A 57369-nucleotide genomic window follows, 5' to 3' on the forward strand; every position below is an offset into this window, starting at 1 on the left:
GGGCGGCGGCCAGCCGTGCGGTGAGCGCCTCGACGGCCGCGCTGGCGGCGGTCAGTCCTTCCGGAACTACTCGCAGTGTCATCAGAATTCCTTTCTCCCGTTGTTCACGGACAGCGCCGTGTCATCGATGAGTGGGTTGACGAGCTGAACGAACTCGGGGGCGTCGCCGTCTCCGAGCAACATGCCGCGTCCCGCGGGGAACCGGGCGAACCGGTGTCCGCGGAGCTTGCCGCTGTCGGCGGGATTGCCCGACAGCATCAACGTGGTCGCCTGTAGGTCGTTGAGGCGACGGAGCAGAGGTGCGGTCATCACCGCGTGTGCCGATCCGGTGGCCCGGGCCGTCACGATCACGCGCAGACCCAGATCGCCGGCTTCCGACAGCAGGTTGACGATGTTGGTCCACGGCCGCTGACCGGCGAACGGTCCGCTGACCGCCGGACCGTCGGGGATCTGGTCCACGTCGTCGATGATCAGGTAGTGCGTGTGGCCATCGGGCCCGGACCGGTAATTCCATGTGCTGAGCTCCTGCGGACTCAAACCCGCAGGCGGACGGCGCTTCTCGATGAGTGCCGACAGCCCGAGCATGGCGGGCAGCACGCGGTCGATGTTGGCGGTGTACTCGTTGTCCGGGAACAACGGTTCCTCCACCAGGTGCAGCCGCCGGTCGATGACGGTGAAGGCCACCTCGTCCGGCCGGGAGTTCTCCCGGATGGTCCGGATGATGTGCCGCAGCAGCGTGGTCTTGCCGGACCTCGCATCGCCGAACACCGCCAGCAGCGGGTTGTTCTTGAAGTCGAGCACCACCGGCGCCAGATCCTCTTCGCGCTGTCCGATGACCACCTGCTCGGGGGCCGGGTACAGCGGTGCCAGCGCGGCCGGGGCCAGCGTGGTGGGCAGGAGTCGCACCGGGGGTGCGCTCTGGCCCGGGTACCGGGAGTTGATGACGGCGATGTCGCTCAATGCCGGCTGCGCGAACAGGAAGTGTTCGGCGGCCATGGTCAGGCCGCGCCCGGGCTGGTCGGCCGGCACGGATTCGGCCGGGCGACGCAGGGCACCCACCACCCGCACGATGCTGTCGTGGCTGTCGTGCAGCTTCAGCTCCAGACGCAGGCCCAGGCCGTCGCGCATCGCCAGCGGCACCTCCAGCCAGTTCGGCGTGGTGATCACCACGTGGATGCCGTACGCCAGGCCGGTGTTGGCCAGCTCGGTCACCTTGGCCAGCAACGGGTTCCGGGTGTTGAAGGTGTCGGTGTTGTCGCGGCTGAACGCGTAGAGGTTGTCGATGACCAAGAAAACTTCGCCATAGCCATCGGAGTAGGAACCCACCCGGCTCACCGCGCCCTGCTGCTGACGCGCCCGCAGCAGCTGCTCGAGCTCACCGAAGGTGCGGCGGATGCGCTCGGGCTCCAGCGGGGTGGCCACACTGCCGACGTGGGCCAGATCGGCCAGGCCGGCCAGCTGTCCGCCGCCGTAGTCGAGGCAGTAGAAGCTGACCTCGCTCGGCGAGTGCAACGCGGCCGCCGACAGGACGAAGGTCTGCAGCGCGGTGGACTTGCCCGAGCGTGGACCGCCGTGGATGAGCACGTTGGCGGCCGACGAGTTGGCGTCGTACACCAGTGCCTCGCGGCGCATCTCGAACGGCTTGTCGATCTCGCCCAGCGGCCAACGCAGCTGACCGGGCTCCACATCGGTGCCGGCGAGCACGTCGTCCAGCGCGATCGCGTTGTCCAGCGGCGGCAGCCACAGCTTGGGTGCCTGCGGGCCGTAGGCGGCCAGCTGGTCGCCGATGGTGGCGATCAGCTTGCGCGGTGGCGCGACGTTGATCTCGGGCTCGTTCGTGACGATCACGGTATCGGGCTCGGGCTCGACCCGCGAGGCGGTGAACAGCTGCGGCTGCGGCAGTGCACGCACCACGATCGACTTCTCGGCGCGCGGCGGATCGTAGATGCCGTCGACATAGGTGCTGCGGAACTTGATCGGCACCGCACCTGGGGCGGGCACCAGGAAGCCCTCGCCCTTGTGCTCGCGGCCCGATTCGATGTGATAGGCGTCCTCGACCCCGATGATCTGGCGAGAGATGCTGGGGCTGGCCACCTTCAGACCGATCCGGTACGACGTGTTCTTGTCGATGTCCTTGATCCGGCCCACGTCCAGCGTCTGCGACGCGAACAGGATATGGATCCGGAACGAACGGCCCTTGCGCGCAACGTAATCGAACAGGTCGGCGTACTCGGGGTGCTCGGCGAGCATCAGGGTGAACTCGTCGGCGACCACGAACAGCGTCGGCATCGGGGGCAGATCGTGTCCCGCTGCGATGGCGGCCTCGTACTCGGTGACCGAGTTGAAGGCGCTGCCCTGGACGCGACGGCCGGCCTCCTTGAGCAGCTGTTCACGGCGGGCCACCTCACCGCGCAGGGTGTCGGCGAACCGGTCGGCCAGCGACCGCTTCTCGGCCATGTTCGAGATGACCGCCACGACCTGCGGGAAGTTGCGGAAGATGTCGGCTCCGGCCTCACCCTTGAAGTCGGCGTAGATCACGATGAGCCGGTCGGCCGAGTGAGTGGTCAACAGCGACAACAGGATCGACATCAGCGTCTGGGACTTGCCCGAACCGGTCATACCGATCATCAGGCCGTGCGGACCCATGCCGCCCTCGGCCTCGTCCTTGAGGTCGAAGTACAGCGGTTCGCCGGTGGCGGTGACACCGATGGGCACGCGCAGTTCCTCGTCACGGTTGCGCGGGGCCCATAGGCTGGCCACGTCCAGGGACGAGGCATCCGGGATGTCCAGCAGCGTGGTGAAAGTGGCACCGCCGGTGGCGGTGGACCGCACGTAACCGGGGTTCGAGTCCCAGCGCGACAGACGGCGCGCGACGTGCGCGGCCGCGGCGGCCGACATCGAATCGGCCTTGTCCACGTAGGGCTGCCATCCGCTGCTCTGCCAGCGCTCGATCCGGCCGTCGACGACCCGCAGGATGGGCCGTTCGGGGTCGGGGTACTGCTCGCGGTTGGGCAGCTTGTCGCTGCGGTGGATCACGGTCACCCCGGTCAGGCCGGGCTTACGCGCGATGTCGTCGGGATCGGCTTCGGGATCGTCGAGCACCACCAGTAGATGCTTGAGGGCCTGGTCCGGTTCGGCCGGGAACGCGGGGCGGCCGGACAGGGCCGAATCGAGGCGCCCGCGCAGCTCCGCGACACCGGTGGTCAGGTACCGGGCCGGGCCGACGCCGTCGGCCTGGGCCGGAATGTCCACGTGCGGAAGCCATTTGAGCCAAGACCAGGTATCGGCGTCGATGTCGGGAGAGGCCAGCGCCACCCCGAGCATGGTCGGGTCGTGCCAGGTGACGGCCTGGGCGATCCAGGCCCGCAACGCATCCCGGACCTCGTCGGCCTCACCGATCACGGTGATCCGGGCGAGCTTGGTGACGTCGATACCGGTCGGGGCGTCACGCACGGTGCGCTGCACATCGAGCAGACCGCGAAGGGTGCTGTGTGACACCGGCTCCAGGTCGATCTCGTCGGCGGTGTCCTTGACCTTCAGCGCCGCGTCCAGCGGCACGTCGTGCAGGCCGGCCCGCAGCACCAGGAAGTCACGGTCACGTGGGTCGCGTTCCCACTGCCTGCGGGTGCCCGGAATGACGGCCAGCGCCTCGGGCTCGGGGTGCGACCACTCCAGCGCCGCACGCTGCTCGGCGGCATGGGCGCGAACGTTGTCGCGGACCACCGACAGGTAACGCAGGTAGTCGGCGCGCTCGGCGTCGACTTCCTCGGTGCGCATCTTGTTGTCCGAGCCGCGATACAGCGCGGTGGCGGCCAGCAGCAGCACGAACGGGAAGAACAGCGTGGTCGGCGAGATCATCCGCATGCCGGTGGCCACCAGGGCCACGATCATGCCGACGATCAGGATGACGATCAGGTAGGGCAGCACCCGGCGCAACAACGACGGCGGAACCAGCCGCGGCAACTGCGGTGGCGGCTCGATCGTGATGGTGCCCTTGCGGGTCGTCGGCGGCGCCAGCCTGCGCTGGTGCTCGAAAATCAGCCGGCTCATCGTGTGGCCTCCAGGCGGGCAGCATTGGCGTTCGACGACAGCGCATCGTGTGCGGTCAGGGCGTCGCCGCGGGAAAGGGTCGGGCCGGCTGCGAACTGCGTCAGGATCGACCACGGAATGGGCAGAGCCGGCGCGGTGAGACCAAGCGCGGCAAGGGTTTTGTCGTCACCATTGGTGTCGATGCCGTAGCGCACACCGGTGTCGCTCACCCAGAACATCGAGCCTGCGGTCGGCGATCCGGGTTCGGCGCCCACGGTCTGCACCAGGTATCCACTGCCGGGTGCCAGGGCGACGCGGCTGGCTGCACCGTTGGCGCCCGCGCCCACCAGGCCAACGCTGCGCTGACCATCGGGCACGGGCAGCGCCGCACCGGACAGCACGGTCAGGCGGCTCTCTGTCGCACCGGCGGGCTTGCTCCACTGGGCACACGTCACCGGTGCCGTCGAGGCCGACACCAGGGTGACGGGGTCCGCCGGGTAGGCGGCGGTGTCGATGCCGTGCGCCACCGGGGTGCGGGCCACTTCATCGGCGCCGAGCCTCGGCGGCTCGTGCAGCCCATAGGAATCGGTGTTGCGCAGGATCGAGGCCAGCACCGGAGAGATCGGCTGCAGGCCGTCGGTCAGCACGGCGTAGTAGCGGACGGTGTTGTCGGCTTCCGCCGCCGAGACCACCGCACCCACCGGCGCCGGCGCAGACAGCGGGAACTGTGCGGGCGCACCCGCACCGGCGATGGCCGGGGCGGTCAGTGCGGGAGCCTCGGGGATCGCGTTGAACAGGCCCGATGCGATGGGCCGCGGGGCCGGGATCTCGGCGCCGAATCCGAGTGCATCGGTGACGGCACGGTTGGCCAGGTCGATCGGGCTGCGCTTGCCGTCCCACAGCAGCCAGTCACCGGGGGTGGGGCCGCCGCTGTGGTGCACGAGCACCGCCTGGTTCGCGGACAGCGGCAGGGCGCGCTCATCGCCGGCGGCCAGCGTTCCGGCGATCAGCGTCACGCCGGCGTTGTCGCCCGAATTGCTATCGCACACAGTCCAATCCGCACTGGTGCTGGCGCTCTGCACCATGCGCTCCGGCGCGCCGGGGATACCGAGCAGGTTGCCGCGCGGGAACTTGTCGATCTCGCTGGTCTTGACCGTGGTCGGGTTGTCCGCCTTGCCGGCGATCAGCCGCGCCGAGGTCAGGTTGAGCACCGGGTGCAGCTGCTCACCGACCCGGACATACAGCGCCGCGGTGGACCGGTCGGCGAGGATCACGTCGTTGCCCGCGGCTCCGCCCGGGCGGATCAGCGAGAACAGGAAGCAGCCGATCAGCCCGGTGACCAGGATCAGCGCACCGGTCAGCACCGCACGGCTCTGGGTGCGCAACGGGTCGACCAGCATGCGGGTGTCGTGCAGCGCCACCCCGGATGCGATGCGGCGCATGACGAACCGCCAGCCCGAGACCTGGTGGCGGGTGACGAAGCCACGCCGGTAGCCGACCTGATCGGGGTTGTCGTTGGACGGGGTGCGAGAGGAGAAGGAGCGGCGCTCGTCGGGTCCCTGCGTGGTCATTCGGGCACCGTCAGGCCGAGGCCACGCAGCAGCGGGGCAGCCGAATTCGTCACGTCACCGGCGGTGATCGTCATCATCTCCTCGTCGGTGAAGTCGTCGTGGTCGGAATGATCGAGGCGGTACTCGCGCTCCTCCTCGGAACGCTCGACCAGGTTGCGGACGAAACGGCCGTTACCGGCGATGTCCAGGCTGCGCCGCTGCACGCCCGCGGCGTCGGGCATGGTGGCCGCCGCCAGATGGCCGAACAGCTTCTCCATCTCGTCGTGCGCGGCCTTTTCGAAGGTGCTGTCCCGCTTTTCGGCCATCCGCTCGGCGATCTCGACGAGTTCGGAGGACGAGTAGGACGGGAAGTCGATGCTGCGGGTGAAGCGGGAACGCAGACCCTCGTTGGTGTCCAGGAACATGTCGAGGTCCTTGCGATAGCCCGCGACGATCACCACGAGCCGGTCGCGGTCGTTCTCCATGCGGGCCAGCAGCGTGTCGATGGCCACCAGACCGAAGTCGTTCTTGGCCCCGGTGGACACCAGCGCATAGGCCTCGTCGAGGAACAGCACGCCGTCGAGCGCACTGTCGATGATGGCGTTGGTCTTGGCCTCGGTCTCACCGATGTGCTGACCGATCAGGTCGGCGCGGTGCACCTCGCGGACCGTCTCCTTCTTCAGAAGCCCGAGACCGCAATAGATCTTGGCGACGACGCGGGCGATGGTGGTCTTACCGGTTCCGGGCGGGCCGGCGAACACCAGGTGGTTGGTGCGCTGCGCCACGGCCAGCCCGCGTTCCTGACGCCGGATCGACATGGCGACCGAGCTCTTCAGGCGGGCCACCTGGAACTTCACTTCTTCCAGGCCGATGAATTCGGCGAGCTCCGCCTCGGCCTCGATGAGCAGGTGCGCCTTGCGCTCCTTGGCACCCGGATCGACGAAATCGGACTCCGAGGGCTCGGTTTCCGGGTCCCACGGATCGGTGCGGGCGTCGATGCGGGCGGCATTGGTGATCAGCAGCCCGAACGTCGGGTCGGACAGGGCCTCTTCGACCTGCTTGTCCTCGGGGTGGGCGGCGAAGAGGTCTTGCAGCACCTCGTTGGCGTCATCGTCCTCGCCCTGGGCACGCAGGGTCAGCGCCTTGGCGAGCGCGCCGTCGAGGGCGGCCACCGCGATCGGGCCGGTCGGATCCTCCAGATAGGACAGCGCGGGCGCGAGCATGCCGAGCCGGGCCAGTGCGATGCCCAGCGTGATGCGGGCGGCGTGCCCGGAGACCTCGTCGAGCGACGGGTCGGTGACCACCGGGGTGAGCAGCCGCACCACGTCCGACCACCGCTGGGCGCGGTGGTTGATGGCCACCCGCAGCCAGGTGGCGTGCAGCCACCCCGGCCTGCGGACGAGCACCTCGCCCACCAGCTCGTCGGCCTCGGCGAGCGCACCCGCAGCAGCACGCCGCGCGGCGAAGGCCAGCTGGAAGTCGTCCACGTCGCAGGCTCGGAATTGCAGATACAGCCCGCTGTCATAGGTGAACCCGAGGTCACCGGCAGCCAGATCGATCTCGCGTTGCAGCAGACCGGCGCTGGCGCGGGTCCGCCAGACGGCGTCGATCACGGGTCCGGAGACATCGCCCGCGGCGGCCAGGCCGGTCCAGGCGTCACAGTGGTCGTGTGCGAGGTGCGTCAGGGCGGCAAAGCCGGCCCGGGCGGCGGTGAGATCGGCCGGCCGTTGGCGGTCGTTCACCGTCAGGCCCAGCGCACGACAACATGTGGCGAAACGGCTGACCACATCGCGATCGAGCCGGGGCGCTCCCTGAGGCGGAGCCGCAAGCGTGTCACTACCCATATGCGTGCACGGGAGCGAAGCCCCCGATTCTCTCCCTTATGTATGGCTAAGCTAACTTTTGCTGAAGTTAGCATTGCATAACTTTACTGTCGAGAGGCACGTATCCGGGCTAGCTCGTGAACTGCCTCACCTTTTGGTCGCGGCCACCAAGGTGATAGTTCCCGTCATCAGGCCGGCTTCGGAATCTTGACCAGGCACGGGCCGGCCCACCCGGGTCAGATACTCGTGCAACGGCGTAGCCACTGCATTCCAGCCCCGTGCACCAAACCACTGGTTAGCGGGTGCGTGCTGCTGGTTGTACACCAGGTTGAAGAACGCGTTCTCATCCCCGGAGGCGTGCGCCTCGGCCCGCTTGGCATCGAAGGCGTCGGCCGGCATCGGTACGGCCTCCTCGACCCCGACAAAGCTGCCCGGCGCAGCCAACGCGTCGATTCCAGCAAACAACCGCTCCTGTGCTGCGGCCGGTAGATAGATCAGCAATCCCTCGGCGATCCAGGCCGAGGGGCGCGCCGGGTCGAAGCCGTTCGACCGCAGCGCCTGGGGCCAGTCCTCTCGCAGATCGATCGCTATCTCACGCCGCTCGGCGGTCGGGCTCACCCCGAGTTCATCCATGGTGTCGCGCTTGAACGCGAGCACCCGCGGCTGGTCCAGTTCGTAGACCACGGTGCCGTCGGCCCACGGCAGCCGGTAGGCCCGTGAGTCCAGGCCCGCCGCCAACAGCACCACCTGCTTGACGCCTGCGTCGATGGCCCGCCTGAAGTACTCGTCGAAGTACTTCGTCCGGGCGCCCTGGAAGTTGACGAAGTGTTCCCCGAATTCGGTCTGCAGCGGATGCTCGGGGTCGCTGCCTTCGACCGCGACCGTCCAATCGCCCCCGGCCGCGCGGCAGAACACCTCGGCGTACTCGTCCACTGCCAGCGGGTCGGGCTTTCGCGCCTCCAACGCCCTTGAGGCGGCTACGAATAACGCCGTCTGCCCAACGCTCGTGGTGATGTCCCAGTTGTCGTCATCGGTACGCACCCGCGCGAGGGTACGCCGCCAACCTGACAGCTACACCAAGGGACGACCGGTGCGGATGCGCCAGTCGAGATCCTTGAGCAGCAGGTTGAACGGGAACTGGCGCGCGAAGGACGGCAGCAGATCGTTGACCGTGCGCAGCACCGCGATCAGCCGGTCGAACCGCTTCTGACTCTTGGCATCCCACGGCAGCCGCATCTCGTCGCGGAACCGCTGCGGGAGGAAGCCGGTGGTGATCAGCAGGGCCACCGCATCGAGCCGGCGCTGCACCGCGCGGGGCAGCTTCGGGTTCTTGGGCCGGCCCGCCGCGATCGGATACAGGTATCCGCGCACCGTGTCGTCGATGTGCAGCTTCTCCAGCGATTCTTCCCAGTACCGATCGAACGCGGCCCGGTCCGCCGGCCACATGTCCTCGGGTACCTGCAGCGTGGTGCCCATCGTGACGCTGTCGCGGTAGTGCTGATCGGCGGTCTCGTCGTCCATCTCGCCGACGAACATCCGGAAGACGTCGACGCCGCCCTTGTAGAGGCAGGCCGCCACCCACAACTGCAGGTTCTTGTCGAAGGCGTTGTACTGCACCGGGCTGTCCTCGGTGGAGTACACCTGTGCATGCGCCTTGTTGACCGCGCGTCGGTATGCCTTCTTCTGTGCGTCGGTGCCACGCGTGGCCACGGCCAGATAGGTGAACGTGGTCCTGGCCCGCTTGATCGGGTGCAGATCGGTGCGGCCGCTGTCGACGCGGCTCTCGACCACGCCGTAGCCCACCGCCGGATTGGCCAGCTGCATGATCACGTTGGCCGGCCCGGCCAGCAGCGCCACGCCCATCAGTCCGTCGTCGAAGCCGGCACCGCGACGGCGCCGCCTCGGCGGGGCCACGGGACGTGAGGCATCGCTCATCGTCCGTTCGACGTGCGGGATCGGTTCGCTGACCGTCATGGCCACCCCTTCTAAAACTGAGAACGTCTGTTTCCTGATAGTGGCCCGCCGGTCTGACGGGTGTCAAGATGTTTGGGTGAAGCAGGTCCGTCCCTACCGCGGTGTCGAAGCGGCCGACCGCGTCGCGCAGCGCCGCAGCCAGCTGCTCGAGGCCGGGCTGGACCTGCTGGGAGCCGAAGACGCCGAGATCACGGTGCGCGCGGTCTGCCGCACCGCCGGCCTGGCGGCCAGATACTTCTACGAGAGCTTCGCCGACAAGGACGATTTCATCGGCGCCGTCTACGACTGGGTGATCACCGACATCGCGACCTCGACGCAGGCCGCCGTCGCCGCCGTCCCGCTGGCCGACCAGACCGCCGCCGGGATGGCCAACATCGTGCACCTGATCGCCGAGGATCCACGGATCGGCCGGCTGCTGTTCAGCGTCAAACTGTCCAACGAGGTGCTGACCCGCAAGCGCGTGGAGTCCACCGCACTGTTCGCCGCGCTGCTCGGACAGCACGCCGGAGATGCTCTCGACCTCAGGGAGAACGACTACCTCAGGGCCACTTCGCATTTCGCCGTCGGCGGCGTGACGCAGACCATCAGCGCCTGGCTGTCCGGCGAGGTGAACCTGTCCCCCGATCAGCTCATCCACCAGCTGCGCTCGATGCTCGACGCCCTGGCGGGCCTGCCACAACCGGGGAGCTGACGTGCCGGGCCCGGTATTGCTGCGCCCCGGCCCGGCCCTGGCCGCCCACGTCCAGTTCTTCGGATACTGGCGAAACACCCAGGCCGCGACCCATCGCAGCCGCGCCCTGCCCCGCGGCGCCGCGACGGTGATCATCGACCTCGACGCCCGCGATCAGGTCGATTTCTATGCGGCCGACGGCAGCACCCGCCTCGACGTCGGCGCCGCCTTCATCGCCGGGGCCGGCGTCACCTCGTACGTCAGCCAGATCGAGCCGGCACAGACCGTGCTCACCATCCACTTCCTCCCCGGCGGCGCCGCGGCATTCCTGCCCGCCCCACTGCACGACCTGGAGGACGAGTGCGTCGGGCTGGAAGCGATCTGGGGCCGGGCGGCGGCGGACCTGCGCGCCCGCCTGATCGCAGCAGGCTCCGTTGCGGACCGGCTGGCACTGGTGGAGTCGTTCCTGTTGGCGCGCATGCGGTCCCGTGACCCCGCGGTGGGCGCGGTGCTCCGTGCGGCCGAAAGCCGACCCTCGCTGCGGGTGGCCGAGGCATGCACGTTGACCGGGTTGTCGGCCAGACGGCTGATCGCATCGTTTCGTTCCGAGGTGGGCCAGACACCCAAGAGCTATCTGCGGGTGCGCCGGGTCCAGGCCGCGATGCGACTACTCGACGCGGGAGACGCTCGCGGGGCCCGGATCGCCACCGATCTCGGCTACTTCGACCAGGCACATTTCGTCCGGGAGTTCAGATCGTTCACCGGCATGACGCCGACCCAGTACACCCAGCGCCGCACGTGGTTGCCCAGCCATGTGGGCGTCGGCTCCGGCAAAAATATCCAAGACCCGGGCACCGCGGAACGCGCATGATGGCGACATGACCAACTCAGGCCAGGCCGTCGCCGATACCGGCGTGCTCGTGGCAGCGATCCGCGCCGAGGAAAACCGCCGCGCCGACCGGCTTTTCACCGATCCGTTCGCCGAGAAGCTCGCTGGAGAGTCCGGGCGGCGCATGCTCGCCGAGTCCGTGGCCGCCACCGGAGACAAATCCACGCTGCAGATCGTGGTGCGGACGCGCTTCTGGGACGAGGCACTGCTGGCGGCGGCGCCTACGGTGCGGCAGGTGGTGATCCTCGCCGCCGGACTCGATGCCCGCTCCTACCGGTTGCCCTGGCCCGATGGCACCACCGTGTTCGAGCTCGACCAGCCTGCGGTGATCGCCGCCAAGGCCGAGCTGCTGGCCGGTGACCGGCCGCGCTGCCGGCGGACGGCCATCGGCGTCGACCTGACGACCGACTGGACAGATTCCCTGCGGTCCAACGGCTTCGACGGCGATGCGCCGACCGTCTGGCTGATGGAGGGCCTGCTGCAATATCTCGACGAGGGCGCCGTGCACACCCTTTTCGAGCGGGTGGACGCCCTGTCGGCGCCCGGTTCGGTCTTGCTCTACGACATCGTCGGCAAGACACTGCTGGACAGCGTGATGCTGACGGCGGTCCGCGAACGGATGGCCCACAACGGTGCGCCATGGCTTTTCGGCACCGATGCGCCGGGGCAGCTGTGTGAGCGGCTCGGCTGGTCGGCAACCGTCACCGATGTGGCCGAACCGGGCAACCGGTGGAATAGGTGGTTCGCACCCGCGGTACCACTGGACGTTCCCGGCATACCGCGCGGATACTTCGTCACCGCCACCAAGCGGTAGCCGGGACTACCCCACGTCGGCCCGAGAGCCTGGCCTGACCCCGGCCGGCCCGGCGTCCGGCACGACGCCCGGGCCTCCCGCTCTCTCATTGTCACGCCAGAGTGACTGTCGGGCTCGGCAGCCACGCCAGCGTGACAAACTCCGCAGCGAAGTCGGCCGACTCCCGGCCATTGTCACGCTGGAGTGACACTCGGCGCCGACAGCCACTCTGACCGGAAAATGTCCCAGGGTGAGTGGGCAGGCCGAAGGCAGCCGGCGCAGCCGGCTCTGTGTTTTGGTGTGGTTAGGCGGCGGGTTCGACGCTGACGCGGTAGCCCATGGCCGTCAGTTGGGCGATGTGGTTACGCATGCGGCGTTCGATGTTGACCCGCCGGGTGTAGTAGTCGGCTCCTAGGTCATGGAAACGTGCGGTGGCATCGGCGAGCAGCTGCCAGACGATGGTAAAGATCGAGCGGGCCACCGCGACAAGGGCTTTGAGCTTGCCGCGGCGTTTGACCAGTCGTCGATACCGCTCCCCGAGGAAGGTGTCGGTCTTGGCCACGGTCGCAGCGGCCTCCCCGAGAGCGCCTCTGAGGTAGGGGTTGCCGGTTCCGGTTCTGCCGGCTCGGGTTACCGGCCCGGACTGGATGGTGCGTGGGCACAGTTTGGCCCAGGACACCAGGTGCGCTGCGGTGGGGAATCGGGTCATGTCCATACCGATCTCGGCCAGAATGATCTGCGCTGTGGTCGGGCCGATACCTGGGATCTCACACAACCGTTGGACGGCCGAAAGGTCCGTCGACGCCAGGCCACCACCGGGCCGATCCTGGTCGTGATCGTCGGGCTCGGTGCGTGCCAGTCGCTGAGCGATCCGTGCGGTCAAGGTGGCGATCTGGGCATCGAGTGCGTCGATCTGATCGAGCAGCATCCGGGCCAACTCGCCGTGATGATCATCAAAACGACCATCGAGCGCCTTGATCAGCTCGGTGCGTTTGACTGTCATCCGTCCGCGGGCCAGATCAGCCAACTGCCGCGGATCGCGTTCACCGGCGATCAACGCCTCGACCATGGCCCGCACCGAAATAGTGTCCAGCCGTGAAGCCACCGCCGACACCTTGATCAACGCGTCTTCGAGCAGTTTCTCCAGCCGCTGCCAATAACGGGCCCGTTCACGAGTCAGATCCACCCGCAACCGGGTGTAATCGCGCAGTTGCCGAATCGGGGCCGGCGGAACAAAGCTCGGCCTCAGCAGACCTTTTTCGGTGAGTTTGGCCAGCCACACCGCGTCGAGCTTGTCGGTCTTGGGCCGCCCCGGGACGTTTTTGACCTCGCAGGCGTTGACCAACTGCACATCCAACCCAGCAGCCTCGGCCAGGTAATACCAGATCCGCCAATAATCCGAGGTGGACTCGATGGTGAGTTTCTCGACACCCCACCCGACCAACTTGGCGGCCAACTCAGCCACCGCGCTGGTGGTGGCTTGGACCTCCCAGACCTTGCTGACCCGACGGGCAGGACCAGGAAGGCGGACACACACCACCCCCGAGGCCTTGGCCACGTCAATGGCAGCGACCCGCTCGATGACCAACTCATGCTCGGCGTCGGCAATCTCCTCAACCCCGGCCGGACCCTTCTTATGCTTCACCTCAGCTGCCCTCCTCACCCATCAACACCATCGCGGTGGGCGGGCTGCCCGGGGGCCTCGGTCAAGGGAAAACCGAAATTCTGACCGGCGTGCTCACAGCAACAATGCATGACCCTTCCAGGTCCGGGCCCCGGCGTCAGGCTGGCGTACAAGCTCAACACGTCCCAAAGTGGCAACGACGTCGACAGGCAACCCACACCCATTTTCACGCCTGCAAGGCGCCCAGGGAACCCGGACAACCCGGCTGGCGTGACAATGGCGGCGGCACGGCGCCCGAACGGCCGCCGTGGTAAGCCCGGAAACACCAGGAACCGGTCGGACTACCCCGCAGCAGTCACCGACGGACGCCGGTCAGCGGCCGTCTTGGGAGCCACCTGTGCGTCCTCGTCGGTGAATTCCTTGGTCCAACATGCGAATTCGAGGGTGATGCCGTCCGGGTCGAGGAAGTAGAACGACCGGACGTAGACGCCGGGGTGCACGGTGGCCGAGGCCTGCATCGGGCTGTCGTCGTGGTTGAGCACCGGACCGACGCGGACGCCCTTGGCCTTGAGCTTCTGCCGGTACTCGTCGAACTTCTCGGCGGGCACGTGCAAGGCGATGTGGTTCAGCGACCCGGTGGAGCTCATGAACTCGCCGATGCCAGGGATCGCCGCCGGCGCCGAGATGCCGGGCACCCCGTCGGGGGCATCGCGGAACCAGAAGAACGCGATGCAATCTCCGTTGCCGGCGTCGAAGAAGAAGTGCTGCCCCATGCCGCCGGGCAGATCGAGCGCCTTGATCAGGGGCATGCCGAGGACGTTGGTGTAGAAGTCGACCGTGCGCTCCATGTCGGCACACACCAGGGCCACATGGTTGATGCCGCCGAATTCGAACTCCGGGTTGGGATTGTTGGGCTTGATCACGTCGACACACCTCCGGGCGAACGCACTCGAATGCACCAAACACTGGCGCAGTAGCGTATCTGAATCTAACATCAGATTCAGATACGAACAATGGCCCTGCAAGATTTCCCGGCCCGCCGGAGTGAGGAAATCCGTGACCATCAGTCCCCGAACACCCCTGCCCACCGCGCGTGGCCGCCAGACCCAGGCCGCGATCGACAGCGCCGCCCGCGCCGTGGTGGCCCGCAAGGGCATCCTGGCCACCACGATCGCCGACATCGCCACCGAGGCGGGCCGGTCGGCCGCATCGTTCTACAACTATTACGCCTCGAAGGAGGCCATGGTCCGGGAATGGGCACTTCGGTTCCGAAACGAGGCCCGCGAACGAGCCCTTCCCGCAACCGGGCCGAACCTGACCAACTGGGAACGCAGCCACCAGGCGGCGTCCGCGCACTGGACGACGTACCGGCACCGCCTGGCCGAGATCATCAGCGTGTACCAGATGGCGATGATCGACGACGACTTCGCCGAATACTGGGACGAGATCTGCCAGCTGCCGGTCTCGATGATCACCGACATGGTCAAACATGCTCAGCACCAAGGGTTCTGCCCTGACGACGACCCCCACCTGACCGCCGTCGCCCTGGTGTCGATGCTCAACCAGTTCTGCTACGTCCAACTGTCGGGCGGCCGTGACGCCGTGGCCGACGACACCGCCTGCATCACCACCTTGGCCAACATCTTCTACCGGACCATCTACCACGACGGGAAGCCTCACGAATGACCAAGACCTCAGCGGCGGCCGGCGTGGTCCGCGAGTTCGTCGGCCTGGAATCTCCGACCGCCCACCGCGCCGGTGCGGGCGGGCACCCGTGCCAGGGCCTCTATCACCGCGGGGTGGGACGCAAACCCAAGGTGGCCGTGATCGCCACGCACTATCAAATCGACTTCTCCGAGCACTACATCGCCGATTACCTGGCCACCCGGGGCATCGGCTTCCTGGGCTGGAACACCCGGTTCCGCGGATTCGAGAGCAGCTTCCTGCTCGACCACGCCCTGGTCGACATCGGCGTCGGGGTGCGGTGGCTGCGCGAGGTCCAGGGCATCGAAACCGTTGTCCTGCTGGGTAATTCCGGGGGCGGATCGCTGATGTCGGCCTACCAGGCCCAGGCTACCGATCACCATGTCACGCCGCTGGAGGGGATGCGGCCCGCGGCGGGCCTGACCGAACTGCTGCCTGCCGACGGGTATGTGGCCAGCGCCGCTCATCCCGGTCGCCCGGACGTGCTGACCGCCTGGATGGATGCCTCGGTGGTCGACGAGAACGACGCGATCGCCGCCGATCCCGAGCTGGATCTGTTCGACGAACGCAACCCCGCGCCCTTTTCCGCCGATTTCGTGGCGCGCTACCGGGCCGCGCAGGTCGCACGCAACGAGAAGATCACCGACTGGGCCACCGACGAGCTCAAGAGGATTCAGGCGGCCGGATATTCGGACCGCCCCTTCACCGTCATGCGCACCTGGGCCGACCCGCGGATGGTCGACCCCACGATCGAGCCCACCAACCGGCAGGCCAATCTGTGCTACGCCGGGGTGCCGGTCAAGGCCAACCGCTCGGCCCGCGGTATCGCCGCGGCCACCACGGTGCGCAACTGGATCGGCATGTGGAGCCTGCGGCACGCCCAGACCCGGGCCGAACCCCACCTGGCCCGGATCACCTGCCCGGCCCTGGTGATCAACGCCGACCAGGACACCGGGGTGTACCCGTCCGACGCCAAACGCATCTACGACGCACTCGCGAGCGCGGACAAGGAGCAGTGCTCGATCGACACCGATCACTACTTCACCACTCCGGGCGCCCGTAGCGAGCAGGCCGATACCATCGCTCGATGGATCGCGAAGCGGTGGCGGTGAACCCCGGCCGGATCAGGGTTCTCGCCCATTTCACCCCCGGCGACAAGGTGCTGGATTTCCTTGCACCGCATCGTGACTGGCTGGATGTCACGTTCTGCGCCGAAGACGACGACGACACCTTCTATCGCGAACTGCCGACGGCCGAGGTGCTCTGGCATGTCCTGCGGCCGGTCTCCGGCGACGATCTGGAACGCGGGCTGCGGCTGCGGTTGGTCCACAAGCTCGGCGCCGGGGTGAACACCATCGATGTGGACACCGCCAGCCGGCTGGGCATCCTGGTGGCCAACATGCCCGGCGCCAACGCACCGTCGGTGGCCGAGGGCACCGTCCTGCTGATGCTCGCCGCACTGCGGCGGTTGCCCGAACTCGACCGGGCCACCCGAGCCGGGAAGGGCTGGCCGTCCGACCACAGTCTCGGTGAGACCGTGCGCGACATCAGCGGGTGCACAGTCGGTTTGCTCGGCTACGGCAACGTGGCCAAGCGAGTCGAAAAGATCGTCGTGGCCATGGGCGCCGACCCGTCACAGGTGATCCACACCAGCACCCGCAACACCGGACATCCGCAGTGGCGCAGCCTGCCAGATCTGTTGGCCGCCAGCGACATCGTCTCGCTGCACCTGCCGCTGACCGACGCCACCAGGGGCCTGCTCGACAGCAAGGCGCTGGCCGCGATGAAGCCCGGCGCCGTCGTCGTCAACACCGCGCGCGGTCCGATCATCGACGAGCCCGCCCTGGTGGAGGCGCTTCGCAGCGGGCAGCTGTCCGCGGCCGGCCTGGACGTGTTCGCCGAGGAGCCGGTACCGCCGGGCAATCCCCTGCTGGAGCTGCCCAATGTGGTGCTCACCCCCCACGTCACCTGGTACACGGTCGACACGATGCGCCGCTATCTGACCATGGCGGTTGACAACTGCCGCCGCATCCGCGACGGCGAACATCTGGCTCACGTAGTTAACGGGGTTACATAGGCCGCCGGAGTGGCGCGCGTCACTGCGGGGTACCCTCGGCCCAACCGACCGGTTATTAGAAATATGCCCCCAGATGGAGGTACCGCATGCCCATTGCGATCACGTCTGAGCACAACGACCTGGCCGATTCGGTTCGGTCCCTGGTGGCGCGGGTGGCGCCGTCCGACGTGCTGCACGAGGCCCTCGAAACTCCCGTCCCCAATCCCCCGCCCTACTGGAAGGCCGCAGCCGAACAGGGCCTGCCAGGTGTCCACCTCTCGGAATCCATTGGCGGGCAAGGCTTCGGCATCCTCGAGCTGGCCATCACGCTGGCCGAGTTCGGTTACGGCGCCGTCCCGGGGCCGTTCGTGCCGTCGGCGATCGCCAGCGCCCTGATCTCGGCGAACAACCCCGACGCGAAAGTCTTGAGCGGCCTGGCATCCGGCGACACCATCTCCGCCTACGCCATCGACTCGGGCCTGACCGCCACCCGGCACGGCGACGGTCTGGTCATCCGCGGCGAGGCCCGGGCGGTACCTGCCGCCGCGCAGGCATCGGTGCTGGTACTCCCGGTCGCGATCGACTCCGGCGTCGAGTGGGTGGTGCTGGACGCCGCTCAGCTGGAGATCGAACCGGTCAAGAGCGTCGACCCGCTGCGCCCGCTGGCGCACGTGCGGGCCAACGCCGTCGAGGTCAGCTCCGGCGAGGAGGCCGACCGAGTGCTGTCCAACCTGAGCCGCGCCCACGCCAGAGCCCTGATCACGACGCTGTTGTCGGCCGAGGCGATCGGCGTGGCCCGCTGGGCCACCGATACGGCCAGCGGCTACGCGAAGATCCGCGAACAGTTCGGCAGGCCGATCGGCCAGTTCCAGGCGATCAAGCACAAGTGCGCCGGGATGATCGCCGAGACCGAGCGGGCCACCGCCGCCGTCTGGGACGCCGCCCGCGCGCTGGACGACGTGCGTGACGGGGATTCGGTGGGAACCCATTTCGAGTTCGCCGCCGCGGTGGCCGCCACGCTGGCCCCGGCGGCCGCGCAGCACACCACCCAGGACTGCATCCAGGTGCACGGTGGCATCGGATTCACCTGGGAGCACGACACCAACGTGTACTACCGCCGGGCACTCGTGCTGGCCGCGTGCTTCGGCCGGGCCGCGGACTACCCGCAGTTGGTGGTCGACACCGCGACCACGTCGGGAATGCGTCCGGTCGACATCGACCTGGATCCGGACACCGAGAAGATCCGCGACGAGATCCGTGCGGAAGTGGCTGCGCTGAAAGCCCTTCCGAGTGGTTCCGAGCGCAATACCGCGATCGCCGAGGGCGGCTGGGTGCAGCCGCACCTGCCCCGGCCGTGGGGCCGGGCCTCGGAGCCGATCGAGCAGATCATCATCGCCCAGGAGTTCAGCACCGGACGGGTGCGGCGTCCGCAGATGGGCATCGCCTCCTGGATCATCCCGTCGATCGTGGCGTTCGGCACCGAGGAGCAGAAGCAGCGCTTCCTGCCGCCGACGTTCCGTGGCGAGATGATCTGGTGCCAGCTGTTTTCCGAGCCCGGAGCGGGTTCGGACCTGGCCAGCCTGACCACCAAGGCGACGAAGGTCGACGGTGGCTGGCGGATCACCGGGCAGAAGATCTGGACCACGGGTGCGCAGTTCTCAGCCTGGGGTGCGCTGCTGGCCAGAACGGAGCCAAACGCTCCCAAGCATCAGGGCATCACGTACTTCCTGCTGGACATGACCGCGCCGGGCGTCGAGGTCAAGCCGCTGCGCGAGCTCACCGGCAACGCGATGTTCAACACCGTGTTCATCGATGACGTGTTCGTGCCCGACGACATGGTGCTCGGCGAGGTCAACCGCGGCTGGGAGGTCAGCCGCAACACGCTCACCAACGAGCGGGTGTCGATCGGCAGCAGCGAGCCGCCGTTCCTGGCCAATCTCGACCAGTTCGTGGCGTTCCTGGGCGAAGGCCAGTTCGACCAGATCGACCAGAACCGCGCGGGCCAGTTGATCGCCGAGGGCCACGCCGCCAAGGTGCTCAACCTGCGGTCCACCCTCTTGACCCTGGCCGGCGGTGATGCGATGCCGGCCGCGGCGATCTCCAAGTTGCTGTCGATGAAGACCGGTCAGGGCTACGCGGAGTTCGCGGTGGCGTCCTTCGGCACCGACGGAGCCATCGGCGACGCCGAGCAGGAATACGGCCGCTGGGCCGAATACCTGCTGGCCAGCCGGGCCACCACGATCTACGGCGGTACCACCGAGGTGCAGCTCAACATCATCGCCGAACGCCTGCTCGGCCTGCCGCGCGATCCGTAGCCCGCAGGCCTCAGCGGGGCCGTCCGGTTGCCGACAGACCGAGCAACCGGATGGCCACCTCGGCCACCTCCTCGGGCGTGATGGCCTCGCCGGGCCGGTACCACCGGCACACCGAGATCAGCATTCCGAAGATCAGCCGGGCGGCCACCCGCGGATCGCCGCCGCCGATGTCGAGGGTGCCTGCCTCGATGTTGTCGGCCACCAGGCCGATCCAGGCGCTCTCGTACTTGCGGCTCCATCTGCGCCACCGGCCCAGCACTTCGGGCGGCAGCTGGCCGGATTCGAAGAACACCGACATGTGCCCCCGCATCCGGATCGCGGCCACGGCCTGCACCCGGATCAGCCCTGCCAGCCGTTCCCGGGGATCGTCGGTCGCGCCCAGCACGTCCTGAGCCCGCGCCGTCAGTTGAGCGGTGCTGCGCTCGAACAGGATGCGCAGCAGGTCGTCCTTCGTGGGCACGGTGCGGTACAGCGTGGCCCTGGACACGGCGAGCTTGTCGGCGGCATTGACGATCGTCACCGCGTCATAGCCGCCCTCGGCGAACAGTTCGGCTGCGGCGTCGGCGACGGCGTCGCAGTCGATGTCCAGCTTCGGCCGCCCGCGCGTCCGCTTCTGCGGGCTCGCGGCCGCGCCGTCGGTCCGCGCTGCCACACGCGCATCCTAATTTCCTGGCGCGTCAAATCGACCGAGAACGCAGAACACCGGCGAACGTTCCAGTGCTACCGTCGAAATAGACGGCGATCAGGAATGGTTGGCACTCGATATGAGTACGTCACGACAACGCATGCTGCGCCCGGTACTGGTGGGAGCGGCCGTGCTGTCAGTCGTCGTCGCTCCGACCGCCGTGTGGGCGCAGAACATTCCGGCCCCCACCGACACCCAGGCCCGGCCGTGCGTCAACGGGGTCATCCCGTGGAACCCCTACGTGGTGAACTGCAATCTGCCGCCCCGCCAACCCCGGGTGCGCGGTGCCGCCCCGGATGCCGGCGCCATCATCGCGTGCCGGGACAGGCCGGGATGCCTGGCCTGGTACATCAACGGGCCGTGACGATATGAGCCGACGATATGGACAGTGACCGGAACGACGTCGAAAAGCGTTGGCACGACCCGCAAATGTTCCGCGCCGCGGTGGGTTACGTGCTCGCGGTGATCGCCGTTGCCGGACTTGCCCTGGCGTTCTACGCATTTGATCATTCCGTGCTCTCGGCGGCGCTGGTGCCCACGATTCTGTTCGTCGGGGGGCTCGGTGCCTTCCTCCGCACCTACCAGGTGTGGCGGGCGGAGGGGACGTGGCCGATCTGGCACGGCGCAGGTTGGTTCCTGCTCGCGTTGTCGCTGCTGTGCCTGGCCGTGCCGGGCACCGCGATGCTCTCCTGAAGCCTCGCGAGCAGACGCAAACCTGCCCATTTTCGTGCCATAAGGGACAGTTTTGTGTCTGCTCGGCGAAGGAACGCTACGGCAGGATCGAGTCCACGTAGCCGCCGTCGACCCGCAACGCTCCACCCGTGGTGGCCGAGGCCAGCGGGGACGCCAGGTAAGTCACCATGTTCGCGATTTCCTCCGGTTCGATGAGCCGCTGGATCAGCGACTGCGGCCGGTGCTTGCGCATGAACTCCCGTTGCGCCTCGTCCCAGGGCAGCGACTTGTCGACGAGCTGATAGACGAAATCCTCCACACCCCCGGTGTGGGTCGGGCCGGCGATCACCGAGTTCACGGTCACCCCGGTACCCGCGGCGTCCTTGGCGAAGCCCCGGGACACCGCGAGCAACGCGGTCTTGGACACTCCGTAGTGGATCATCTCGGCGGGCGTGACGATGGCGGAGTCACTCGCGATCTGGATGGCCCGGCCCCAGCCACGCTCGATCATCCCCGGCAGGTAGCTACGGATGAGCCGCACAGTGGCAAGGACATTCACGTCGAAGTAGGTGCGCCACTGCTCGTCGGTGACCTCCCGCGCCGGTACCGCGCCGAAGATCCCGAGATTGTTCACCAGGATGTCGACGTCGGGCAGCTGACGCAGCAGGTCGGCCGCCCCGTCTTCGGAGGCGACGTCGGCGGCGATACCGACCACGTCGAACCCGTCCAGTTTCGCGACGGCTTCATCGACGCGGACCGGTGTCCGACCGTTGACCGCAACACGGGCACCGCTGCGCGCCAGTTGTTCGGCGATGGCCAGCCCGATGCCCTGGGTCGAACCGGTGACGAGTGCCGTCTTTCCGCTCAGGTCGATGTTCACAAGGCTGTACTACCACCGCCGCGGGCGATCTATTCCAGGTTGCGGAGTTCCCGCTTGAGGATCTTGCCGGTGGGGTTCCGCGGCAGCTCGTCGAGGAAGACCACCTCACGCGGCACCTTGTAGCGGGCCAGATGCTCCTTGACGTAGGTCTTGATGGTGTCCTCGTCGATGCTGGCCCCCTCGGCCTTCACCACGAACGCCTTCAGCCGGTGGCCCCACTCCTTGTCCTCGACCCCCAGCGCGGTGGCCTCGATGACCTCGGGATGCCCGCTGATCAGATCCTCGACCTCGGCCGGGAACACGTTCTCCCCGCCGGAGACGATCATCTCGTCGTCACGTCCACTGACGTAGAGCAGTCCGTGCTCGTCGAAGTATCCGACGTCACCGGACGACAGCATCCCGTCGATGATCTCCTTGCCTCCACCGCCGGTATAACCCTTGAACGGGAACGTGTTTCGCACGAAGATGCGGCCCACCTGTCCCTGCGGGAGTTCCTTGCCGTTGTCGTCGATGATCTTGACGGTGATGCCCTTGACCACCGGGCCGACGGTGGACGGGTTGATCGACAGATCTTTGGGCCGCGCGATGCTCGCGAAGGCGATCTCGGTCGACCCGTACAGGTTGTAGATGATCGGCCCGAGATCCTTGAGCGCGCGGGACGCCAGCTCCGACCCGAGCTGGGAGCCCGAGACGAACACGATCCGCAGCGAGGACAGGTTGGGCTTGGGCTGCATCTTCTCGAGATGGTCGAGCATGCGGGAGAGCATCACCGGCACCACGACCATGGCGGTGACCTTGTGTTTCTCGACGTCTTCGAACACGGTGGCCGGCTTGAACCGTCGACGCAGCACCAGCGTGCTGCCCAGCATCATCGCGATGGTGGAATGCAGGAACCCGAGCGCGTGGAACATCGGCGCCGGCAGTGCGGTCACCTCACCGGCCTTGAACGGGACGTGCGACAGCACACCGCCGACCGGGGCCAGCGACGGCGGAGCAGCGCGATTGGCGCCCTTGGGTGTTCCGGTGGTGCCGCTGGTCAGGATGATGATCGACGGATGCTGGGAGGCCTTGGGCGCGCGCCTGCCGTTGCTGCGGGCGATGACGTCGGCCAGGGTTTCGTCCGTGCTGCCGGACGGCTGGTCGGAATCGGGGTTGACGCCCAGCGCCCGCAGCTTGCCCAACTCGGGCTCGGACTGCGCGACCGCGGCGGTGTACTCGTCGTCGTAGATGATCACCTTGGCGCCCTCGCGCTCGGCGACCTCTTTGATCTGCGGGCCGGAGAACTCGGAATTGAGCATGATGATCCGGGCGCCCACCCGGGCCGCGCCGTACAGCGCGACCAGGAACCAGCGGTGGTTGCGGGCCAGGATCCCGACCCCGTCACCGCCTCTGACCCCCATCGTCAGCAGTTCGTTGGCGACCGCGTGCGCCGCGGCGTCGAGCTCACCGAACGTCATCTCGCCCTCGTCGTCGATGACCGCGAGGCGTTGGGGGTGCCGACGCGCGTTGAGCGCCGGGATCATGCCGATCTCGCCCCAGGTCCGGATGTCCCCCAGCATGGCCGCAACGTGTTGTGGTGGCTCCAGCCGCAGTGCACCCGCCTCGAACATCTTGCGCGCGTAGTGCAATTCGGCCGCGCCCCGCTCCGCATACTGCTTGGCCTTGGCCGCGAGGTTCGCCGGCAGATCAGACAAACTTGGCATGTCGCCACAATAAGTGACGGCCGTCGCACCGGGGGCGGTAACTAGCATGTGGTCATGGCCGGTGCAACGTCGCTGGAGATCGACGGCCTCGAGGTGGCCGTCACCAACCCTGACAAGGTGGTTTTCCCTGACGCGCACGTTACCAAGCTGGATCTGATCAACTACTACCGATCAGTGGCCGACGGCGCGCTGCGCGGTGTCTACGGCCGCCCGATGATCCTCAAGCGGTTCGTGAAAGGCATTTCTACCGAGGCCATCTTCCAGAAGCGGGCACCGGAGAAGCGGCCGGACTATGTCGACGTCGCCGAGCTCAAATACCGGTCGGGCACCTCCGCCAAGGAGGCGGTGTTGCGCGACGCCGCGGGCCTGGCGTGGGCGGTGAACCTGGGGTGTGTGGACCTCAACCCGCATCCGGTACGGGCCGAGGACCTCGATCATCCCGACGAGCTGCGGGTCGACCTGGACCCGATGCCCGGGGTCGAGTGGTCGCAGATCGTCGATGTCGCCCACGTTGCCCGCGAGGTGCTGGAGGAGCACGGCCTGACCGCCTGGCCCAAGACGTCGGGCTCACGGGGCTTCCACATCTATGCCCGCATCCACCCGCGGTGGCCGTTCACCAAGGTGCGACTGGCCGCCGAGACCGTGGCGCGGGAGGTGGAGCGACGCGTCCCCGACCTCGCGACAGCACGCTGGTGGAAGGAGGAACGAGGCACCCGGGTCTTCGTCGACTTCAATCAGAACGCCAAGGACCGCACGGTGGCATCGGCCTATTCGGTGCGTGCGACGCCCGACGCCCGGGTGTCCACGCCGTTGCGCTGGGACGAGGTCGACGAGTGTCGCCCGGAGGCGTTCACGGTCGCCACCGTGCCCGACCGGTTCGCCGAGATCGGCGACCCCTGGGAGGGCATGGACATCACGGTCGGCGGGTTGGACGCGTTGCTCGCGCTCGCCAAGGAGCTCGGCCCGGCCGAGAAGGCACCGAAAGCCGCCTCGCCCGATGGCCGCAGGCAATCGAGCATGCCGCTGATCGAGATCGCCAAGACCAAGACCAAGGACGAGGCGCTGGCGGCGCTGGACGTGTGGCGGCAGCGCCATCCCGCGGCGGCCGAGCGACTCGAGCCCGTCGACGTCCTGCTCGACGGGATGCGGGGTCCGAGCTCGATCTGGTACCGGGTGCGGATCAATCTGCAGCACGTTCCCGAGGCCGAGCGTCCGCCGCAGGAGGAGCTGCTCGCCGACTACAACCCGTGGGAACACTACCGCGGCGCGCAGTGGAAGCACTGAGGCTTACGAGAGGGCTTGGGATACTTCGGTGATGCTCGGGTCGAAAGCAGTTCGGATTGTTTCCGTCGACTCACCTGATCTGGTACCACCGCTGACCGGAGCCATCACGGCACTCCTCCAGCACTTGGTGGCCGGAGGCGCCGCGTTGGGTTGGGTCGATCCACCGACCGAGGGCGAGGTTGCCGAACTGCTGGGTGCAACAGCCGACGCGGTGGTGACCGGTGACGCCGCATTGCTCGTCGCGGAAGTGGAGGGGCAGCCGGCCGGATTCGCTTATTGGCGCCGGTATGCGCGTCCGACGCACCGACCCCACGCGGACGTCGAGAAGGTGGCAGTCGACCCACGGTGGCAAGGCCTGGGCATCGGCCGGCTCCTGATGCAGGGACTGATCCGGGCCGCTACCGAATCACACGTCGAGGTGCTGACCCTGGACCTCCGAGCTGACAACAAGCGCGCCGCCCGGCTCTACGAGTCCTTGGACTTCAAGAGGTACGGGGTGCTTGAGAGATTCGTCGCGGTGGGTGAACGGCGATACGACAAGTTGTTCTACGCGCTGGATTTACGACGGCTGCCCTGATTCGAATCGGAAAACGCATCACCACCCGATCGGTACTGTGGACACGTCACGCTTGAGGAGTGCGCATGCGAATCGCCCTGTTCGCGACCTGCCTGGCGGATGCGATGTTTCCGCCCGCAGCGATCGCCACGGTTGAACTGCTTGAGCGCCTCGGCCATCAGGTGACGTTTCCACAAGGCCAAACCTGTTGTGGCCAAATGCATGTCAATACCGGCTACCTCGATGAAGCCACCGCGCTGGTACGCAACCACGTGGAGGCCTTCGAGTCCGCGGACTGCGAGGCCATCGTGGCCCCGTCCGGCTCATGTGTCGGGTCGGTGCGTCATCAGCACGCGATGGTGGCCCGCCGCGCCGGTGACGAGGACCTCACCATCCGTGCCGAACGCCTGGCCGCCAAGACCTACGAGCTGTCCGAGTTCCTGATCGACGTGCTCGGTGTCGACGACGTCGGCGCCTACTATCCGCACCGCGTCACCTATCACCCGACCTGCCACTCGCTGCGCATGCTCGGGGTGGGCGACAAGCCGCTGCGGCTGCTGCGCAAGGTGCGGGGGCTGACGCTGGTGGAACTGCCGGAGGCCGAATCCTGTTGTGGTTTCGGCGGAACCTTCGCGATCAAGAACGCCGATACGTCCACGGCGATGCTGGCCGACAAGATGGCCCACATCCTGGCGACCGAGGCCGAGGTGTGCAGCGCAGGCGATTCGTCGTGCCTGATGCACATCGGCGGCGGGTTGAGCCGGCTGCGGTCGGGGGTGCGCACGGTGCACCTGGCCGAGATCCTGGCGGCCGGGTCATGACGTTTCTCGGCACGCCCGGCGTCGGCAACCTGCGCGGCGACGCGCCTTTCCCGCAAGCCGCCCGCACAGCGCTGGCCGATTCCCAATTGCGCCGCAACATCGGCCATGCCACCCACACGATCCGCACCAAGCGCCTCAACGCAATACGCGAGTGCGACGACTGGGAACAGCTGCGCGCCGCGGGCAGCGCGCTCAAGCAGCAGGTGATGGCGAACCTGCCCGAGCTCCTGGAACAATTGGAGCGCAACGTCATTGCCCGCGGCGGCATGGTGCACTGGGCCCGTGACGCCGACGAGGCCAATCGCATCGTCACCGAATTGATCCGGGCCACCGGGGCCGACGAAGTGGTCAAGGTGAAATCGATGGCGACCCAGGAGATCGGGCTCAACGAGTACCTGGAGGCCCAGGGCATCGCCGCGTTCGAAACCGATCTGGCCGAGCTGATCGTGCAACTCGGCCACGACAAACCGAGCCACATCCTGGTGCCGGCGATCCACCGCAACCGCGCCGAGATCCGCGAGATCTTCACCCGCGAGATGCCCGAGGCGGGCGAGCTCACCGACGATCCGCGGGTGCTGGCCATGGCGGCCCGGGCGCATCTGCGCCGCAAGTTCCTCACCGCGAAGGTGGCGATCAGCGGGGCGAATTTCGGCATCGCCGAAACAGGCACGCTGGCGGTCGTGGAATCGGAAGGCAACGGCCGGATGTGCCTGACCCTGCCGCAGACGTTGATCACCGTGATGGGCATCGAGAAGGTCATCCCCGCCTTCACCGACCTCGAGGTGTTCATGCAGCTGCTGCCGCGCTCGTCGACGGCCGAACGGATGAACCCGTACACCTCGATGTGGACCGGGGTGCACCCCGGCGACGGACCCCAGGAGTTCCACCTGGTCCTGTTGGACAACGGCCGCACCCGGGTGCTGGCCGACGAGGTGGGACGTGCGGCCCTGCACTGCATCCGCTGCAGCGCCTGCCTGAACGTGTGCCCGGTGTACGAACGCACCGGCGGGCACGCCTACGGCTCGGTCTATCCAGGACCCATCGGGGCGATCCTGAGCCCGCAACTCACCGGTACCTCCGGCCATGACGATCCCAACGCCAGCCTGCCCTTCGCGTCGTCGCTGTGCGGGGCCTGCTTCGAGGCCTGCCCGGTGCGTATCGACATCCCGTCGATCCTGGTGCACCTGCGCGCCGAGCAGGTCGACCAAGACAGAGCAGGGTTACCCGGCGGGCAGGATCTGGCGATGAAGGCCGCGGGCTGGGCGATGGCGCGTGCGGGCCGGTTCGCGCTGGCCGAGAAAGCTCTGGGCGCCGGGCGGCTGATCGCCGGGCGCGATCACCGCATCTCCACCCTGCCGTGGCCGGCATCGAAGTGGACCGCCAGCCGCGACATTCCCGAACCGCCGGCCGAGACGTTCCGTCAGTGGTGGCGGCGCACCCACGGCGGGAGTGACCGGTGAGCACGGCACGCAGCGCGGTGCTGGGCCGGATTCGCGCCGCCCTGGCATCGGCACCGCCGCAGGCCGTCGAGGTGCCGCGGGACTATCACCACGAGCCGCGCACCGGCGCGGGCAACGTCGGACGGTTCGCCGAGACGGTCGCCGAATACCGGGCGCGCGTGCACCGCATCAGCGAACCGGACATCGCGACGACCGTCCTTCGCCTGGTGGGACCGGACGCCACGGTGGTCGTGCCTGCCGATCTGTCACCCGAGTGGGTCAGCGGGCTGACGACGCTGCCCGACGCACCCGCGCTGAGCGTCGAACAGCTCGACCGGGCCGATGCGGTGCTGACCGCATGTGCCCTGGGCATCGCCGCGACCGGGACGATCGTGCTCGACGCCGGCACTGGTCAGGGCCGGCGTGCGCTCACCCTGGTGCCCGACCATCACATCTGCGTGGTGCGCGCTGAGCAGATCGTCGACACCGTGCCCCAGGCGTTCGCCGCGTTGACGCCGGCGCGTCCGCTGACCTTCATCTCCGGCCCGAGCGCCACCAGCGACATCGAACTACAGCGGGTAGAAGGCGTCCACGGACCCCGAACACTCGACGTACTGATCGTGTGAACCTTACCGACGAGTAAGCCCCCGACGGTTCTTAGCAAAGTATTAACGCTGGCACCCAGCCGCCTTAGATTGCCCGCATAACTTTGGGGACAGGTTGACGCGACGGAGCTCAGCCAGAGCTCAGGGAAAAGGCGGGAGGCTGATCATGACTTTCACGAACAACACCCCGGCAGTGGTTTGCGACGGCGCCTCGATGCGCGCTCACTGCCGCCAGCTGGCGACAGTGGTGACCATCAAGGGTGACATCGACAGCAACAACATCGACCAGATCGCGTCGTACGTGAATCGCTTCATCCTCGCGGAGAAGCCGTTGGCACTCGATTTGAGCGGCGTGAACAGCTTTGCGCCGCAGGCAATCTCCCTCTTCTTCGACATCGATGAGCGCTGCGGCGCCCTCGGTGTGGATTGGGCGGTGGTCGCCAGCCAGCCGGTGCTCACCGAGGTCCGCCGCCAGGAGATGGACGTCCCGTTCACCGCGTCGGTACCCGAAGCCCTGCACCACTTCGCCGAAGGCAACATGGCACGCCGCCGGTTGCTGCCCCTGCTTATCAAGAGCGCCTGACAGAAAGGCCCACGCCATGTTGATCGATGTTCGCTGGTTGACCAGCTTCCTGCGCCACCGCCGCCGGGTGCTGCACCCGCAACTGGCTGCGCACTAGAACCCACACCGCCGAAATGGCTGCCGGACTACGGTCTGGCAGCCATTTCGGCTTTCGGTGACTGTGTTCGCGTCAAGGCCCCCCTACGCGGCGTCCTCGGTCAGCAGGGGTCTCCCGGTGGCGTGAAGTACGGGACACCTTCGACCGTGTAGCAGGGAACCTCGCCAGGAACATAGGGCACATGGGCGGCGGCAATCGCTGCGCCCGCAGCGACGTCGCCGGCGATGTTGGTGCAGCCACCGGCCGAGAAGTGGCGCCCACCAGCTCCGGCGCACACGTCGGCACCGGCACTTGGCGCAATGGCGAGTGGGGCGCCGACGAGAGTGGCTCCAGCGATTACTGCCGCCACCAGGATTGCTGGTGTGTGTTTGTGCATCGGACTCCTTTGACGGGTGTGGATCGATTGGAGCGGTCAGGACACCTTGGCGATGGCCGGCGGCTTCCAGGTGCCGTCGATGATCGACGGCGGAGTTTCCTTCGGCCAGTACAGGCGCAGCATGAGGTTGAACTTCCCGGCCGGCGCCGGCAGCCAGTTGGCTTCCTTTTCCGGGCCGGGGTTGTCGTGCTGCAGGTACAGATCGACCGACCCGTCGGGGTTCGTGACGAACGTGTTCCGCTGGCTGAGTGTGTACCGGTTGAGCGGGTTGTCGACGAAGAAGTAGCCCTCGTCGTACATGGTCAGTGACCAGAACCCGTCGACCGGAGGGAACTGTCCCTTGTCGAAATGCACCGTGTACTTGTTGGCACCGTCGTACGGCCGGCCGTCGGCATCGGCCTCCGAGGTCGGGTAGACGGCGTCTTGCGGCCGGTTGGCGCCGAGCCCGACGTAGGTGATCATCGCGCGCTGCAGATAGTCGGTGCCGTACTGACCGGTCTGGGTGGTGAACCGCCAGCCGTTGACGTCGTCGAGTTCCTTGAACCGGGCGAGGATCTTGTCGACACCCTCCTTGGGAACCGACTGCAGGGCTGCCGCCACGTCCGAGCCGAGCTTGTCGATGTCGAACTTCTCGCCGGGGATGATGCCGAGCTTGGCCATCCTGTCCACGATCGGCCGGTCGGCCTCGGTCGGCGGGTTGTCCTTCATCAGGCCGGCCATCAGGTCGAAGTACGCCTCGGTGCTCAGGTTGTTGACCTGATCGCGCACCGGCGTCTTCATGTCGATGGCGGGATCGACGTCGCCGGCCGGCGGGGTGTAGGGCTTGCCGTACGAGCTGAGCGGGACCAGTGAGATCTCGTCCTGCATCTTGTGCACGACGGCGTAGTCCTCGGGCGTGCCGTCACAGTAGATGCGGCCCATCAGCCAGACGGTCGACGTGGGCGACTTGTACTCCGTCACGCCCGCGGGCAGCGTGCCCTTCCAGCCGGGACCGGTGATCGCGTAGGTCTGCGGCCCGGTTCCGGTGGTGCGTTTCCCGGGCACCTCGAAGACGTTCGTGTAGCCGTCGAGCATCGGGAACAGGTAGTAGCGGTCATGCGCCTCGGGCAGGCTCAGCACCCACGGCTCGTCTTTGACGTCGATGAATCCGTTGGTGTACAACGTGTCGGCGTTGGGCGCGGTCACGTCCCGGAACTGCGCGTTGGGGTACTCGCGCATCCGCATCAGCTGACCCATGGGAGCGCGTGGGCCGTCCACCTTTTCCACGTTGGTCATCACCCGCCGCGTCATCTCGACGGTCACCAGTGAGTAGCCGTAGACATACGCGTCCAAGGCAATGGCTTTGGCCTCCTCGGGCGTCAGCTGCCCGGGTCCGGACGGCCGAGATTCGTCGGACGGCGAGCAGGCCAACGTGGCCACCATCAGCATCGCGGTACCGAGGGCGACCAGCCATTTGGCCATGCGCCGATCATGCTTCACGAAAAGTCATACCTTTCTTTGGTTTTCGTCGACTACGTGTAGGCGACGTGGACGCGGTGGATACGGCCTTCGAAGGGGAACGGGGCACGCTCGCGGTAGTCGAGCGAAACCGGCGAGCCGAGGCAGGTTCCGATGTCGAGGCAATCGTTGGCGGTGAACAGCAGCGGTGCGCTGATCGGGACCTGGCCACTGGCAATGGTTTCGCCGTTGCGCGCGACCGTGATGTCCAGTGGGCCGGCCGGGCGGGGATCGGCGTATTGGGTGGTGACCGTGAGGGTGGCGCGTCCCGGCGGGATCTTGCTCTCCGAACGGATTTTGGTGCGCGACAGGATGAAAAGGTTGTACTCGTAGCAGAGTTGCCCTTCATCGAGGTAGACGGTCAGCCCGCCGGCCCCCGCACCGAGCGCGTACAACACCCCATTGGCATTGGCGGGAATGTCGACGTCGATGGTGACGACGTTGTTCTTGTTGCCCAGCGCCGGTGCACAGAACTCGGGCATCCGGACCATGTCGCCCGAGAACTCCCATTCCTGGTACGGCGGGGCGATCCGTAGTTCGGGGTGATAGACCGGCACCCACAACCCGCCGCCGATGGGCAGCACGGCATTGCGGGCCGCCTCGACCATGAACATCTCGCGCATCTGCGCGACCTTCTCGGGCATCTGGTCGGCGAGGTCGTGCGCCTGCGTCCAGTCCTCGTCGAGGTGATAGAGCTCCCAGGTGTCGTTGTCCGGAGTCCAGGTCGCGATGCCAGGTGGCGTGCCCGGCACCCACGGCAGACGCGGTCCACGAGCCGAGGCCATCCACCCATCGTGGTAGATGGCCCGGCTGCCCATGATCTCGAAGTACTGAGTCTTCTTGCCGCCGGGCGCATTCCGGTCGACCAAGGTCCGGGCAAAGCTGGCACCGGCCAGCGGCATCTGGGGTTCGCCGTTGACGACCTGCGGCGGTGCGATGCCGACGATGTCGTAGATGGTCGGCACGATGTCGTTGCAGTGCAGGAACACGTCGCGCGGTGTGGCGTCGGCACCTACCTTGGCCGGCCAGCGCACCGCCATCGGGTTGCGCGTACCGCCGAGATGCGAGGCCAGCAGCTTCATCCCCTTGTACGGCGTGCTGCCGGCCCAGGCCCAGGCCGCGTGGTACTGGTTGTCGACCAGCGGCGATCCCAGCACATCCAGCCCGCCGAGCTCATCGAGAGCGTCGATGTGCTGACGCACCGTGGTCGGAATACCGTTCTGCGCCAACAGTTCGGCGATGGTGCCGTTCTGTCCTTCACCGGAGGAGCCGTTGTCGCCCCAGATGTAGAGGAACAACGTGTTGTCGGCGTAGCCCAGCTCTTCGAGCTCGTCGGCGATCCGGCCGACCTGCACGTCGACATGTTCGGCGTACCCGGCAGCCACCTCCATCAGGCGGCGCTGGAACGGCTTCTCGTCCTCGGGGATGTCGTCCCAGGCCGCCAGTTGCTCGTCCCGCGCCGTCAGCTCACAGTCTGACGGGATCCAGCCCTTCTCTTTGGCACGATCGAAAACCCGTTGCCGGTAGGCATCCCAGCCGTCGTCGAACTTGCCCGCGTACTTGTCGGCCCATTCCTTCATGATGTGGTGCGGCCCGTGCAGGCAGCCGCTGGCCCAGTACATGAAGAACGGCTTGTCGGCGTTGAAGGCCTTGTGCCGGCGCAGCCAAGAGATGGCGTCGTCGGCCAGGTCCTCGGACAGGTGGTAGCCCTCCTCGGCCGTCTTCGGCGGGGCCACCACGGTGGTGTTACGCACCAGGTGCGGCTCGTACTGCGACGCCTCGCCGGCCAGAAAACCGTAGAAGTACTCGAAACCCAGTCCGGTGGGCCAGTTCTCGAACGGTCCGGCCGCGGTGGTTTCCTCCGCGGGGGTGTTGTGCCACTTCCCGAAGGCCGACGTCGCGTAGCCGTACTGCTTGAGCACCTCGGCCACGGTGGCGCTCGACCGCGGGATCTTGCCCGCGTATCCGTCCCAGTCGTTGGCCAGTTCGGCGATCTGGCCGTTGCCGATCTCGTGGTGGTTGCGACCGGTCAGCAACGAGGCGCGGGTCGGCGAGCACATCGCGGTGGTGTGAAAGCGGTTGTAGGACACGCCTTCAGCACAGATGCGGTCGAGGGTCGCGGTGGTCACCTCGCCGCCGAACGTCGAGGGCAGGCCCGGCCCGGCGTCGTCGATGAGGACGATGACGATGTTCGGCGAGTCGTCGTGCAGTCGCTTCGGTGCCGTCCGCGGACTGTACGTCGATTCCTGCAACGTCCGGCCCGCGATGCTGCCCGAGGCAACCGGCGCGAACGGCAAAACCCCGCCTCCCGGCAGAACCGGCGCCACCACCTTGTCACTCTGCACGTCAGACACCGTGCCCCTTTCCCTCCAAAGCAATGTGACCCCGACCCGGGCATCTACTGTGCAGCAAATCGCCGCCTTGCGTCTTGACTTTCCAGGACAAATCTTTGACAGTCTGGGACATGGCGGTGATTCGTGGGACGGCGCTCACGAATTTTCACCAGCTCGTCACCGAACTCGGCGGAAACAGTCGCGCTCTGGTGACCGCCGCCCACATTCCCTACGACGACGTCGGCCGGCACGACCGGTTCATCTCGCTGCCCAACGGCGCCCGGATGCTCGAAGATGCCGCGATCACACTCGAAACGCCGGATTTCGGACGGCGTTTGGCATTGCGGCAGGGCATCGAGATTCTCGGCCCGGTCGGGCTTGCCGGGCGCAACGCCGCCACCGTCGCCGAGGCCTTCGTGATCTTCGACAAGTTCATGGCGGCGTACAGCCCGTCGATCACCGCGCGGGTGACCGCACATCTGGACCCCGAGCTGCGGCGCTTCGAATTCGAGTACCAGCTCGATCCGTCGCCGCCGCAGGCGCAGGCCATCGAACTCTCGTTGGGAGTCACCCTGCAGGTCCTGCGACTGTTCCTCGGCCCGGCCTATCGTCCCGTCGCGGTGCACCTGCCCCATCCCGCGCTGACCCCGGCCGACGACTACCAGAGCTATTTCGGCTGCCCGCCCAGCTTTTCCGAATCGGTCGCCGGATTCACCCTGCGCACCACCGATCTGCAACGACCGCTGCCCACCGATCAGCTCGCCCACCAGACCGCTGTCGACTACCTCGCCCAGGTCATCGGCGAGTTCCACCCGGCGACCGCCCAATTGGTGCGCACCCTGGTACGCCAACTGCTCCCGACCGGGGCCGTCGGCCTGACCGACATTGCTCGTCACATCGGCCTTCATCCCAAAGCCCTGCAACGGCGACTGTCCGCCGAGAATGCCACGTTCGCCGATCTGGTCGACCAGACCCGCCGCGAGTCCGCACAACGGCTGCTGTTGGACACCGACCTGAGCCTCGACCAGCTCTGCCACCAACTCGGTTATGCCGAGCAGAGTGTGCTCACCCGGGCCTGCAAACGCTGGTTCGGCACGACGCCGACGGCCTATCGCAACACCCGGATCGCCTCGCCGCCGCGGCCCTAAACATCGACACCGCAAGCCAAGCCACGTCCTTGCCGAGCGAAGCATCCGTCGCGCACCGCCCGCCCTGCCTGCTAATGTTCGGCCCGCCGGGCGATGCAATCGGCACCTGCCCACCTCGGGAAGGNCAATGATGTTCAGCTCATCATCACCATCACCCTGGCGCCGCGCAGCGACGGCCGCGCTCGCCGTCACCGCACTGCCCGGCGCGATCGTGCTGTTCGCCCCGGCCGGCACGGCCGCAGCGGACGTGTGTGCCAGCGCCGGACGCCGGATCTCGGTGGGCGGGTGCGTCAACATCGCCGATGCCGTGGCTCCCTACGTCCCGCCGCCGGCGTACTACGCCCCGCTGCCGGAGGACCCGCCACCGCCGCCCCCGCCGCCACCAGGCTCGAACGTCAGTGGCTGCATCGGCTACAACGGCCGCTGGGTCCACGCCGGCGGCTGCAACTAGCGCCTGACCGCCATCCGTCGTTTTCTCCGTAGGGGTTGCGGTCCCGGCGCGGTCGGCAGCCCCCACGCAGAAAGCGGCGGCAACAGTCCCAAGAACCCCGGCCAGGTCAGGCGATCGCGCCGGAGTCCTTCAGCTCGCTGATCCGGTCCCAGTCGATGCCGAGTTCCATCAGCACGATCTCGGTGTGCTCCGATGCCTGTGGGGCCCGAGTGGTCTCGAGTGGCTCGTGGTTGAACTGCACCGGCCCGCGCACCACCCGGAACGGCTTGCCACCGTCGGTCGCCTCGACCTCGACGATCATGTCGTTGGCGACGGCCTGGTCGTCGGTGGCCAGGTCGACCAGGCTCTGGAACGGCGCCCACTGCCCCTTCATCGTCTTGAGATGCTGACGCCAGTATTCGAAGGGCTTGCTGCGGATCGACTCGGCGATCAGTTGTGCTGCCGCCTCAGCATTTTCGATCAGCGGAAGGACGTCGGAGAACCTCGGGTCGTCGGCGAGTTCGGGCAGACCGAGATGCTCGAAGGCGTCGCGGATGTAGCCGGTCGGGCTGACGATGCACAGGTTGATGGTGCCGCCGTCGGACGTCAGGTAGTTGCCGAGGAACGGATTGACCGTCGGCCCAATGGAATCGGGCATCAGGGACCGCATGGTCTCCCCCGTCTCCATGCCCTGCGTCACGCTGGCTCCGGCCGCCCACCACGCGGTGCTCAGCAGTGACACGTCCACCTCGAGCGCCTCGCCGGTGCGGTCGCGGTGGAACAACGCCGCCGAGATGCCACCGGCGATGTTCATCCCGCCGATCGAGTCGCCGAACGCCGGAATACCTTGGGACAGCGCACCGCCCAGCTCCTCGGGGGTGAGCGCGTGCCCGACGCCGCTGCGGGTCCAGAACGCGGTGCCGTCGAATCCGCCGACCAGGCGCTCGGGCCCCTTGTCGCCGTAGGCACTACCACGGGCGTAGATGATGTTCGGGTTCACCGCCCGGATGTGTTCGACGTCGAACTTGTTCTTCTGCCGAGCCTGCGGCATGTAATTCGTCAGGAACACGTCAGCAGTCTTGGCGATCTCGTACAGGATCTCCTGGCCGCCGGCCGTCGAGATATCGATGCCGACGCTGCGCTTGCCGCGGTTGGGATGCTCGATGAGCGGATGCCGGTTCGGGTCGAGCTCGAACCCGCCCATGTTGATGAAGCCGCGCTGGGTGTCCCCGCGCACCGGATGCTCCACCTTGATGACGTCGGCACCCCAGTCGGCGAGGATGGCCCCGGCCGCCGGGACGAACGTGAACTGTGCGACCTCCAGTACTCGCACGCCCTGCATGACCTTGATCAACGCGGCTCCTAACCGTTGGACTTACGGTAAGTGTAGCGAGACCGGTTCGTGGCGAGTGTGGTCTGACGGTTTGCGGGTATCCCACCATCGAACGGAGTTACCGTCGAGTAGGGCCCGATGCATGGAGGCCGGCTATGACCGCTACCGGAGAAATCAACGAACGACAGGCCAGGCAGGTTGCCGAAGAGGCGCGCGAGGCGCAGTGGCGCCGACCCAGTTTCGGCAAAGAGTTGTTCCTCGGCAGGTTGCGGCTGGACCTGGTCCATCCGTACCCTCGCGGACCAGCTGTGACATCCGAACGCGGCGAGGCGTTCCTGTCGAAGCTGCGGGAATTCTGCGAGTCGCAGATCGACGCCGCGGTGATCGAACGCGATGCGCAAATCCCGGACAAGGTGATCCGGGGCCTGAAGGAACTCGGCGCGTTCGGCATGAAGATCGGTACCGAGTACGACGGCCTCGGGTTGTCGCAGGTGTACTACAACAAGGCGCTGTCCCTGGTGGGCTCGGTACACCCGGCGCTGGGCGCGTTGCTGTCGGCGCATCAGTCGATCGGCGTACCCCAGCCGGTGTCGATGTTCGGGACTGACGAGCAGAAGCGGACCTGGCTGCCCAGGTGCACCCGCGAGATCAGTGCCTTCCTGCTGACCGAACCGGACGTCGGCAGCGATCCGGCCCGGTTGCACGCCACCGCCATCCCGGACGGGGACGACTACGTGCTCAACGGCGTCAAACTCTGGACCACCAACGGTGTCATCGCCGATCTGCTGGTGGTGATGGCGCAAGTCCCGAAGGCCGAGGGGCGTCGCGGCGGCATCACCGCCTTCGTCGTCGAAGCCGACACCCCCGGCATCGTCGTCACCAACCGCAACGCCTTCATGGGGCTGCGCGGTATCGAGAACGGGCTGACCAAGCTGACCGATGTCCGGGTACCGGCCGCCAACCGCATCGGCAAGGAAGGCGAGGGCCTGAAGATCGCGTTGTCCACGCTCAATGTCGGACGCCTGTCGTTGCCCGCGGTGTGCACCGGAACGGCGAAATGGTGCCTGAAGATCGCGCGGGAATGGTCGAGGGAACGGGTGCAATGGGGCCGGCCGGTCGGTGAGCACGACGCGGTGGCCGGCAAGGTGGCCTTCATCGCGGCCACCGCCTATGGCATCGAATCGATGGTCGAACTGGCAAGCGAGCTGGCCGATGCGGGCCGCACCGACATCCGGATCGAGGCGGCGCTGGCCAAGCTCTACGGCTCGGAGATGACCTGGCTGATCGCCGACGAACTCGTGCAGATCCGCGGCGGCCGCGGCTTCGAGACCGCCGAATCGCTGGCCGCCCGCGGTGAACGCGGTGTGCCCGTCGAACAGATCCTGCGCGATATGCGCATCAACCGGATCTTCGAGGGCTCCACCGAGATCATGCATCTGATGCTGGCCCGTGAGGCGGTGGACGCTCACCTGTCGGTGGCCGGCGACATCATCGACCCGGATGCCGATCTCAAACAGAAGGCCAGGGCCGCCACTCAGGCCGGGAAGTTCTACGCGCGCTGGTTACCCACCTTGGTCACCGGAAAAGGCCAGCTGCCAACGTCATTCGCCGAATTCGGGCCGCTGGCCGAACACCTGCGATACGTCGAGCGCGCCAGCCGCAAACTGGCCCGCAGCACCTTCTACGCGATGTCCCGGTGGCNGCGGCGGCGGGGGCTGGTGCGGGCCCAGTCCGGGAACGCACGGTGGGCGGCGTCCACTGCCGACCGGGCGTCGGCGACGGTGCCGTCGGCCACCTCGGCGATGGTCTTGCCGGTGGCCGGGTCCGCGACGTCGAAGGTCGTGGCGGCACCGTGGGCCTGGCCGTCGATGAGGATGCCGTGCTTGGCATCCAGGGCGGCGATCGCGTTCTGCGGGTTCACTGAAATCTCCAGGGTTCGAGCCGACCAGGGCTCAGCGGGTCTCGGCGAAGACGGCGGCCAGGATGTCCAGCCCCTCGTCGAGCAGGTGGTCGGGCATGGACAGCGGCGGCAGGAACCGGAGCACGTTGCCGTAGGTGCCGCAGGTCAACACGACCAGCCCCTGGGCGTGGGCGAGGGCGGAGAGCCGCTTGGCCAGGTCGGCGTCCGGCTCGGTGGTGCCCGCCTTGACCAGTTCGACGGCGATCATGGCGCCACGGCCGCGGACCTCGCCGATCCGGGAATCCTCGGCGNTTCTACGCGATGTCCCGGTGGCAGGGCAAGTTGGAGCACAAGCAACGGTTCCTGGGCCGGATCGTCGACATCGGGGCGGAGTTGTTCGCGATGACGGCCGCATGCGTCCGGGCCGGCGGCGACGAGGCGGCCGTGGAGCTCGCCGACGCGTTCTGCCGGCAGGCCCGGGTGCGGGCCGACCGGTTGTTCCACGAACTCTGGGACAACAGCGACGAATCGGACCGGGTCTTGACGCACGGTGTGCTCGCCGACCGCTACACGTGGCTGGAGGACGGGATCATCGACCCGTCGATCGAAGGCCCGTGGATCGCTCAGGAGGGGCCCGACCAGACCGACGACGTGCACCGCGTCATTCGCTGAACCAGGCAAATACCCGGCCCGCCCGCGGCCGAACAGGCATAGACTCAAAGTTTGTGACGACCCCGTCAAGCGCCCATGGCGGCGGGTGGGGGCAGTGGCCGCATGCGATGTGCGCGCTCGATCACCGGCTAACCCGGCGGCAAGCGCGTCAGATGAGTCGGCGATTCGCCGGGGTCGGTGTCGGCATCGGCGCGGCCCGTCTGCGTGAGATCGCCTCCGGGGCACCGGCCGCCGATGCCGAACTCGACGATGTCGAATTCGCCGTCGTCGCGCGGGAATTCGTGCACGACGAGCGACTCGCGAAGATCAAGCACGGCAAGCAGCTCTGCGTAACGTGGTTCATCGTCACCGTCATGGGCCTGGCCATGTTCGGCCTGCTGCTCGGCGCGACCGTGCTGATGCTGAGCCTGATGTCGCACACCTCGCCGTTCTGAGCCGGCCGTCAGCAGTTCAGTCGAACGCGACGCTGAAGTACTGCGTCTCCTGGAACTCGTGCAGGCCGTCTCGGGCGCCCTCCCGGCCGAGCCCGCTCTGCTTCATGCCGCCGAACGGGGTGGACGGGTCGGACACGATGCCGCGGTTGATGCCGACCATGCCGGCGTCGAACGACTCCGCCAGGCGAACGGCATCCTGCAGTCGGCCCGCGTAAATGTATGCGGCCAAACCGTATTCGGTGTCGTTGACCCAACGCAGCAGATCGTCCTCGTGCTCCCAGACCACAACGGGCGCGACGGGTCCGAAGATCTCGTCGGCCAGGATCGCGGCGTCGGGGGCCACGCCGGTCAGCAGCGTCGGTGCGACGAACCAGCCCTCGGTGGGCGCCTCGGATCGAGCGGCCACCACGGCGCCGTCGGCCACCGCGGCATCGATAGCCTCGGTGACGCGCTGTGCGGCGCGTTCGCTCACCAGCGGGCCGACCTGTGAGTCCGGGTCAGAGGCCGGGCCGACGCGCAACGCCGCGACCTCGTCGGCCAAGCGGGCGACGAAGTCCTCGGCCACCGAGGCATGCACGTAGAACCGGTTGGCCGCGGTGCAGGCCTGCCCGCCACCGCGGAACTTGGCCACCATCGCACCCGCGACAGCGGCCTCGACGTCGGCGTCGGCGGTGACCACGAACGGGGCGTTGCCGCCGAGTTCCATGCTGGCGTTGACGATCCGGTCGGCGGCCTGCTTCAGCAGCACGCGGCCGACGCCGGTGGAACCCGTGAAGGAGATCTTGCGGACCCGCTCGTCGCTGAGCCAGTTCTCGACCACGGCGGCGGCATCGGTGGTGGGCACCATGTTCACCACACCGTCGGGAACGCCTGCGTCCGAGAGGATCCCGGCGATCGCCAAGGCGGTCAGCGGNCCGGCCGCCGGCTGGCCGACGACGGGCTGCAGGTCGGTATCGGGAACTCGGTCACGCCGCGTGACGGCGCAACCGGCTACCGGACCGCCGGACTGGCGCTGGCCCAGGCCACCGAGGTGTCCGGTGCGGTGGTGTGGGACCGGGTGATCGACGACGGCCCGCTCGGCCTGATCGATCCGGAGAAGGCCACCGCTTTCGCCGAACACTGGTTGGACGGACTGGATTCCGAACAGCTGGAGACGCTTCGTTGCTTTCTGCGTCACCACGGTTCGCGGCTCAAGGTCGCCGAAGAACTCGGGCTGCACCGCAACACCGTGCGCAATCGTCTCGCGGCGATCGAGGCGGTGCTGCCCGGCCGGCTCGATGACCCGCAGACCCGGGTGAGTGCGTGGATCGCGCTGCAGTCGATCCCCGACGACCTCACGCCTTGAAATAGACGAACTGGTGACTCGTCGCCAGCAGCACCCCGCTGCGGCCGAACAGCTGCGCACTCTGGTCGAAGTAGCCACCGGAGAACTTGTGCGCCCGGGCCGTGGCGAGCACGAAATCGTCGCCCTGCGCGGCGAGTTGCTCATCGTCGGCATGGAAGTACACCGTGATTGACACCGTCCCGGCCGGCACGAACTGGCCGTGTCGCAGGAACACCCGAGGGTAGAAGATGTCGCTCACCGAAGTCAGGGCCGCGAAATCCATTGGCCTCGAAGGGTTGTTCCGCACCCACAGGGTGGTGGTGGAACTCGGCGACTCGGTCGGCGCGGCGCCCGGGTCGGGCATCGCCCCGTCGACGAACCGCATGTCGTAGTTGTCGAACCACACCACCCCGAACGGCGGGACCGAGCGCGCGATGTCCTCGGGAGCCGGGGCGTCCGGCGTGGTGATCTCGGTGTCCGACCAGCCCTGCCTGCGCAGCCCGAAGACGGCGGTCGCCGTGGTCTTGGGCTCGCCGTCCTGGCTGAGTTCGACGATCCAATGCTGGTTGGAGCGGTTGGTCTTGACGACCCTGGTTGTGATGTCGAAGTCGCCGTCGGCGATCGGGGCCAAGTAGTTCACGGTCAGCGCGATGGGCTGGCCGTGCCGTTTCGGGTGCAGCTCGACCGCCCGCACCAGCGTGGCCGCGGTGATGCCACCGAACGGGCCGACCATGTTGGCCCACTCCGGTACCGTGCGTCCGCGCCACTGACCGTCACCGGATGATTCGAGCTCAAGCGCCTTGTCCAAGGGATGCACCCGATTCACAGTACCCAGGCTCGGCAGACGTGTTGCCCGGCCTCTGGGCGGCACGACCTGGTGGAACGGTCGTCAGAAAGGTTGACCGCCGCGGCTCCGGTCACTTGACCGGCGAATAGTTCGGCCGCCCCAGGCCGAGGGCCTGCTGCGCGATCATGTTGCGGAACACCTCCAGGGTGCCGCCATAGATGCCCGTGGGCCCGGCCAGGCGGAAGATGTATTCGGCGCCGCCGTCGTCGGCGGCACCGGCCGTGCCGACCGGCAGNTCGGGTTGCCGCCGTAGGTGCCGCCGAGGCCACCGGCGTGCGGCGCGTCCATGATCTCGGCGCGGCCGGTCACGGCCGACAACGGCAGTCCGCCGGCGATGCCCTTCGCGGTGACGATGAGATCGGGCACCACGTCCTCGTGCTCGACGGCGAACATCGCGCCGGTCCGGGCGAAGCCGGACTGCACCTCGTCGGCGACGAACACCGCGCCGTTGTCGGTGCACCAGTTCTGCAGCGCGCGCAGGAATCCCGGTGCGGGGACGATGAATCCGCCCTCACCCTGAATGGGTTCGATGACGACGGCGGCCACGTTGTCCGCGCCGACCTGCTTGTCGATCAGGTCCAGGGCGCGGGCAGCGGCGGCCGCACCGTCGGTCTCGCCGTCCCGGAACGGGAACGACGTCGGCACGCGGTACACCTCACCGGCGAACGGGCCGAAGCCGTGCTTGTACGGCTGGTTCTTGGCGGTCATGGCCATGGTGAGGTTGGTGCGGCCGTGGTAGGCGTGGTCGAACACCACGACGGCCTGCCGCCGGGTGTGGGCGCGGGCGATCTTCACGGCGTTCTCGACGGCTTCGGCACCGGAGTTGAACAGCACACTGCGCTTGTCGTGGTCACCGGGGGTGAGCCGGTTGAGCTCCTCGGCCACCCGCACATAGCCCTCGTAGGGCGTGACCATGAAACAGGTGTGGGTGAACGCCGCGACCTGCTCGGTGACGGCCTCGACGACGGCCGGCGCGCTGTTGCCGACGGTGGTCACCGCAATGCCGGAGCCGAAGTCGATCAGCTGGTTGCCGTCGGCATCGCGCAGGATGCCACCGCCTGCGGCCACCACGTAGACGGGCAGCGTGGTCCCCACGCCACCGGCCACCGCAGCGGTCTTCCTGGCCTGCATCTCCTGCGAGATGGGGCCTGGAATCGCGGTGACGAGCCGGCGTTCCTGGGTGACGGCTGCACCCGCGATCTCGGCGATGGTCACGTGTTCCTCCTGCTGCTGGCGGTCTTTTGCCGTAACGCTAAGGACTCTCCGGCGCCGACGGCAGTGTCGAAATGCATAGCGCGCTGTCTCCGCATTGTGCAAAACTGGCAGCATGGTCGTGGTCGGTGACCTGCTGACGGTGAGCTCACTCGCGCTGCGTGGCGTCCACGTCTGCCGCCCCGACGCGGCGGTCCGATGGGTGGCCACCAGTGAACTGGCCGACCCGNGTCGCCGAAGAACTCGGGCTGCACCGCAACACCGTGCGCAATCGTCTCGCGGCGATCGAGGCGGTGCTGCCCGGCCGGCTCGATGACCCGCAGACCCGGGTGAGTGCGTGGATCGCGCTGCAGTCGATCCCCGACGACCTCACGCCTTGAAATAGACGAACTGGTGACTCGTCGCCAGCAGCACCCCGCTGCGGCCGAACAGCTGCGCACTCTGGTCGAAGTAGCCACCGGAGAACTTGTGCGCCCGGGCCGTGGCGAGCACGAAATCGTCGCCCTGCGCGGCGAGTTGCTCATCGTCGGCATGGAAGTACACCGTGATTGACACCGTCCCGGCCGGCACGAACTGGCCGTGTCGCAGGAACACCCGAGGGTAGAAGATGTCGCTCACCGAAGTCAGGGCCGCGAAATCCATTGGCCTCGAAGGGTTGTTCCGCACCCACAGGGTGGTGGTGGAACTCGGCGACTCGGTCGGCGCGGCGCCCGGGTCGGGCATCGCCCCGTCGACGAACCGCATGTCGTAGTTGTCGAACCACACCACCCCGAACGGCGGGACCGAGCGCGCGATGTCCTCGGGAGCCGGGGCGTCCGGCGTGGTGATCTCGGTGTCCGACCAGCCCTGCCTGCGCAGCCCGAAGACGGCGGTCGCCGTGGTCTTGGGCTCGCCGTCCTGGCTGAGTTCGACGATCCAATGCTGGTTGGAGCGGTTGGTCTTGACGACCCTGGTTGTGATGTCGAAGTCGCCGTCGGCGATCGGGGCCAAGTAGTTCACGGTCAGCGCGATGGGCTGGCCGTGCCGTTTCGGGTGCAGCTCGACCGCCCGCACCAGCGTGGCCGCGGTGATGCCACCGAACGGGCCGACCATGTTGGCCCACTCCGGTACCGTGCGTCCGCGCCACTGACCGTCACCGGATGATTCGAGCTCAAGCGCCTTGTCCAAGGGATGCACCCGATTCACAGTACCCAGGCTCGGCAGACGTGTTGCCCGGCCTCTGGGCGGCACGACCTGGTGGAACGGTCGTCAGAAAGGTTGACCGCCGCGGCTCCGGTCACTTGACCGGCGAATAGTTCGGCCGCCCCAGGCCGAGGGCCTGCTGCGCGATCATGTTGCGGAACACCTCCAGGGTGCCGCCATAGATGCCCGTGGGCCCGGCCAGGCGGAAGATGTATTCGGCGCCGCCGTCGTCGGCGGCACCGGCCGTGCCGACCGGCAGGGCACCGGCCGCTCCGATGATGTCCATCAGGTCTGGAGATACGTCGCGCATGGTCTGCGCGATCGCCACGCGCCCGTACATGCCAGGGCTGCTCATCGCGGCTTCCAGCCGCGCGATGCCCCGGCCCAGCCGGTAGCGCGAGGCGGCGTCGGGCGGTGCCACGGCGGCCACCCGGTCCACCGCCTCGGCCATCAAGTTGATGTGCTCGGTCATCGTGGCGAGCTTCTGCAGGCCGCGGGTCTCGCGTTCGAAGGTGCCGTGCTCGAGTTCGAGCGCACCGCGCAACACCGCCCATCCACCGTTCACCTCGCCGACGCGGTACCGGTCGCTGACCCGCACGTCGCTGTAATAGGTGATGTTGGTGCGGTCACCGTCGACGGTGCGCAGCGGTTGGATCTCGACGCCGTCGGAATCCAGCGGCACCAGGAACATCGTGAGGCTCTTGTGCTTCGCTGCGGCCGGGTCGGTGTTGGTCACCAGGAACACGTAGTGCGCATTGTGGGCGTTCGACGTGAACATCTTGGAGCCGTTGACAACCCAGCTGGTTCCGTCGGCTTCCCGCACCGCGCGCGTCTTGCAGGTCGCGACGTCGGATCCACCTTCGGGTTCGGTGTAGCCCAGGCACAGCCGCAGGCTCCCGTCCAGGACACCGGGCAAGACCTCGTCGAGCAGTTCCGGCGAGGCGAATTTCTCCACCGTGTGGGCGACCATCGCGGTCGTCCCCCAGTGGAACCACGGGGTGTGGGCCCGGGCGATCTCCAGCTCCCAGATCCGCCGCCGGACCGCGCTGAACCCGCCGTCGGCCTCGGCCCGATAGTCGCCGGCCAGATAGCCAGCCTTGCCCAGGGCCAGATGCACTGCCTCGTCGAAGTTCTCGCCGGTCTCGCGATCACGCCGGATCACCTCGTCGGTGACCACCTCGGCGAGGAATGCCCGCAGCTCATCGCGGAAGGCCTCGTCTTGATCGGATAACTCGACGTGCGCGAAGTCCATCAGCACACCGTGACACTTTTGCAATAAATTGTAAAGGCAATCGATCCGCCCTCGACGTGACCGCCGGCATCGCCGAGGATGGAGACCTCACAAAATTCGGCCGCGGAGCGTCTACAGGGTGTGAAAGCCAAACCGCCGTTTGAGACCGTGGTCCGCGACCACGGCCCCACCGTCTTTCGGGTCTGCCGCGCCGTCGTCGGCGCGCACGACGCCGATGACGCCTGGTCGGACACCTTCCTTGCGGCGCTCAAGGCGTACCCGGACCTGCCGGCTGACGCCAACCTCGAAGCTTGGCTGGTCACCGTCGCCCACCACAAGGCGATCGACCTCACCCGGACCCGAACCCGTCAGCCCGTTCCCACCGACGTCGTCCCCGACAGGCCCGGCGCCCCCGAGACGGAGAACCTCACCGACCTGGCCGCCGCGGTCGAGCAACTGCCGCACAAACAGAAACACGCCGTCGCCTATCACTACCTGGCCGGCCTGCCCTACGACGAGATCGCCGAAATCCTCGGCGGCAGCGCCGCGGCCGCTCGTCGTGCCGCCAGCGACGGCATCGCCACGCTACGACGCACCTACCTCGGCGAGCGCGCCGAGGTAGGTGCTTCCCGGAAAGGAGAGTCCCATGAATAACGGCGACGCCGTCCTGCGCGACCTGGACCGAATCACCCAGCCGCGCCCCGACGACCTGACCGAACTGCACGCCAGGCTCACGATTGCCGCCCAGCGCGACGGTCTACTCGACATCGCCTACCGCACCGTCGACAGCCCGGTCGGACCGCTGCTGCTGGCAGCCACCGAGCAGGGCCTGGTCCGCGTCGCATATGCCCGCGAAGACCATGACGCCGTGCTGCAGCAGCTGGCTGACAAGGTGAGTCCACGCATCCTGCGCGCACCGGCGCGTCTCGACGCCGCCGCCCGTCAACTCGGCGAGTACTTCACCGGGGCCCGGCGCACCTTCGACCTACCGCTGGACTGGCGGCTCGCGGCCGGCTTCCGCGGCACCGTGCTCCAGCATCTGCCCGAGATCTGCTACGGCCAGACCGCCAGCTACGCCGCCGTCGCGGCGCTGGCCGGCAGCCCGAAGGCAGTGCGCGCAGTCGGCACCGCATGCGCGAAAAACCCCTTGCCCGTTGTTATTCCGTGCCACCGTGTGGTCCGCAGCGACGGTGCGATGGGCGGCTACCTCGGCGGGGCGGAGGCCAAGCGCCTGCTACTCGACCTGGAGGCCGCGGCATGACGGCCCGAGATCCCTGGCGCAAGCGGGTGGACGCCACCGACTGGGACGGTGTCCGCGACGAACTCGACACCGTCGGATGCGCGTTGACCGGGCCGCTGCTGACACCGGCGGAGGCAGCCGAGATCGTGGCACTGTATCCCGACGCCTCCCGGTTCCGGTCGACGATCGACATGGGCCGCTACCGGTTCGGGGAGGGCCAGTACCGCTACTTCGGCCGGCCCTATCCCCCGGTGGTGACCGCGCTGAAACAGGCGCTGTATCCGCACCTGCTGCCGATCGCGCGCACCTGGTGGAGCCGGCTCGGCCGGGAGGCGCCATGGCCGGACGGTTTCGATGACTGGCTGCGGATGTGCCATGCGGCGGGTCAGAGCAAGACGACGGCGATCCTGCTCAAGTACGGAGCCGGGGACTGGAATGCGTTGCACCGCGACCTGTATGGGGACCTGATCTTCCCGCTGCAGGTCGTGATCAACCTGACCGAACCGGGCGTCGATTACACCGGCGGCGAGTTCCTGCTGTACGAACAGCGGCCTCGCGCGCAATCGCGCGGCACCGCCACCGTCATCCCGCACGGGCACGGGCTGGTGTTCACCACCCGCGACCGGCCGGCCAAGTCGGTGCGGGGGTGGTCGGCGGCAGCCATCCGCCACGGTGTCTCCACGGTCCGATCCGGAACCAGGTTCACACTGGGTCTGGTTTTCCACGACGCGGCATGAATCCGGCCCAGCCCTACACCCTCGTCGACGCGGACGGCCTGCCGTACCACAGCAGCAGACCGGGAACCGTTGGCGGACACCGCCGTAGCAAGATCTACGGCCGGCTCGACTGTCCGTCGGCGTTGCGCGCCCTCGCCGGCGGCGGCTACGTCGCGCACCGGGTGTTCTTCGCCGACGAACACACCGCCGTCTCGGCCGGGTACCGGCCCTGCGCCGTCTGCCNGTTCTTCGCCGACGAACACACCGCCGTCTCGGCCGGGTACCGGCCCTGCGCCGTCTGCCTACCCGACGCCTACCGGCGGTGGAAGGCCGGCCACTAGCTGGTGGGCACCGGGATGGCCGCCGTGTCCTCGTCATCCGCGCGGGGTGGACGCCGCGTCGCCGGCTTCCGGAAGTGGTTGTCCCCGCGCGGATACACCACCTGCGGCCACCAGAACCACCGCCCCAGCAGGGTGGCGATCGAAGGCATCAGCAGCGAGCGGACGATCAGCGTGTCCAGCAGCAGGCCGATCGCGATCGTCGATCCCATCTGGGCCAGCACCACGAGATCACTGCCGAGCATGGCGGCCATCGTGGCCGCGAACACCATGCCCGCCGACGTCACCACGCCACCGGTGCCGCCCATCGAGCGGATGATGCCGGTCTTGAGACCGGCGTGGATCTCCTCCTTGAAGCGGGAGACGAGCAGCAGGTTGTAGTCCGAGCCGACCGCCAGCAGGATGATCACCGACATCAGCATGACCAGCCAGTGCACATGGATGCCGAACAGGTCCTGCCACAACAACACCGAGATACCGAACGAGGCGGCGATGGAACTGGCCGCCGTGCCGACGATCACCAGCGCCGCCACCGCGCTGCGGGTCAGGATCAGCATGATCATGAAGATCAGCGTCAACGCCGACACCACCGCGATCATCAGGTCGTAGCGGGCCCCGTCACTCATGTCCTTGTATGTCGCCGCCACGCCGCCGAGGTAGATCTTGGCGTCCGACAGCGAGGACATCTTCAGGCCCTCCTGGGCTGCGGTGCGTTCGGCGTTCACCCTCGCGATCCCCTCCGGCGTCGCCGGATCGGTCTGGTGGGTGATGAACATCCGCGCCGATTTGCCGTCCGGAGAAAGGAACATCTTCAGGCCGCGCTCGAAGTCCGGGTTGGTGAACGCCTCCGGCGGCAGGTAGAACAGGTCGTCGTTCTTCGCCTGGTCGAAACTCTCCCCCATCGCCAGCGCGGTGTCGTTCATCGCCTGCATCTGATCGAGCAGGGCCTTCTGCGAGTTGTACGACGCCAGCGACAAGTCTCGGCTGGTTTTCATGGAGGCGATCGTCTGCGGAAGCAGCGCAGTCAATTTCGGCGCCAGGTCGGCCAGCTGATCGGTGTTGACCTGGACCGATGACGTTCTGTCGGTCAGCTCGTCGATACCGTCGAGGGCGTCGAAGACCGAGCGCGCGGCGGAACACATCGGGATGTCGAAGCAGTGCGGTTCCCAGTAGAAGTAATTGCGCATCGGGCGGAACTGGTCATCGAAGTTCGCGATGTTGTCTCGCATCTTCTTGGTGACCTCGAGCAACTCCTGCGATTTTGCCGCCGAGTCCTGGGTGAGCCTGGTCTGCTCGAGCGACAGCCGGTACTGCTCCTCCAGGATGCCGATCGAGACATTCGTCGCCTCAACCATTTTGAGCTGGTTCTCCAGCTGATCGCGCTGGAACGGCAGGTTCAGGTTGCTGGTCTGCCCCTGAATCGCGGTCTGGAACGGAATCGAGCTGTGCTGGATCGGGATGCCCAGCGGGCGGGTGATGCTCTGCACCATCGCGATGCCCTCGGTGCGCAGCACATTCTTGGCGACGCGGTCCAGCACCAGCATGTCGGCCGGATTGCGCATGTCGTGGGTCGATTCGACCATGAGGATGTCCGGGTTCATCCGGGCCTGGCTGAAATGCCGGTCGGCCGCGGCGAATCCGACGTTCACCGGAGCCTCGCTCGGTAGGTACCAGCGGTCGTTGTAGGCGGCCTTGTAGCCGGGCACGGCGACCACGCCGATCAGGACCACGAACGAGCTGGCGACCAGGATCGGCGCCGGCCAACGGACCACGGCGGTGCCGACCTTGTACCAGAATCGGCCCTTGGGTGGCCGCTTGGCTTCGTACAGCCCGACCTTGCTGCCGAGGAACAGCACCGCCGGGCCCATCGTGACCGCCGATGCGATGACCACCAGCATCCCGATCGCCACCGGCGCGCCCATGGTGCTGAAGTACGGCAACCGGGCAAAGCTCAGGCAGTATGTCGCCCCGGCGATCGTCAGACCCGAGCCGATGATGACCGGCGCCACCGACCGAAACGTGGTGTAGTACGCCGTTTCCCGGTCCTCCCCGGCACTGCGCGCCTCACGATAGCGACCGAACAGGAAGATTCCGTAGTCGGTGGCCGCCGCGATCGCCAGCATGGTGAGGATGTTCCCGGCGAAGGTGGTCAGCCCGTACACGTCGTGGGTGGCCAGGACCGAGACCAGCCCGCGTGAGGCGAGCAATCCGACGCCGGTGAGCACCAGCTGAATCAACGTGGTGATGATCGAGCGGTAGACGATCAGCAGCATGATCGCGATCGCCACCAGCGTGAACAAGGTGATCTTGCCGAGGCTGGCGTTGCCGATGACGTGCATGTCGTCGGTCAGTGCCGCCGGTCCGGCGACGTACGCACGCACACCGGGTGGAGCGGCGGTGTCCTCGATGACCTCGCGCACCCTCTGCACGCCCTCGTTGGCCAGCGTCTGCCCCTGCTGCCCAGCCAGATTCAGCATCACATAAGAGGCCTTGCCGTCGGCGCTCTGCGCTCCGGCCGCCGTCAGGGTGTCACCCCAGAAGTCCTGGATGTGCTGGATATGCCCGGGGTCCTGCCGCAGCTTGCGGATGATCTCGTCGTAATACCGGTGGGCATCGGGACCGAGCGCCCGGTCCCCCTCCACCACGATCATCACCGTGCTGTTGGAATCGAACTCCTGAAAGTTCGCGCCCATCCGCTTCATGGCGATCATCGAGGGCGCATCCTCGGGCGCCATCGGTGCCGAGTGCTCCTCGCCGACGATCTCGAGTTGCGGCGCGATCACGTTGACGACGACGGCGAAGGCGAGCCAGAACAGGATCACCGGCACCGCCAGGATGCGCAGGCTGTGAGCGATGAACGGTCGCTTGGGTTGTGCGTGAGCGGAGTTGGTCATGCGGACTTCACCAGGCAGTAGGTCTGGGCGTTGACGCCGTTGGCTGATTTCTCCTCGCGGACAACACCGTTCACAGTGACGCGGCATCCGATCTCGCCACCGTCGGCGCGGGCCATGAGGTTGGCGCTGACGGTCGGCAGGGTGGTGGACAACGTGATCGACCAGGGCAAGGGGGCGGTCACCTGATGCACCTTGGCATCCGGATCGAAATAACTGATCTGCGCCGTGGTCCCCGGCGCCCCGTATACGTCGTAGACGAGGACCTTCGGGTTGAACTGGACGATCTCGATGCCGGCACCCGCATTCGCGTTCAGATCCTCTGAGCCGAAGATCCGGTGCAGACGGGAGACCACCAGGCCCGATATCGCCAACACGACCACCAGAACCAGCGGTATCCAGGCATGTTTCACCACACGAGCTCCCCGACCAGGACTCACCCGTACCTCCCGACGCCTATCCGAACGGCCCGGCAGCACGCACGCCGGGCGAATTAGTTCGAATAACTATGTACAGCGGGAGAGAACTTTACACCGGTCCGCAACCAATTGCAGCGAAGGGTCATTCCTGTGAATCTCCTGGAAAGAAGCTAGGAATGACGCCTCCCCGCTCGCGCCTGACGCCCCCCAAGTAACAGGCCCGCCGAACATCTGGGCCACCCCACCGGAGCGTGGCTATCTAGATGAACTAGACTTATGCATAGTTTTTCTATGCATATTCGGAGGTGTCTCATGCGATCTGACCGCGATACGGATTCGCTTACCGCCGCCCACAATGCGACTCTTTTCGTCAACACCGTGCTGCCCTGTATCGACCAGATCGCACGGCGCGCACAGCGGTTGACCGCCAACAGATACGACGCCGAAGACCTGCTGCAGGAAACACTGCTCAAGGCCTACAGCGGTTTTCATACATTCCAGCCGGGCTCGAACGCCCGCGCGTGGCTCTTCCGGATCATGTACAACAACTGGGTCAACACTTACCGCGTTCGTCAGCGCGGGGTGGGCGAGCAACTCTGCGAAGACTTTACGGACTGGCAGTTGTCCGCTGCGGCCGGGCACATGTCGTGCGGCCTGCGGTCGGCGGAGGTCGAGGCATTGGAGACGATGCGCGACGACGAGATAGCCGATGCCCTCGGCGCCATCCCGGCAGTCAACCGCGTCACGGTTTACCTGGCCGATGTGGAAGGCTATGCCTACCGTGAAATCGCTTCCCTCATGGGCACTCCCATCGGGACCGTGATGTCGCGGCTGGCCCGCGGCCGATGCCGGCTACGCGAGCTGCTCAGCGACGTGGCAAGGGACCGGGGTGTCGGCCGTCTCCCAGCAGACGGTCCAGGTCCCCGGCGGCGATCGATCCCGTAGCCAACGCCAGGTCTCGTACCTCGCCCCTGCCTTCGAGCACCGCCGCGGCGACCTGACTGGCTCGCGCGTAGCCGAGCACCGGAATCAGTGCCGTGACCACGCTGGCGCTCCGCGCCGAAATATCCTGCAGATGTTCATGGTTGACCTCGATTCCCTCGACACAGTGCGTACGCAACGTGTCGAAGGCCCGCCGCATCCACCCGATCGACTGCAACAGGCCGTGGCAGATGATGGGCTCGAACGCGTTGAGCTGGAGTTGCCCTGCCTCAGCCGCCATGGTCACGGTGACGTCGTTGCCGATCACCGCGAATGCGACCTGGTTCACCAACTCCGGGATCACCGGATTGACCTTGCCGGGCATGATGCTGGATCCGGCTTGGCGCGCCGGTAGCCGCAGCTCGCCCAATCCGGCCTGAGGTCCCGACGACAGCAACCGCAGATCGTTGCAGATCTTCGATACCTTCACCGCGGTGCGCTTGAGCACTGCCGACAGATGCAGGAACGAGCCGGTATCCGAGGTCGCCTCGACGAGATCGGAGGCCGTTGTCACCGGTACCCCGGTGATCTCGCGGAGATGACGCGCCGCGGCGGCGGCATAGCCGGCCACACTCGTGATCCCGGTGCCGATAGCCGTTGCACCCAAGTTGATTTCACACAACAGGCGTTGCGCCTCGGCGATGCGGTCGATTTCTTCGTGCACTGTCGAACGCCAGGCCCCGAACTCCTGACCAACCGTCATCGGCACGGCATCCTGCAGCTGGGTGCGCCCGATCTTGGGCACGCGGGCGAATTCGTCGGCCTTCGCGCCGAAGGCGCCACCGAGGGCCTCGACACTCCCCGCCAGCTCAGTGAGGGCCGCGATGAGCGCCAGCTTGACCGCCGTCGGATAGACGTCGTTGGTCGACTGCCCCCGGTTCACATGATCATTGGGATGCAGCTTGTCATAGCTGCCCCGTGGGTGACCGAGCAACTCGAGCGCCCGGTTGGCGATGACCTCGTTGGCGTTCATGTTCGTCGACGTGCCCGCACCGCCCTGGACCACGTCGACCACGAACTCGCCGTCCAGTGCGCCGTCGATCACCTCCTGACAAGCTCGGTCGATCACCGCGGCGCGGTCCGCGTCGAGCACACCGAGCTCGCGGTTGGCCCGCGCCGCCGCCTGCTTGACCGCGCCCAATGCCGCGATGAGCGGCCGATGACTGGCCAGGGTGATGCCACTGACCTGGAAGTTCTCCAGCGCCCGTGCGGTATGCACGCCCCAGTAGACATTGGCCGGAACATCCCGGGCGCCAATCAGATCGCGTTCGACGCGCACCGGTGGCGTCATCGCGGCACGCGATCGGCGAAGACGTCGAGCACGGTCCACGCCAAGGCGACGGCGCCGTCGTGGATCGCGCGCTCTGCCTTGTCCCCCACGCAGTGGTCGGCGAACTCACGTTGGTGATTGAGAGCGGGCAGCGAACCGATCCCGATGTAGGGATGGATCGCGGGCACCACCTGGGAGACGTTTCCCATATCGGTCGATGCCCGGTTCATCCGGCCGGCACCGTCCTCGACGAACGTGCGTCCCAGAGCCTCGGCGTTACGCCGGTAGGCCGCCAAAGCTCGCTCGTCGGTGCGGAACTCCGCGTACGGCCGGCTCTCCGGCCGCACCGCCAGCTCACAATCGCTCGCCAGCGCACCCGCCTCGAAGCACCGCATCACCCTCGGTTCCAGCTCGGCGAGTTCGGCCAGCGTTTCGGCACGCACATACCACCTGCCACGGGTGCGCTCAGGTATGGCGTTGGGGGCCTCCCCGCCATCGGTCACCACGCCGTGCACCCGGACCGTCGGCGGCAGCTGCTGACGGAGCAGACCGAGCGCCACTTGCGCGATCGTGAAGGCGTCGGCGGCATTTCGACCGTGCTCTGGGTAGGCCGCGGCGTGAGCCGCCTTGCCGGTGAAGCTGATCTCCGAATGCGAGACCGCGAATGGTCGCGCCTCGGCGACGTCGACCGGGGCGGGGTGAGCCATCAACGCCAGATCGAGGCCGTGAAACGCGCCGCGCTCCAGCATTTCGATCTTTCCCCCGCCGCCCTCCTCGGCCGGCGTTCCGAAGACCTCGACCGTGAGGCCGGCGTCGTCGGCGACGCCGGCCAGCGCCAGGGCGGCGCCCACCGACATGGCGGCGATCAGATTGTGTCCGCAGGCATGGCCGAGCCCAGGTAGCGCGTCGTACTCGGCACACAAACCGATCCGGACCGGACCGCTCCCGCTCCGCGCGTGGAACGCGGTGTCCAACCCCAAATAGGGTGTGACGAACTCGAACTCACCGTCGGCGAGGCGTCCGCTCACCCACCGGACCGCCTGATGTTCGGACCAGGCGAGCTCGGGATTGGCATGCAGTTTCTCCGACAGCGCGATCAGCGAGGGAAAGACCTCTTCCACAGCGCTTCTTACGCGGTCTTTGAGATCATTCGTCACCCGGAACTCCGTAGGACGGCGCCAAGTCCGGACGGCGCGCCCGTAGCGTGTAGTCGGCGGCCTGCGGCTGCCACACCCGCCAGGTGTGCTCGAGGCGGGTGATCGGGTCGTCATCCCAATCCACCCGAAGGTCGGTAAGCGGCCATTCGGCGTCCGAGACCACGAGCAGCCCGCAGGAATGTACGGGGCCCTCCTCGCCACCGGCCTCCTCACCGGCTCGCAGCCCGGCCAGCAGTCGCTCGGCGAGTTCCGCCTCGGGGTCGGCTTCGAACGCCTCGACCATTGCCTGCGGCACCTTCTCGGATGACAGGAGGTTGCCCGCGGCCACCGCATCGGCACCGGTGGCGACGGTGTGGGTGCCCAAGGTACGGGCACCCGAGTGAAATGCCCCGGCGCCTTTCGCGCCGACGACGGTGAGTTGCCGGTATTCCGCGTAGGCAGCCGCCGCAACCACCAGGTCCATCGCGCGCTGAGCATCGTCCCCGTGCGCGAGCCGGTCCAGTAGCTTCGTGCTGAGCGTCGGATCGGTGACGTTCTGGGTGCACGCGACGCCGACACCGGACCGGGCCGATATGCAGCGGGCCGCCACCGCCGGACTCGACGACGTCACCACCGCGCCGAACATCCCGGTCCGGGCGCATCGCCCGGCCAACGAGAACGTCACGGAATCACCGCCGTCACAGTCACTTCCACCACCCATTCCGGGCGGGCCAAGGAGTCGACGACCAGTCCGGTGGACGCGTAGAACACGCCCTTGAGCCGTTCCCCGAGAACGCGGTAGACGTCCTCGCGGTAACGCACATCGGTGAGATACACATGGCAGGAGACGATGTGCTCAAGGGCGGCCCCGGCCTCCGCCAACAGCATCTCGATGTTGTCCATCGTCTTGTGTGCCTGCCCGGCCGGATCACCCACGGCCACGCACTCACGGGTATCCAGGTCCTGGGCCACCTGACCGCGTAGATACACGGTGTTTCCGGCGACCACGGCCTGGCAGAGGTCGTTGGACAGATTCTGCTCGGGATAGGTGTTGGCGGTGTTGAACGGCCGAATCCGGCGATGTCCGCCGACCACAAGGGTTTCGGTGCTGGAGGTGGTGGTCATCGGTTTCTCCCATCGATTGTCTTGATACCGGCGGATTGGCACATGATTTCGGTCGCCGGCTCGAAGTCGTAGTTGTTGTAGATCGCCAACAGGTGTGAGAAGGGCGGTGATTGAGCGAACAGCTGGAACGTCAGCCGATGGTTGGCGTAGTCGGAGTTGAGCAGGTCACGCCCGTAGGCCAGGAGCTTCCGTCGCTCCTCGGCTTCCACGTCGCCGATGGCGAAGTACTTCTTGAGCCACCCGGACGCTTCCTCGTTGGCGAATGTGGCCGCGCTGGGGGTCAGGCTGATCTGGCAGCCTGCCAGATCGCGTACCAGGTGCACGATCCTGGGCAGGTTGCTGCAGGCGAACACCCGACCCGAGTACATCGTCGGCTGGTGCGGCATCAGGAAGCCACCGGGGCTCGGCTCGGCGAGTTCGATTGCCGCGGTGAGGAAGGCGTTGATCCCTTCGCGGTAGGCGGCCACCTCGGCGATCTTCTCCCGCACGCCCTGATGCATCTTGACCCCGGTCTGGCGGGCGCTGGCGTGGGCGAATCCCAGCAGGAGATCGGCCCAGCGCAGGTGGCGCTGGATGAAGGGGAAGATGCTGTACCGGTGCAGCGTGGCCCGGATGAAGCTCGCCGCCTCGGTGTGCCGGTAGAAGAAGACGTTCTCCCACGGGATTTCCACGTCGTCGAACACGATCATCGTGTCGATCTCGTCGACGCGGTTGGTCAGCGGGTAGTCGTCCGGCGACCGCATACCCCGGAATCCGGAGCGGCAGATGTGCATGATGTCGGGATGGCCCATGTCGGCGAGGAATCCGACGGCGTACTCGGAGTGGGTCTGATTGTTCCAGTCGCCGATCGTCGGTTTGACGAACGCCTGATTCGAGTACGCGGCGGCCGTCTCGAATTTGGCGCCGCGCACCACGATTCCGCGGTCGTTCTCACCCACTACCCGGAGCAGGACATCCGGGTCCTGCTCTTGCGGCCACTTCGACCGGTCACCCTTCGGATCGGTGTTGGCGGAAACATGGAACGGATCGGTCAGGGTGGCGTTGCGAACGTGCCTGACGATGTTCTCGGAGAACGCCGAGTTGATCTTGTCGAGAACGTCTTGGCCGTCGGCCAACGACCACATCTCGCCCACCGTCTCGTCACCGACGCGGGTGACCACGCCACCCGCATGGTCGAGGATGACGTCCACGCCGCGTCGCTTGGCGTGCCAGTCCTCCTTGGTCATCGGGGGTTTGGAGCCGATGGCGCAGGTTTCGCCGCTGTCTTCGTCGACATACGTCATCGCGTCCCTGGTCAATTCGTCATGGCCGAGGTCGTAGATCCGGGCGCGGACATCGACGATGGGCTGGAACGCCGGATGGGTGGTCACATCGCCAACGCGTTCCCCGTCGATCCAGACGTTTCGTCCGTCGCGGATCGACTCCCGGTAATCTTCTCCGGTTCTGATCATTGCTTCTTCCTTTATCTAGACGGCGCCGGTCAGACGCTTGGGGTGGAGCCGGTGGCGGGCGCAGCACCGCGAGCGGCGCGAAAGCGGTAGGCGAGCAGGATCACTCCGAAGGCGACCAGGCTCAGCAGGAACTGCGAGCGGGTCTCCTCGATCACCGCCATCAGCCCGAGGACTACGGCCATCCAGGCGATGGAGAACCAGGACAGGTACGGGAAGCACCACATCTTCATGCGCAGTGCGCCGGGGTCGCTGACCTCGAGCCTTCGGCGCAGCCGGATCTCGGCGCCGACGAGAATGATGTAGTAGATGAGCTGGATGGCGCCCGACGAGTTGATCAGGAAGATGAAGACCTGCTCGGGGAAGAAGTAGTTGGCCACCACGGCCGCATAGCCCATGGAGGTGCCGGCCAGGATCGCCCGCACCGGCACTCCCCTGCTGTTGACCTTGACCAATGCCGCAGGCGCATCACCTTTTTCGGCCAGTGCGAACAACATTCGCGAGGTGATGTAGAGGCAGGAGTTCAGTGAGCTCAGTACCGCGGTGAGGACGATGGCCTCCATCACCACCGACATGCCGGGAATTCCGATGTATTCCAGCACCACCGCGAAGGGGCTGCGGATGCTCTCACCGGTGAACGGCGTGTCCCAGGGAATCGCGGCAACGATCAGCAGGATCGACAGCACGTAGAACATGAACACCCGGGCCATCACCTGTTTGGTCGCCTTCGCGGCGAACTCGACGGGCTTCTTCGACTCGGCGGCGGCAATGGTGGCGATCTCGGCTCCACCCATCGAGAACAGCACCGTCACGCTGCCCACGAGCGCGGCCACGACACCGTACGGGAACATGCCACCGTGGGAGAACAGGTTGGTCAGGCCGGGGCTCTCGGGCTTGCCCACCAGTCCGAGCAGGAACAGGCCGGTGACGCAGATGAAGAAGATGATCGCGATGACCTTGATGGACGCGAACCAGAACTCGGCCTCACCATATGCCTTGACCGACAACAGGTTTATCGCGGTGAGTACGAGCACCAGGCCCAGACAGAGCAGCCAGGCCGGGACCCCCGGGATGTAGTTGACCAGGATGCCGGCGCCGGCGACGGCCTCGATGGCGGCGACGACGACCCAGAAG

General features: G+C 67.1%; 51 protein-coding genes and 6 pseudogenes (1 of these 57 running past the window's edge). 27 read left to right on the forward strand and 30 right to left on the reverse strand.

Annotated elements, in window-relative coordinates:
* From BN4332_RS34440 to BN4332_RS18020, 6 genes and pseudogenes are all read right to left on the reverse strand, one after another.
* Positions 1 to 82, reverse strand: a pseudogene (locus BN4332_RS34440) (type VII secretion system ESX-3 target PE5); the annotation flags it as partial.
* A complete protein-coding gene (gene eccCa, locus BN4332_RS18000) occupies positions 82 to 4050 on the reverse strand; it encodes a type VII secretion protein EccCa (RefSeq protein WP_066900283.1) in 3969 nt (1322 codons plus the stop codon). The gene eccCa and the pseudogene BN4332_RS34440, both read right to left, overlap by 1 nt.
* Positions 4047 to 5600, reverse strand: coding sequence for a type VII secretion protein EccB (eccB, locus tag BN4332_RS18005; RefSeq protein WP_066900285.1), 1554 nt, complete (start codon positions 5598 to 5600; stop codon positions 4047 to 4049). The genes eccCa and eccB overlap by 4 nt, the downstream gene beginning before the upstream one ends.
* The gene (gene eccA, locus BN4332_RS18010) at positions 5597 to 7366 is read right to left on the reverse strand and encodes a type VII secretion AAA-ATPase EccA (protein WP_066900287.1); all 1770 of its coding nucleotides are present in this window, start codon (positions 7364 to 7366) and stop codon (positions 5597 to 5599) included. Before eccA ends, eccB begins: the two co-directional genes overlap by 4 nt.
* Before the next feature lie 183 nt (positions 7367 to 7549).
* Complete coding sequence (locus BN4332_RS18015; RefSeq protein WP_066900289.1) at positions 7550 to 8443, reverse strand: class I SAM-dependent methyltransferase; 894 nt, start codon at positions 8441 to 8443, stop codon at positions 7550 to 7552.
* 30 nt (positions 8444 to 8473) lie between these two features.
* Positions 8474 to 9376 carry an oxygenase MpaB family protein gene (locus BN4332_RS18020; protein ID WP_066900648.1) on the reverse strand — a complete coding sequence of 301 codons (903 nt, stop codon included), beginning with the start codon at positions 9374 to 9376 and terminating at the stop codon, positions 8474 to 8476.
* 76 nt (positions 9377 to 9452) lie between these two features.
* Between BN4332_RS18020 and BN4332_RS18025 the strand changes: the two genes are divergently transcribed.
* Genes BN4332_RS18025 through BN4332_RS18035 form a run of 3 tightly spaced genes read left to right on the forward strand, consistent with a single transcriptional unit; the run spans position 9453 to position 11749 of the window.
* The gene (locus tag BN4332_RS18025; protein ID WP_066900291.1) at positions 9453 to 10067 is read left to right on the forward strand and encodes a TetR/AcrR family transcriptional regulator; all 615 of its coding nucleotides are present in this window, start codon (positions 9453 to 9455) and stop codon (positions 10065 to 10067) included.
* 1 nt (position 10068) lies between these two features.
* Positions 10069 to 10917 carry a helix-turn-helix transcriptional regulator gene (locus tag BN4332_RS18030; protein ID WP_096866938.1) on the forward strand — a complete coding sequence of 283 codons (849 nt, stop codon included), beginning with the start codon at positions 10069 to 10071 and terminating at the stop codon, positions 10915 to 10917.
* A gap of 7 nt (positions 10918 to 10924) precedes the next feature.
* The gene (locus tag BN4332_RS18035; RefSeq protein ID WP_084459313.1) at positions 10925 to 11749 is read left to right on the forward strand and encodes an SAM-dependent methyltransferase; all 825 of its coding nucleotides are present in this window, start codon (positions 10925 to 10927) and stop codon (positions 11747 to 11749) included.
* 283 nt (positions 11750 to 12032) lie between these two features.
* On the opposite strand, the gene BN4332_RS18040 is transcribed toward BN4332_RS18035, so the two are convergent.
* Both BN4332_RS18040 and BN4332_RS18045 read right to left on the reverse strand, forming a co-directional pair.
* Entirely contained in the window at positions 12033 to 13373 is a 1341-nt protein-coding gene (locus tag BN4332_RS18040) for an IS110 family RNA-guided transposase (protein WP_066900295.1), read from the reverse strand.
* A gap of 320 nt (positions 13374 to 13693) precedes the next feature.
* Positions 13694 to 14275, reverse strand: coding sequence for a VOC family protein (locus BN4332_RS18045; protein WP_066900297.1), 582 nt, complete (start codon positions 14273 to 14275; stop codon positions 13694 to 13696).
* 133 nt (positions 14276 to 14408) lie between these two features.
* Between BN4332_RS18045 and BN4332_RS18050 the strand changes: the two genes are divergently transcribed.
* The 4 genes from BN4332_RS18050 (at position 14409) to BN4332_RS18065 (ending at position 19427) form a co-directional block, all read left to right on the forward strand.
* Positions 14409 to 15038: a TetR/AcrR family transcriptional regulator gene (locus BN4332_RS18050; protein WP_066900299.1), complete on the forward strand. Its 630-nt coding sequence runs from the start codon at positions 14409 to 14411 to the stop codon at positions 15036 to 15038.
* Positions 15035 to 16168: an alpha/beta hydrolase gene (locus BN4332_RS18055; protein ID WP_066900301.1), complete on the forward strand. Its 1134-nt coding sequence runs from the start codon at positions 15035 to 15037 to the stop codon at positions 16166 to 16168. The genes BN4332_RS18050 and BN4332_RS18055 overlap by 4 nt, the downstream gene beginning before the upstream one ends.
* Positions 16144 to 17133, forward strand: coding sequence for a 2-hydroxyacid dehydrogenase (locus BN4332_RS18060; RefSeq protein ID WP_200820311.1), 990 nt, complete (start codon positions 16144 to 16146; stop codon positions 17131 to 17133). Before BN4332_RS18055 ends, BN4332_RS18060 begins: the two co-directional genes overlap by 25 nt.
* Positions 17134 to 17219: 86 nt before the next feature.
* On the forward strand, positions 17220 to 19427 hold the full coding sequence (locus BN4332_RS18065) for an acyl-CoA dehydrogenase family protein (protein ID WP_066900303.1): 2208 nt from the start codon (positions 17220 to 17222) through the stop codon (positions 19425 to 19427).
* Between the two features lie 10 nt (positions 19428 to 19437).
* Here BN4332_RS18065 and BN4332_RS18070 read toward each other — a convergent pair whose 3' ends face one another.
* Positions 19438 to 20079 (reverse strand): TetR/AcrR family transcriptional regulator, encoded by a 642-nt coding sequence (locus tag BN4332_RS18070; protein ID WP_066900305.1) that lies wholly within the window; start codon positions 20077 to 20079, stop codon positions 19438 to 19440.
* Between the two features lie 112 nt (positions 20080 to 20191).
* On the opposite strand from BN4332_RS18070, the gene BN4332_RS18075 reads away from it, so the two are divergent.
* Entirely contained in the window at positions 20192 to 20476 is a 285-nt protein-coding gene (locus tag BN4332_RS18075) for a hypothetical protein (RefSeq protein WP_066900307.1), read from the forward strand.
* A gap of 17 nt (positions 20477 to 20493) precedes the next feature.
* Positions 20494 to 20805, forward strand: a complete 312-nt coding sequence (locus BN4332_RS18080; RefSeq protein WP_066900309.1) for a hypothetical protein — start codon at positions 20494 to 20496, stop codon at positions 20803 to 20805.
* 76 nt (positions 20806 to 20881) lie between these two features.
* Here the strand turns inward: BN4332_RS18080 and BN4332_RS18085 are convergent, their stop codons facing one another.
* Positions 20882 to 21664: an SDR family NAD(P)-dependent oxidoreductase gene (locus BN4332_RS18085; protein WP_066900311.1), complete on the reverse strand. Its 783-nt coding sequence runs from the start codon at positions 21662 to 21664 to the stop codon at positions 20882 to 20884.
* Positions 21665 to 21693: 29 nt separating this feature from the next.
* Positions 21694 to 23367: a long-chain-fatty-acid--CoA ligase FadD2 gene (gene fadD2, locus BN4332_RS18090; protein WP_066900313.1), complete on the reverse strand. Its 1674-nt coding sequence runs from the start codon at positions 23365 to 23367 to the stop codon at positions 21694 to 21696.
* Between the two features lie 54 nt (positions 23368 to 23421).
* Between fadD2 and ligD the strand changes: the two genes are divergently transcribed.
* From ligD to BN4332_RS18120, 6 genes are all read left to right on the forward strand, one after another.
* Positions 23422 to 24651, forward strand: a complete 1230-nt coding sequence (ligD, locus tag BN4332_RS18095; RefSeq protein WP_066900651.1) for a non-homologous end-joining DNA ligase — start codon at positions 23422 to 23424, stop codon at positions 24649 to 24651.
* 31 nt (positions 24652 to 24682) lie between these two features.
* On the forward strand, positions 24683 to 25228 hold the full coding sequence (locus BN4332_RS18100) for a GNAT family N-acetyltransferase (RefSeq protein WP_066900315.1): 546 nt from the start codon (positions 24683 to 24685) through the stop codon (positions 25226 to 25228).
* 65 nt (positions 25229 to 25293) lie between these two features.
* Positions 25294 to 26028, forward strand: coding sequence for a (Fe-S)-binding protein (locus tag BN4332_RS18105; protein ID WP_066900317.1), 735 nt, complete (start codon positions 25294 to 25296; stop codon positions 26026 to 26028).
* Positions 26025 to 27488, forward strand: coding sequence for a LutB/LldF family L-lactate oxidation iron-sulfur protein (locus tag BN4332_RS18110; RefSeq protein ID WP_066900319.1), 1464 nt, complete (start codon positions 26025 to 26027; stop codon positions 27486 to 27488). Before BN4332_RS18105 ends, BN4332_RS18110 begins: the two co-directional genes overlap by 4 nt.
* Positions 27485 to 28093 carry a LutC/YkgG family protein gene (locus BN4332_RS18115; protein ID WP_066900320.1) on the forward strand — a complete coding sequence of 203 codons (609 nt, stop codon included), beginning with the start codon at positions 27485 to 27487 and terminating at the stop codon, positions 28091 to 28093. Before BN4332_RS18110 ends, BN4332_RS18115 begins: the two co-directional genes overlap by 4 nt.
* Positions 28094 to 28238: 145 nt before the next feature.
* Positions 28239 to 28655, forward strand: coding sequence for an STAS domain-containing protein (locus BN4332_RS18120; protein ID WP_066900322.1), 417 nt, complete (start codon positions 28239 to 28241; stop codon positions 28653 to 28655).
* Positions 28656 to 28852: 197 nt separating this feature from the next.
* Here BN4332_RS18120 and BN4332_RS18125 read toward each other — a convergent pair whose 3' ends face one another.
* The 3 genes from BN4332_RS18125 to BN4332_RS18135 are packed head-to-tail and all read right to left on the reverse strand — an operon-like array spanning position 28853 to position 32979.
* Positions 28853 to 29128, reverse strand: a complete 276-nt coding sequence (locus BN4332_RS18125; RefSeq protein ID WP_074133106.1) for a hypothetical protein — start codon at positions 29126 to 29128, stop codon at positions 28853 to 28855.
* A 36-nt stretch (positions 29129 to 29164) separates the two neighbouring features.
* Positions 29165 to 30589 carry a DUF1254 domain-containing protein gene (locus tag BN4332_RS18130; RefSeq protein WP_066900652.1) on the reverse strand — a complete coding sequence of 475 codons (1425 nt, stop codon included), beginning with the start codon at positions 30587 to 30589 and terminating at the stop codon, positions 29165 to 29167.
* Positions 30590 to 30639: 50 nt separating this feature from the next.
* Positions 30640 to 32979: an arylsulfatase gene (locus BN4332_RS18135; RefSeq protein WP_066900324.1), complete on the reverse strand. Its 2340-nt coding sequence runs from the start codon at positions 32977 to 32979 to the stop codon at positions 30640 to 30642.
* 110 nt (positions 32980 to 33089) lie between these two features.
* Here BN4332_RS18135 and BN4332_RS18140 point away from each other — a divergent pair, with 110 nt between their 5' ends.
* On the forward strand, positions 33090 to 34106 hold the full coding sequence (locus tag BN4332_RS18140) for an AraC family transcriptional regulator (protein ID WP_066900326.1): 1017 nt from the start codon (positions 33090 to 33092) through the stop codon (positions 34104 to 34106).
* A 130-nt stretch (positions 34107 to 34236) separates the two neighbouring features.
* On the forward strand, positions 34237 to 34557 hold the full coding sequence (locus BN4332_RS18145) for a hypothetical protein (RefSeq protein WP_066900654.1): 321 nt from the start codon (positions 34237 to 34239) through the stop codon (positions 34555 to 34557).
* 106 nt (positions 34558 to 34663) lie between these two features.
* Here the strand turns inward: BN4332_RS18145 and BN4332_RS18150 are convergent, their stop codons facing one another.
* Positions 34664 to 35878 carry a CaiB/BaiF CoA transferase family protein gene (locus BN4332_RS18150; protein ID WP_066900655.1) on the reverse strand — a complete coding sequence of 405 codons (1215 nt, stop codon included), beginning with the start codon at positions 35876 to 35878 and terminating at the stop codon, positions 34664 to 34666.
* 146 nt (positions 35879 to 36024) lie between these two features.
* Between BN4332_RS18150 and BN4332_RS18155 the strand changes: the two are divergent.
* Positions 36025 to 37569 (forward strand): annotated as a pseudogene (locus BN4332_RS18155) (acyl-CoA dehydrogenase family protein); the annotation flags it as partial.
* Between the two features lie 252 nt (positions 37570 to 37821).
* Here BN4332_RS18155 and BN4332_RS18160 read toward each other — a convergent pair.
* Positions 37822 to 38088, reverse strand: a pseudogene (locus BN4332_RS18160) (aminotransferase class III-fold pyridoxal phosphate-dependent enzyme); the annotation flags it as partial.
* Between BN4332_RS18160 and BN4332_RS18165 the strand changes: the two are divergent.
* Together BN4332_RS18165 and BN4332_RS18170 are read left to right on the forward strand one after the other, a co-directional pair.
* A pseudogene (locus BN4332_RS18165) lies at positions 38040 to 38441 on the forward strand (acyl-CoA dehydrogenase family protein); the annotation flags it as partial. The pseudogenes BN4332_RS18160 and BN4332_RS18165 sit on opposite strands and share 49 nt — an antisense overlap.
* A 152-nt stretch (positions 38442 to 38593) precedes the next feature.
* Positions 38594 to 38875 (forward strand): hypothetical protein, encoded by a 282-nt coding sequence (locus tag BN4332_RS18170; RefSeq protein ID WP_066900330.1) that lies wholly within the window; start codon positions 38594 to 38596, stop codon positions 38873 to 38875.
* A gap of 16 nt (positions 38876 to 38891) precedes the next feature.
* Here BN4332_RS18170 and BN4332_RS18175 read toward each other — a convergent pair whose 3' ends face one another.
* Positions 38892 to 39995: an aldehyde dehydrogenase family protein gene (locus BN4332_RS18175; protein WP_268811515.1), complete on the reverse strand. Its 1104-nt coding sequence runs from the start codon at positions 39993 to 39995 to the stop codon at positions 38892 to 38894.
* Between BN4332_RS18175 and BN4332_RS18180 the strand changes: the two genes are divergently transcribed.
* The gene (locus BN4332_RS18180; RefSeq protein WP_235654129.1) at positions 39906 to 40220 is read left to right on the forward strand and encodes a helix-turn-helix domain-containing protein; all 315 of its coding nucleotides are present in this window, start codon (positions 39906 to 39908) and stop codon (positions 40218 to 40220) included. The two genes, BN4332_RS18175 and BN4332_RS18180, sit on opposite strands and share 90 nt — an antisense overlap.
* On the opposite strand, the gene BN4332_RS18185 is transcribed toward BN4332_RS18180, so the two are convergent.
* From BN4332_RS18185 to BN4332_RS18195, 3 genes and pseudogenes are all read right to left on the reverse strand, one after another.
* Positions 40210 to 41025: an acyl-CoA thioesterase gene (locus BN4332_RS18185; protein WP_066900335.1), complete on the reverse strand. Its 816-nt coding sequence runs from the start codon at positions 41023 to 41025 to the stop codon at positions 40210 to 40212. The two genes, BN4332_RS18180 and BN4332_RS18185, sit on opposite strands and share 11 nt — an antisense overlap.
* Positions 41026 to 41116: 91 nt before the next feature.
* Positions 41117 to 41281, reverse strand: a pseudogene (locus BN4332_RS34450) (acyl-CoA dehydrogenase family protein); the annotation flags it as partial.
* Positions 41269 to 42261: pseudogene (locus BN4332_RS18195) on the reverse strand (aminotransferase class III-fold pyridoxal phosphate-dependent enzyme); the annotation flags it as partial. The pseudogenes BN4332_RS34450 and BN4332_RS18195, both read right to left, overlap by 13 nt.
* Before the next feature lie 209 nt (positions 42262 to 42470).
* Here BN4332_RS18195 and BN4332_RS18200 point away from each other — a divergent pair.
* Positions 42471 to 42638 (forward strand): helix-turn-helix domain-containing protein, encoded by a 168-nt coding sequence (locus BN4332_RS18200; protein WP_235654130.1) that lies wholly within the window; start codon positions 42471 to 42473, stop codon positions 42636 to 42638.
* Here BN4332_RS18200 and BN4332_RS18205 read toward each other — a convergent pair.
* Positions 42628 to 43443 (reverse strand): acyl-CoA thioesterase, encoded by an 816-nt coding sequence (locus BN4332_RS18205; protein ID WP_066900335.1) that lies wholly within the window; start codon positions 43441 to 43443, stop codon positions 42628 to 42630. The two genes, BN4332_RS18200 and BN4332_RS18205, sit on opposite strands and share 11 nt — an antisense overlap.
* Before the next feature lie 91 nt (positions 43444 to 43534).
* Positions 43535 to 44692 (reverse strand): acyl-CoA dehydrogenase family protein, encoded by a 1158-nt coding sequence (locus BN4332_RS18210; RefSeq protein ID WP_066900656.1) that lies wholly within the window; start codon positions 44690 to 44692, stop codon positions 43535 to 43537.
* Between the two features lie 78 nt (positions 44693 to 44770).
* Between BN4332_RS18210 and BN4332_RS18215 the strand changes: the two genes are divergently transcribed.
* The 4 genes from BN4332_RS18215 to BN4332_RS18230 are packed head-to-tail and all read left to right on the forward strand — an operon-like array spanning position 44771 to position 46968.
* Positions 44771 to 45325, forward strand: coding sequence for an RNA polymerase sigma factor (locus BN4332_RS18215; protein WP_066900337.1), 555 nt, complete (start codon positions 44771 to 44773; stop codon positions 45323 to 45325).
* A complete protein-coding gene (locus tag BN4332_RS18220) occupies positions 45318 to 45932 on the forward strand; it encodes a methylated-DNA--[protein]-cysteine S-methyltransferase (RefSeq protein WP_084459314.1) in 615 nt (204 codons plus the stop codon). The genes BN4332_RS18215 and BN4332_RS18220 overlap by 8 nt, the downstream gene beginning before the upstream one ends.
* On the forward strand, positions 45929 to 46648 hold the full coding sequence (locus tag BN4332_RS18225) for a 2OG-Fe(II) oxygenase (RefSeq protein WP_066900339.1): 720 nt from the start codon (positions 45929 to 45931) through the stop codon (positions 46646 to 46648). Before BN4332_RS18220 ends, BN4332_RS18225 begins: the two co-directional genes overlap by 4 nt.
* Positions 46645 to 46968, forward strand: coding sequence for an Ada metal-binding domain-containing protein (locus BN4332_RS18230; protein WP_066900341.1), 324 nt, complete (start codon positions 46645 to 46647; stop codon positions 46966 to 46968). Before BN4332_RS18225 ends, BN4332_RS18230 begins: the two co-directional genes overlap by 4 nt.
* Here the strand turns inward: BN4332_RS18230 and BN4332_RS18235 are convergent.
* Both BN4332_RS18235 and BN4332_RS18240 read right to left on the reverse strand, forming a co-directional pair.
* The gene (locus BN4332_RS18235; protein WP_066900343.1) at positions 46965 to 49859 is read right to left on the reverse strand and encodes an MMPL/RND family transporter; all 2895 of its coding nucleotides are present in this window, start codon (positions 49857 to 49859) and stop codon (positions 46965 to 46967) included. The two genes, BN4332_RS18230 and BN4332_RS18235, sit on opposite strands and share 4 nt — an antisense overlap.
* A complete protein-coding gene (locus BN4332_RS18240; RefSeq protein ID WP_066900345.1) occupies positions 49856 to 50272 on the reverse strand; it encodes an MmpS family transport accessory protein in 417 nt (138 codons plus the stop codon). The genes BN4332_RS18235 and BN4332_RS18240 overlap by 4 nt, the downstream gene beginning before the upstream one ends.
* A 381-nt stretch (positions 50273 to 50653) precedes the next feature.
* On the opposite strand from BN4332_RS18240, the gene BN4332_RS18245 reads away from it, so the two are divergent.
* Positions 50654 to 51220, forward strand: coding sequence for a sigma-70 family RNA polymerase sigma factor (locus tag BN4332_RS18245; protein ID WP_338066782.1), 567 nt, complete (start codon positions 50654 to 50656; stop codon positions 51218 to 51220).
* Here BN4332_RS18245 and BN4332_RS18250 read toward each other — a convergent pair.
* The 6 genes in view from BN4332_RS18250 to BN4332_RS18275 are tightly spaced (at most 29 nt apart) and all read right to left on the reverse strand, a layout consistent with a single transcriptional unit that may run on beyond the window.
* The gene (locus tag BN4332_RS18250) at positions 51141 to 52547 is read right to left on the reverse strand and encodes an aspartate ammonia-lyase (protein ID WP_066900349.1); all 1407 of its coding nucleotides are present in this window, start codon (positions 52545 to 52547) and stop codon (positions 51141 to 51143) included. The two genes, BN4332_RS18245 and BN4332_RS18250, sit on opposite strands and share 80 nt — an antisense overlap.
* The gene (locus tag BN4332_RS18255) at positions 52544 to 53683 is read right to left on the reverse strand and encodes a M20 family metallopeptidase (protein ID WP_066900352.1); all 1140 of its coding nucleotides are present in this window, start codon (positions 53681 to 53683) and stop codon (positions 52544 to 52546) included. Before BN4332_RS18255 ends, BN4332_RS18250 begins: the two co-directional genes overlap by 4 nt.
* The gene (locus BN4332_RS18260; RefSeq protein WP_066900354.1) at positions 53673 to 54347 is read right to left on the reverse strand and encodes a DUF1028 domain-containing protein; all 675 of its coding nucleotides are present in this window, start codon (positions 54345 to 54347) and stop codon (positions 53673 to 53675) included. The genes BN4332_RS18255 and BN4332_RS18260 overlap by 11 nt, the downstream gene beginning before the upstream one ends.
* Positions 54344 to 54787 carry a RidA family protein gene (locus BN4332_RS18265; protein WP_066900356.1) on the reverse strand — a complete coding sequence of 148 codons (444 nt, stop codon included), beginning with the start codon at positions 54785 to 54787 and terminating at the stop codon, positions 54344 to 54346. Before BN4332_RS18265 ends, BN4332_RS18260 begins: the two co-directional genes overlap by 4 nt.
* Positions 54784 to 56238 (reverse strand): 4-hydroxyphenylacetate 3-hydroxylase family protein, encoded by a 1455-nt coding sequence (locus BN4332_RS18270; protein ID WP_066900358.1) that lies wholly within the window; start codon positions 56236 to 56238, stop codon positions 54784 to 54786. Before BN4332_RS18270 ends, BN4332_RS18265 begins: the two co-directional genes overlap by 4 nt.
* Before the next feature lie 29 nt (positions 56239 to 56267).
* A protein-coding gene (locus BN4332_RS18275) for an amino acid permease (RefSeq protein WP_084459317.1) crosses the window boundary here: on the reverse strand, positions 56268 to 57369 show its 3' portion. The gene runs 353 nt beyond the window's last position; 1102 of the gene's 1455 nt are visible here — the last part of the coding sequence; the start codon falls outside the window, past its right edge — the gene reads right to left on this strand; the stop codon is at positions 56268 to 56270.

This window comes from Mycolicibacterium houstonense (assembly GCF_900078665.2).
GTDB classification, from domain to species: Bacteria; Actinomycetota; Actinomycetes; order Mycobacteriales; family Mycobacteriaceae; genus Mycobacterium; species Mycobacterium houstonense.

Excerpts from the sequence above, each read along its gene's own strand:
- eccCa (WP_066900283.1), bottom strand. The coding sequence starts at position 4,050 with ATGAGCCGGCTGATTTTCGAGCACCAGCGCAGGCTGGCGCCGCCGACG.
- eccB (WP_066900285.1), bottom strand. The coding sequence starts at position 5,600 with ATGACCACGCAGGGACCCGACGAGCGCCGCTCCTTCTCCTCTCGCACC.
- BN4332_RS18020 (WP_066900648.1), bottom strand. The coding sequence starts at position 9,376 with ATGACGGTCAGCGAACCGATCCCGCACGTCGAACGGACGATGAGCGAT.
- BN4332_RS18035 (WP_084459313.1), top strand. The coding sequence starts at position 10,925 with ATGACCAACTCAGGCCAGGCCGTCGCCGATACCGGCGTGCTCGTGGCA.
- BN4332_RS18055 (WP_066900301.1), top strand. The coding sequence starts at position 15,035 with ATGACCAAGACCTCAGCGGCGGCCGGCGTGGTCCGCGAGTTCGTCGGC.
- BN4332_RS18060 (WP_200820311.1), top strand. The coding sequence starts at position 16,144 with ATGGATCGCGAAGCGGTGGCGGTGAACCCCGGCCGGATCAGGGTTCTC.
- BN4332_RS18065 (WP_066900303.1), top strand. The coding sequence starts at position 17,220 with ATGCCCATTGCGATCACGTCTGAGCACAACGACCTGGCCGATTCGGTT.
- BN4332_RS18075 (WP_066900307.1), top strand. The coding sequence starts at position 20,192 with ATGAGTACGTCACGACAACGCATGCTGCGCCCGGTACTGGTGGGAGCG.
- BN4332_RS18080 (WP_066900309.1), top strand. The coding sequence starts at position 20,494 with ATGGACAGTGACCGGAACGACGTCGAAAAGCGTTGGCACGACCCGCAA.
- fadD2 (WP_066900313.1), bottom strand. The coding sequence starts at position 23,367 with ATGCCAAGTTTGTCTGATCTGCCGGCGAACCTCGCGGCCAAGGCCAAG.
- ligD (WP_066900651.1), top strand. The coding sequence starts at position 23,422 with ATGGCCGGTGCAACGTCGCTGGAGATCGACGGCCTCGAGGTGGCCGTC.
- BN4332_RS18100 (WP_066900315.1), top strand. The coding sequence starts at position 24,683 with ATGCTCGGGTCGAAAGCAGTTCGGATTGTTTCCGTCGACTCACCTGAT.
- BN4332_RS18105 (WP_066900317.1), top strand. The coding sequence starts at position 25,294 with ATGCGAATCGCCCTGTTCGCGACCTGCCTGGCGGATGCGATGTTTCCG.
- BN4332_RS18110 (WP_066900319.1), top strand. The coding sequence starts at position 26,025 with ATGACGTTTCTCGGCACGCCCGGCGTCGGCAACCTGCGCGGCGACGCG.
- BN4332_RS18120 (WP_066900322.1), top strand. The coding sequence starts at position 28,239 with ATGACTTTCACGAACAACACCCCGGCAGTGGTTTGCGACGGCGCCTCG.
- BN4332_RS18125 (WP_074133106.1), bottom strand. The coding sequence starts at position 29,128 with ATGCACAAACACACACCAGCAATCCTGGTGGCGGCAGTAATCGCTGGA.
- BN4332_RS18130 (WP_066900652.1), bottom strand. The coding sequence starts at position 30,589 with ATGGCCAAATGGCTGGTCGCCCTCGGTACCGCGATGCTGATGGTGGCC.
- BN4332_RS18140 (WP_066900326.1), top strand. The coding sequence starts at position 33,090 with ATGGCGGTGATTCGTGGGACGGCGCTCACGAATTTTCACCAGCTCGTC.
- BN4332_RS18145 (WP_066900654.1), top strand. The coding sequence starts at position 34,237 with ATGTTCAGCTCATCATCACCATCACCCTGGCGCCGCGCAGCGACGGCC.
- BN4332_RS18150 (WP_066900655.1), bottom strand. The coding sequence starts at position 35,878 with ATGCAGGGCGTGCGAGTACTGGAGGTCGCACAGTTCACGTTCGTCCCG.
- BN4332_RS18170 (WP_066900330.1), top strand. The coding sequence starts at position 38,594 with ATGAGTCGGCGATTCGCCGGGGTCGGTGTCGGCATCGGCGCGGCCCGT.
- BN4332_RS18210 (WP_066900656.1), bottom strand. The coding sequence starts at position 44,692 with ATGGACTTCGCGCACGTCGAGTTATCCGATCAAGACGAGGCCTTCCGC.
- BN4332_RS18215 (WP_066900337.1), top strand. The coding sequence starts at position 44,771 with ATGGAGACCTCACAAAATTCGGCCGCGGAGCGTCTACAGGGTGTGAAA.
- BN4332_RS18220 (WP_084459314.1), top strand. The coding sequence starts at position 45,318 with ATGAATAACGGCGACGCCGTCCTGCGCGACCTGGACCGAATCACCCAG.
- BN4332_RS18225 (WP_066900339.1), top strand. The coding sequence starts at position 45,929 with ATGACGGCCCGAGATCCCTGGCGCAAGCGGGTGGACGCCACCGACTGG.
- BN4332_RS18235 (WP_066900343.1), bottom strand. The coding sequence starts at position 49,859 with ATGACCAACTCCGCTCACGCACAACCCAAGCGACCGTTCATCGCTCAC.
- BN4332_RS18250 (WP_066900349.1), bottom strand. The coding sequence starts at position 52,547 with ATGACGCCACCGGTGCGCGTCGAACGCGATCTGATTGGCGCCCGGGAT.
- BN4332_RS18265 (WP_066900356.1), bottom strand. The coding sequence starts at position 54,787 with ATGACCACCACCTCCAGCACCGAAACCCTTGTGGTCGGCGGACATCGC.
- BN4332_RS18270 (WP_066900358.1), bottom strand. The coding sequence starts at position 56,238 with ATGATCAGAACCGGAGAAGATTACCGGGAGTCGATCCGCGACGGACGA.